Raw genomic sequence first — 55189 nt, forward strand, 5'->3', positions numbered from 1 at the left:
GTGTTTCGGCATGATCGGCACCGGGTTGTCGAGCATCGACGCCTGCGGTGTCTTGAGCTTGATGGTCAGCTCCTGGCCGTTCGCGCTGACGCTCTGGAAGTTCTCGACCGCCGGGCCGTTGCCGGTCTTCGCGCCGTCGTCGGTCATCATCTTGTTGAACGTCCAGGCCGCGTCGTCGGCCGTGATCGGCTGCCCGTCCGACCATTTCGCCTGCCGGATCTTGAACGTCCACGTGAGCCCGTCCGGCGACGTCGTCCAGGACTCCGCGAGGTCCGGGCTCGGCTGCAGCGTCTTCGAGTCGGGCACCGTCAGGAACCCGTAGATCAGCCGCTGGATCGACCCGGTCACCAGCCGCACGGCCAGGAACGGGTTCATCGAGTCGACCGACTGCGTCACGCCGATCTTGATGACCTTCTTCTGCCCCGGCTCGGCCGCAACCGCCGTACCAGGTCCCACCGCCAGCAGACACAACGCCGCCAGCATCGCCAGCCACTTCCTCATCGGGCCGCCCACCTTCCCCAGCCGGTGTTGGTGTTTGGGGAAGAACCCACACCAGCAAGCGCTGTCCTGTCAACGAGATACGAATGTTTGTCACACGTAAGTAATCTTCTTTCCAGTTGACTACACGATCGTGTAGTAGTTTGCTGTTGTGTGTAGGAGGAGGAACTGGGATGGATCGGCAAGCTGAGGACCTGACGGCGCGGGCCCGGATCCGGGACGCGGCGATCACGTTGTTCGGGGAGCGCGGCATCGAGGGCGCGTCGATCCGCGACATCGCCGCCGCGGCGGGCGTCTCGTCGGGACTGGTGCGGCACCACTTCGGCTCGAAGGAGTCGCTGCGGGAGGCCTGCGACCGGTACGCCAAGGAGCGGATGCTGCAGATCAGCGCCGAGCTCACGCAGGACCACGACCTGACCGGGCTCGACCCGCTCGCGCTGCACCCGGTCGCGTTCCCGCTGCAGCTGTACATCGTGCGCTCGATGATGGACGGCTCGGAGACCGCGACCGCGTTGTTCCTCGAAGGCGTCGACATGGTCGAGGACTGGACCAAGGCGTACGGCATCCACCCCAAGGACCGCCGGGGGTACGCCGCCGCGCTGGCGGCGATCAAGCTCAGCGTGTTCGTGTTCCGCGACCAGGTCTCGAAGGCGATCGGCGAGGACATCACCACGCTGGACGGCTACAACCGGATCGGGCAGGCCCTGATGGAGGTCTTCACGATCCCGCTCATCACCCAGGAACAAGTCGACAACATGCGGAAACAGGAGAAGTGATCATGCCGGCTGCGATCAGCACGGAAGGTCTGGTCAAGCGGTTCGGGCGGACCCACGCCCTGGACGGTCTCGATCTCACGGTGCGAACCGGTGAGGTGCACGGGTTCCTCGGCCCGAACGGCGCGGGGAAGACCACCACCATTCGCATCCTGCTCGGAATGACCCGAGCCGACGGCGGTACGGCGCGGGTCCTGGACGGCGACCCGTGGTCCGACGCGACCGCCCTGCACCGGCGGCTCGCGTACGTACCCGGCGACGTGACCCTGTGGCCGAACCTGTCCGGCGGCGAGGCGATCGACCTGCTCGGCCGGATGCGCGGCGGCATCGACCGCAAGCGCAAGGCCGAGCTGCTCGAACGGTTCGACCTCGACCCGCGCAAGAAGGCCCGCGCGTACTCGAAGGGCAACCGGCAGAAGGTCGCGCTGGTCGCCGCGTTCGCGTCCGACGTCGAGCTGTTGCTGCTCGACGAGCCGACCTCCGGCCTGGATCCGCTGATGGAGGAGGTGTTCCGCGAGGTCGTGCAGGAGATCAGCGACCGCGAGGGGCGGACCGTCCTGCTGTCCAGCCACATCCTGTCCGAGGTCGAGGCGCTCTGCGACCGGGTGACGATCATCCGGGCCGGGCGCGCGGTCGAGAGCGGCACGCTCAGCGAACTGCGGCACCTCACCCGGACGTCGATCCAGGCGGAGCTCGTCGGCCCGATGGACGGGCTCGCGCAGCTCAGCGGCGTCCACGACCTGCAGGTCGACGACGGGCGGGTCCGGTTCGACGTCGACACCGACGAGATCAACCCGGTGCTGCGCCGGCTGACCGAGATCGGCGTACGGACGCTGGTCAGTCAGCCGCCGTCGCTGGAGGAGCTGTTCCTGCGGCTGTACGAACCCGAGGCCGTGAAATGACCGGCCTGGCCGGCACCGGCGGCCTGATCCGGCTGATCCTGCGTCGCGACCGGATCGTGCTGCCGTTGTGGATCCTGATCCTGGTGGCGATCTCGGCGAGCTACGTCAAGCAGTACGGCGACCTGTTCCCGACACCGGACGCGCGCGTCAAGTACGCGAGCAACGCGGGCTTCATCACCTTGTACGGCGAGCTTTCCGGCTCGTCGCTCGGCGAGTTCGTCACCTGGCGGCTCGGGTTCGTCCCGGTGATGGTCGGGCTGATCAGCCTGCTCACGGTGATCCGGCACACCCGGGTCGAGGAGGAGTCCGGGCGCCGGGAGTTGCTCGGGGCAACCGTTGTCGGGCGGCACGCGCAGCTCGCCGCGGCGCTGGTCGTGGTACTCGGCGCGAACGTCGTACTCGCCGTACTGCTTGCCCTCGGCATGCACAGCCAGAACCTGCCGCTCGCCGGATCGATTGCCATCGGCCTCGAGTACGCCGGGACCGGGTGGTTGTTCGCAGGCGTCGGCGCGGTCGCGGCGCAGCTGACCGCGAGCGCCGGAACGGCCCGTGGTATTGCGATCGGCGTACTCGGGGCCGCCTACGTACTGCGGGCCGCCGGGGATACCAGCGCGCATACGAACGGGCCGCTCGCGTGGTTGTCATACCTCTCGCCGATCGGGTGGGCGCAGCAGATCCACCCGTACGCGCAGAACCGCTGGTGGTTGGCGGCGGTGATCGCGGCGGTCACCGTACTGCTGGTCGCTGTCGCGGTGAGTCTCGCGGTACGGCGGGACGTGGGCGCGGGGTTGTTGCCGGATCGGCTCGGGCCGGCGGACGGGACGATCGGGTCGCCGTTCGGGCTGGCGTGGCGGTTGCACCGCGGACTGCTGATCGCGTGGACGGCCGGATTCGCCCTGCTGGGCTTGCTGTTCGGCGGGGTCGCGAAGGGCGTCGGCGACATGATGCGGGACGACGCGGCGATCCAGGAGATGTTCCGCCGGATGGGCGGCGCGGCCGGGCTGATCGACTCGTTCCTCGCCGGTGTGATGATGCTGGTCGGGCTGATCGCGTCGGCGTACGCGGTCCAGGCCACGCTCCGGATGCGGGTCGAGGAGAGCAGCGGCCGCGTCGAGCCGGTGCTGGCGACCGCGACCAGCCGGTGGCAATGGGCGGGGAGTCACCTCGTGTTCAGCCTGCTCGGGCCGGCCGTTGCGCTGCTCGCGGCGGGGATCACTCAGGGGCTCGCGTACGGTCTCGCGATCGGCGACGTCGGCGGGCAGCTGCCGCGGATGATCGGCGCGGCGCTCGTCCAGCTGCCGGCGGTGTGGGTGCTGGCCGCGGTCGCGATCGCGATCTTCGGGTTCTTCCCGCAGGCCTCGATGGTGTCCTGGGCCGGCCCGGCCTTGTGCATCCTGATCGGGCTGGTCAGCGCCGGAGTCGCCACCTCCCAGTGGATCCGGGACATCTCGCCGTTCACCCATCTCCCGTCGCTACCGGGCGGATCGGTCTCGGCCGGACCGCTGCTGGTACTGCTGGCGATCGCGTTGGTCGTCGGCCTGGCCGGGCTGGTCGGCCTGCGCAGACGGGACCTGCCTGCCTGACGGCGGTTCCCCGCGAGGGGGCTGGCAAGCGCGAGATCGATCAGCGGCGGGCGTTTCGGGACCAGCTGAAGCAGTAGGCGCCGAACGCCGCGATGCCGACGGCCAGTACGGTCAGCAGCACCGCCCCGAACGGCTGCTGCTTGATCGTGCGCAGGGCCGTGTCGAGTCCGCCGGCCTTCTGCGGGTCGTACGCGATCGCGGCCCACCCGAACAGGGCGCCGACGACCACCAGCGCGACGCCCTTCGCGGCGTACCCGATCCGGCCGAGCAGGATCGTCACCTCCGCGACGCCGCCGGCCAGGTCCTCGGTGAAACGCTTCGTGATCGCCTTGTACACCTGGTAACAGCCGATCCCGATGATCGCGACACCAACGCCGACGATCAGAACGCGGCCGCCGGTATGGGCCATCAGCCGCGCGGACAGCGACTCTTGCGCGCCGGTGCTCGAACCGCTCGCGCCCAGGGCGATCTTCACCGCGCTCACGCCGAGCACAAGGTAGACGATCGCGCGGCCGACCGAGGACACCTTCTTGTGCAGATCGAGGTGGCCCCAGCCGAGTTCCAGGACCCGCCAGACGACCAGGACGAACAGGCCGGCCGCGACGACCCACAGCAGTACGCCGCCGAGCGGTTGGCCGGCCAGTTCCTTGAGGGCGCCTTGCTGCGACGCCTCCTGCGAGGACTTGCCGAACGCCAACTGGAGGGCGATCCACGCCATCAGCAGGTGTACTACGCCGTACGCGATGAGACCTAGCGTGATCGCAACCTCGTAGGACCTGCTGTGCCGCACTTGCTGGGCGGTGCTCATCCTCCACCGGTTCCCAGTGGGAAAACCCGTCAGGCGGAGACCGGTGCCGTCGCTTCCCGCTCCGACTCGTCGACGTCGCCGTACTCGCCCTGGCGGTACGCGTGCCGGCCGAAGGTCCAGACGTACGTGAAGAACGCCAACTCGACGACAATGCCGATCGTGACGCGGACAGGGCCCGGCATGAACGGAGTGACGAACGCTTCGATCAGTCCGGTGACCAGCAGGACCGCGGCGAGGCCGATCGCCATACCAACGGTGGCGCGGCCGGTGCGTGCCAGGGCCTGCATGCGCGTACGTGGTCCTGGGACGATCCAGGACCAGCCGAGGCGCAGACCGGCTGCTGTTGCGATGAAGACGGCCGTTAGCTCCAGTAGGCCGTGTGGAGTGATCAGGCTGAAGAACAGGCCGCCCTTGTCGTTGGCGATCATCAAACCGGCGCTGAGGCCTAGGTTCATCGCGTTGTCCCACAGTACGAAGACAGACGGGACCAGAAGGACACCCAACGCCAGCGCGGCTGCGCTGATGGTCGCGTTGTTGATCCAGACACGCAGTGCGAAGTCCTGCGCGGGGTTGTCGGAGTAGTACGACTCGAAGTCGTGGTTGACGAGCTGTTTGATCTCCTCCGGCGTGGCTATTGAGCTGACGACTTCCGGATGCGCCAGCACCCGCCAGGCCGTCCACGCCGCTACTAGGTAGAACAGGAGGCCTATGGTGATCCACCAGCGTCTAGAGGCGTACAGGGCGGCTGGGAAGCTCACTAGGAAGTACTTCGAGATGTCACGCCAGACGGGCGCCTGGACACCGGTAACTGCACCGCGGGCATCCGCTATGAGCCCGGAGAGCCGTCCGATCGACACAGGGTCAGCACCGGCTGCTCTGAGCGCGGCCAGGTGCGTGCCGACACGTTGGTAGAGCACTACAAGCTCCTCGGCCTCGGCACCGGTCAGACGGCGCTGGCGACGGGTCAGGAGCGCTAGACGGTCCCACTGCGGCTGATGCACCGACACAAACGCTTCTACGTCCACAGCCACCTCCTCCACCCGTGTGATGGCAGACTAACCGGACCGAGTGTCTACGCAGGAGGGGGGCGACGTCCGTGTCTCAGCTGGTCACCGGAGAAGCCGTCGTCCTCCAGGTGCGGATCGCCCGGATGCCGACGCGGGCCCTGGCGTGTGCGATCGACGTCGTACTGCAGGGCACTGTGCTGGTGGTGCTGGTTGGGTTGCTGGCCGGGTTCCTGTTCGGGACGAGGACGAGTGAGGCGTTGGCGGTCGCGCTGATCTTCATCACGGTGCTGCTGGTGCTGATCGGCTACCGGGTCGTGATGGAGACGCTGACCCGCGGGCGGACGATCGGGAAGATGGTGCTCGGCCTCAAGGTCGTCCGCGACGACGGCAGCTCGATCCGCTTCCGGCACGCGCTGGTGCGAACGTTGCTGTGGCTGTTCGTCGACTTCGCACCGTGGTTCGCGGCCAGCCCCGGGATCGTCGCGAGCCTGATGAACAAGCAGGGCAAACGAATCGGGGACATGGTCGCCGGCACGGTCGTCATCCGCGAACGTCAACAGCCGATGGCGTCACCGCCGCTGTTCGTCCCTGGTCCGCTGGTGCAGTGGGCGCAGTCGCTGGAGCTGTCCCGCCTGTCCGACGACCTCGCGAACACGGCCCGGGACTACCTGGCCCGCTACACCGAGCTGCTCCCCGGCCCCCAAATAGCCCTAGGCGAAGCCCTGGCCGCCCGAGTAGCCGCCGCCACCGCGCCCCAACCCCCACACCCCATCATCGCCCCCGCCTACCTCTCAGCCATCCTCGCCGAACGCCGCCGCCGAGAACTCCACCGCCTATCCACGCAACACCCACTAACCACCGGACCGTTCGCCCCCAGGCCGTACACGTCCAGCCCGTACGCCGCCCACGCCCCCGGCGCGCACCCCTCCCACCCGCACGCCCCCAACACGTACGCCCCGACTCCACACGGCACACCCACCTCGGGCGGATCCCCGTATGGGCCGACCGCTCCGCCCACCCCACACGGCGCACCCGCCCCCGGCAGCCCAACCGCTCAACCCACCGCCCTCGCAGGCCCACCCGGCCCCACCGCACCACCCGCCACCAGCGGATCGCCGTACGCACCACCCACCCCAGGCGGATCGCCGTACGCCTCGCCCACGCCCGGCGCACCGTCTTACAGCACACCCGCTCCCGGCGCACCGTCGTACGGCACAGCACCGTCGTACGGCACACCCGCTCCCGGCGGGGAGTACGCCTCGCCCGCTCCGGGTGGATCGGCGTACGAGATTCCGGCGGGGCTGTTTGCGCCGCCTGATCCGTACGGGGTGTTGCCGGCTGTTGCGCCGCCTGGGTTGTTTGGGCCGGCGGTGGTGCCGGTGCATTCGCGGCCTGCTGTGGTGAACGCGCAGGGGTGGGCTGCGCCCGGCAGCGACGAGTAGCAGCAGCTAGTCCCGTCCCAACCAACGTTCGGGTGGTCACCCGCCCGCCCTCGCCGAGCTGGACCAGCTCCGGGGTTGGCCACTCAGCTGGTGGGTTCGTCCCCCGGCATGCAAGGCGCCAACCCACCAGCTCAGAGGCCAACCCCGCACCGGGCCGTACGGAACAACCCCGGAGCTTGCTTGACCAGGCGCTGGGCGTGCGGCGGCTTGTGGGGATGGCTTAGTGTTGCGACTATGTCGCATGTTGCGTGGGGTGAGTGGTTGGCGCGATGGGATCGGCAGCAGGCCGGTTATCTGTCTGATCGCGACGAACAGTTCGAGCTGATGCTCGACGTCGTGGAGCGGCTGGTGGGCAGGCCGGACCGGTTCGTGGATCTGGCGTGCGGACCGGGGTCGATCGCGGCGCGCGCCGTACGCAGGTTCCCCGACGCGGACGTCGTCGGCGTGGACCTCGACCCGTTCCTCCTGGAGATCGCGCGGAACGCCGTACCCGGCGTGCGGTTCGTGGAGGCGGATCTACGATCCCCCGGCTGGGACAACGCACTGGACGACACGACGGACGACGCGGTGGGTGGGGTGATGGATGCGGTTTGTTCGGCGACTGCTTTGCATTGGTTGGGTCCGGTGGAGTTGGGGCGGGTGGCGCAGGTGTTGGCGCGGCGGGTTCGGTCCGGTGGGGTGTTTTTGAATGCGGACACGATGCGGCTGGGGCCGGTGGACGTGCCTCGGTTGGATGCGGTCGCGGTGGAGCTGCGCAATCGGATCTGGGCTGACTCTCACGCCGCCGGCGTCGAGGACTGGGCTGGTTGGTGGGACGCGGCCGCCGCGGAGCCGGCGTTCGGGGAGTTGCTGGCTGAGCGGGCTCGGCGGTTTGCGGATCGGGGGACTTCGCGGGACATCACGCTCACCGACACCGTGGAGGCTTTCGGTAAGGCCGGGTTCGCGGAGGTTGCCGTGCTCGGGCAGGTCGCGGACAAGCACCTCTTTGCCGCCATCCGATAAAGAAACACCCCGCACCGAGCGGTGCGGGGTGCTCAGCAACACATCCTCAGTAGCGGTAGGCCTCCGCCTTGTACGGGCCTTCGATCGGTACGCCGAGGTACGCGGACTGCTCCTTCGTCAGCTCGGTCAGCTTCACGCCGAGCGCGTCGAGGTGCAGCCGGGCGACCATCTCGTCGAGGTGCTTCGGGAGCACGTAGACCTCGGTCGGGTAGTCGGCGGTCTTCACGAACAGCTCGATCTGCGCGAGCACCTGGTTGGTGAACGAGTTCGACATCACGAACGACGGGTGACCGGTCGCGTTGCCGAGGTTCAGCAGCCGGCCTTCGGACAGCACGATGATCGTGTGGCCGTCCGAGAAGCGGAACTCGTCGACCTGCGGCTTGATGTTGACCCGCTCGATCCCCGGCACCTTGTACAGCCCGGCCATGTCGATCTCGTTGTCGAAGTGGCCGATGTTGCCGACGATCGCCTGGTGCTTCATCGCCTTCATGTGGTCGGCGGTGATGACGTCCTTGTTGCCGGTGGTGGTGACGAAGATGTCGGCGATCCCGACCACGTCGTCCACGGTCGACACCTGGTAGCCGTCCATCGCGGCCTGCAGCGCGCAGATCGGGTCGATCTCGGTGACGATCACCCGGGCGCCCTGCCCACGCAGCGATTCGGCGCAGCCCTTGCCGACGTCGCCGTACCCGCAGACGACCGCGACCTTGCCGCCGATCAGGACGTCGGTGGCGCGGTTGATGCCGTCGATCAGCGAGTGCCGGCAGCCGTACTTGTTGTCGAACTTCGACTTGGTGACCGAGTCGTTGACGTTGATTGCCGGGAACAGCAGCGCGCCGGCCTTGTGCATCTCGTACAGCCGGTGCACGCCGGTGGTGGTCTCCTCGGTGACACCCTTGATGCCCTGGCCGATCGTCGTCCACTTGTCCGGCGACTCGGCGAGCGTGCGGGTGAGCAGCTTCAGGACGACGCCGTACTCCTCGGAGTCCGCGGTCGCCGGGTCCGGTACGGCGCCCGCCTTCTCGAACTCGGTGCCCTTGTGGACCAGCATCGTGGCGTCGCCGCCGTCGTCGAGGATCATGTTCGGGCCTTCACCACCGGGCCAGGTCAGCGCCTGCTCGGTGCACCACCAGTACTCCTCCAGCGTCTCGCCCTTCCAGGCGAAGACCGGGACACCGGCCGGGGCGTCGGCGGTACCGCTGCCGACGACGACCGCGGCGGCCGCGTGGTCCTGGGTGGAGAAGATGTTGCACGACACCCAGCGCACCTCGGCGCCGAGCGCGGTCAGCGTCTCGATCAGTACCGCGGTCTGGATCGTCATGTGCAGCGAACCCATGATCCGCGCGCCGGCCAGCGGCTTGCTGTCGCCGTACTGCTTGCGCATCGCCATCAGGCCGGGCATCTCGTGCTCGGCCAGCCGGATCTCCTTGCGCCCGAACTCGGCGAGCCCGAGGTCTGCCACCTTGTAGTCGAAGGTCATGCCGCTCCCCTGAAGCTGTGATTGGTACCTGCCCGAGCCTAGAGGGCCGAGCCACGCGGTTTGATCGCTCGCAGCGCGTTTTTGACACCGAAATGTCAGGATTGATGCTATGCGCATCACCGAGGCCGCTCGCCAACTGGGTACCACTCCGCGCATGCTGCGCTACCGGGAGGCCCTCGGGCTGCTCCCGCGCTCGCGATCCGAGCACACAGCGCAGCGCCAGTACGACGACCGGGACCTGGCCGCCGTACAACTCGCGCTCGATCTCGAACGCCGGTACGACGTGACGCCGGCGGCACTCGCGTTCGCGCTGAGAGCCCTGGCCGAGCCGTCCGTGGCCGCGGACATCCGCAACCTCGGCTACCGCACCGGCCGCCTCAGCGCCCCACCCAGCCAAGCCGAGATCGACCGCGAGCGCGCCCTCCGCTGGCTCGGCCGCTCCGGCGTACTCCCTCCGAAACCCCGTTAGTGGGAGGGGGCTTCGGGGACGGCGGGGCGGTCTTCGCGGGTGTAGTTCTCGACGTAGATGTCGGGCTCGAGGTAGATGTGCTGGCTCATCGGCTCGGCCTCGCGGATGGCGTGTTCGGCGGCGTTGATGGTCTGTGCGACCACCGCGGCGTCCGACGTCGGCTCGACCGCGACCTTGGCCGCGACCAGTACTTCCTCCGGACCGAGGTGCAGGGTGCGGACGTGGATCAGCCGCTGCACGCCGGGCGTGTTCTCGATCGCGGCGACGATCCGCTGCTGGGCCTCGCGGGTCGCGGACTCGCCGAGCAGCAGCGACTTCATCTCGATCGCGAGGAAGATCGCCACGCAGACCAGCAGCGCGCCGATCGCCATCGACCCCAGGCCGTCGAACACACCGTTGCCGGTGGCAAGCGTCAGGACGACGCCGATCAGCGCCAGCACCAGGCCGGTGAGCGCGGCGAAGTCCTCGAGCAGGATGACCGGCAGCTCCGGCGCCCGGGCGTTCCGGATGAACCGGACCCAGGACACCTTGCCGCGCAGCTTGTTCGACTCGTGTACCGCGGTCCGGAACGACAGCCCTTCCATCACGATCCCGAGCAGCAGCACCACGACCGGCACCCACTGCCAGCTGTGGATCCCGTGCGGGTCGTGGACCTTGTGGTACCCCTCGTACAGCGCGAACAGACCGCCAACACTGAACAGCACGATCGACACGACGAACGAGTAGACGTACCGTTCCCGACCGAAGCCGAACTGGTGCAGCTCGTCCGCGGCCCGCTTGGCCCGCTTGCTGCCGAGCAGCAGCAGGCCCTGGTTGCCGGAGTCGGCGAGTGAGTGGATCGCTTCGGCGAGCATCGAGGCCGACTGGGTCAGCCCCCAGGCGGCGAACTTCGTCACCGCGATGCCGAGGTTGGCCGCCAGAGCCGCGACAACGGCCTTGTTCCCGCCACCAGCCATGGTTGTTCAGGTCCTCCCGAAGAAATGACGCCGCAGAATCAGGATGCGGACACGACGAACGCCGTGCCGGAACCACGCAGGGTACAGGGTCCTTCGGGTCCGGAAAGGAACGCGGACCGACCGGCGGACAACGTCACAGCGGATTCTTTGCCGACAGCATCCACCGTGCCGTCGACGCAGCACACGATCCGCGGCCCGACGCCGTCCACGGTGCGCTCGTCACCGGCCACCTCGACCCGGTGGATCGCGAAGTACTCGCACCCGGTCTCGTACACACCGTCCGCCGTCGCGGTCAGCACCGGGTCGGCGAGCGGCTCGAAGTCCACCACCGAGACCAGCTCCGGTACGTCGATGTGCTTGGCGGTCAGGCCGCCGCGCAGCACGTTGTCGGAGTTCGCCATCACCTCGAACCCGAGCCCCCGCAGGTACGCGTGCACGTTGCCGGCCGGCAGGTACACCGCGTCGAACCGCTGCAGGCGCACGCGGTTCAGCAACAGGGCCGCGAGTACGCCGGGATCGTCCGGGAAGTCCGCGCACAACGTACGCAGCGTCTCGCACTCGAGCTCGAACCCGGCAACCGGACGAGCAACAGCCGCACCGAGCGCGGCGACCAGCGGACGGATCGCGTCCCGGTCGCGGCTCATGAAATCGGTGAACGCCTCCCGCAGCTTGCCGTTCCGCAGCAGGTCGGTGAGCTCGCCGAATCCTTCCGGAGCCAAGGCATCCAGCAGCGTGACGGTCCGGTCGAGCGGCCGGAAACCGACCAGTGCGTCGAACGGCTCGAGCGCGATCAGGATCTCCGGCTTCGGCCAGGCGTCCTTGTAGTTCCGGTCGCCGGCGTCCCGCGGGATGCCGGCCGCCTCGTCCCGCTGGTACCCGTCGATCGCCTGTTCCCGGGACGGATGCGCCTGGATCGACAACGGCTGCGCGGCCGCGAGCAGCTTCGCCAGGAACGGGAACCGGCCGTCGAACCGCTCGGCCGTCTCCTCCCCCAGGACCGCCGCCGGGTCGAACGACACCGCGTCGTACAGGGTGTCCCCGGACGGCAGCACGGACGGCGCGGACTCGTGCGCGCCCATCCACATTTCGGCCTGCGGCTTGCCGGTCGGCGCGACGCCGAGCAGCGCCGGCAACGCGGCCGGCGAACCCCACGCGTAGTCGCGGATCGTGTTCTGCAGCGGGACTACCACGCCGGGTCCTCCGAGGGGATGCCCGGCTCGGCCGGGTCGTCGTCGGCCGCCGTACCGTAGCGGCCCAGGCCGAGACCGAGGTACGCCGCGGCGTACCGGCCGTGCTGGGTGAGGGCGGCGTACCGGGCGATGTCCGTGCCGGCGGCCTGCGTCACGGTGTGCACGCGGACGTCATGCGCCTGCGCTTTCTCCTCGAGCTTGCGGCGCTGCTCCGCGACACCGCCGTCCTCCGTGCCGTCGTCCAGCACGACCAGAGCGGGCCGCAGCTCCTCCGGCTTGTCGAACGGGTCGGCGAAGAGGTCCCGCGGCGGCTGGTTCAGCACCGGAAGCAGATGCCCCGCGTCAGCAGCCAGGGCCGGCCGGCCACTCGCCAGGCGCAGAGCCTCGACCACACGGCGCGCGGCACGCGCGGCCAGCACCGAACCGCCCCAAACGAGCGGGAGCGCGTCAGCCAGCACCAGGGCGAGGTCCTTGGCCGGGTTGGACGCTACGTCCTTGTTGGGCGAGCACTCGATCGCCACGTCGTCCAGCATCGACGCAACGGCCTTGTGGTCGACCTCCGGCCCGAGCTCCATCTGGTGCAACGCCTGCAGCACGGCGACCGCGGACGCCAGCTGGTCGTCCGACTGCGACGGCAGCCGGATCGCGTGCCGCAGCCCCGCGGACGCGATCGCCACCGGCGAGTCCTCGGGAGCGGCGACCATCAGCCCGCAACCACGGCGTACCGCTTCACCGGCCGCCGAGACCGCGTCCGGGTCCTCGGTCGCGCCGCCCAGGACGACGACCAGGTCCAGCGGACCGGCCCACCCGGGCAGACCCGGACCGGGCCAGGCCAGGAACGGGACCGGACAGACCGGCTCCAGTACGGCGCGGACCAGCCGCGCGTCCCGGCCGGCCGCGACCACGGCGCGCGGGCGGAACCCGTCCGACGTCAGCGCGGACAGCACATCCGCGGACGCTTCCAGCTCGGCGCGGACCCGCGCCCCGGCCATCGCCAGCCGGCGCAGCAGGTGGTCCGCCTGCTCGAGAGCGGCCGGGTCGTCCAGCCGCGTGTCGTCGAAGGAACTCATCAGTTGTCCGCGGACTCGGTCTCCGCACGGGTGTCCCGCGCCTCGTCGATCAGCAGCACCGGGATGTCGTCACGCACCGGGTACGCGAGCGCGCAGGACGCGTTGGTGCAGATCAGCTCGTTCGCCTCGTCGTCCACGCGGAACTCCGAGCGGCACTTCGGGCAGACCAGGATGCTCAGCAGGTCCGGGTCCAGATTGACTGCCATTCAGTTCTCCTCCACCGATGCGCCGGTGATCAGGGCCAGTACTTCGTCACGGACGCGTTCCATGCCGGCACGGTCCGCGGCCTCGACGTTCAGCCGCAGCAACGGCTCCGTGTTCGACGCACGGACGTTGAACCACCACTGTCCCGCCGACACCGTCAACCCGTCCAGGTGGTCGACGGTCACGCCGTCGACGCCAGAATACGTATCCTCGATCGCCGCGACCGTCTCCGCCGCGTCCGCGACCTTGTTGTTGATCTCGCCGGAGGCGACGTACCGCTCGAAGTCGGCGAACAGCGCGCTCGCGGGCTGGTCCTGCTCACCGAGCGCGGCGAGGACGTGCAGCGCGGCCAGCATGCCGGTGTCGGCGCGCCAGAAGTCGCGGAAGTAGTAGTGCGCGGAGTGCTCGCCGCCGAACACCGCGTCGGTCTCGGCCATCTTCTGCTTGATGTTCGAGTGCCCGACCCGGGTGCGGACCGGGACGCCGCCGTGCTCGGCGATCAGCTCCGGGACCGCCTTCGACGTGATCAGGTTGTGCAGGATCGTCGCCCCCGGCTGCTTGGCCAGCTCCCGGACCGCGACCGCGGCGGTGATCGCGCTCGGCGAGATCGGGTCGCCCTGCTCGTCGACCACGAAGCAGCGGTCGGCGTCGCCGTCGAACGCGAGCCCGAGGTCGGCGCCGGTCTCGCGGACCTTGGCCTGCAGGTCGACCAGGTTCTTCGGGTCCAGCGGGTTCGCCTCGTGGTTCGGGAAGTTGCCGTCCAGCTCGAAGTACATCGGGACGATCGTCACCGGGCCGTCGGCGAAGACCGCCGGGACGGTGTGGCCGCCCATACCGTTGCCGGCGTCGACGACCACGGTCAGCGGGCGGATGCCGCTCAGGTCGACCAGGTCGTGCAGGTGGTCGGCGTACGCGGTCAGCAGGTCCTTGTGGGTGACATGGCCCGGGGTCGCGCCGGCCGCCTGGTGCTCGGTAAGCGCCTTCGCGACCAGGTCGGCGATGTCCCGCAGCCCCGAGTCGCTGCCGACCGGTGCGGCGCCGGCGCGGCACATCTTGATGCCGTTGTACTGCGCCGGGTTGTGGCTCGCGGTGAACATCGCGCCGGGCAGGTCGAGCCGCCCGGACGCGAAGTACAGCTGGTCAGTGGACGCGAGGCCGATGTCGATCACGTCCGCGCCGGTCGAGGTGACCCCCTCCGCAAACGCCGCCGCCAGGGCCGGGCTCGACGGCCGCATGTCGTACCCGATCACCACGGCACCTGGACCGGCAAGCACGTCCAGCACCTCGACGAACGCGGCACCCGTAGCCCGCGCCACCGCCTCGTCCAGCTGCTCCGGCACGACCCCCCGCACGTCGTAAGCCTTGAAGATCCCCGCAACATCAACCATGCACGGACCCTATCCGGCCCCGGCACCCGCCGACCACCAGCCACCCCTTCGCGTGGGTTCACCCATCAGATGCAGGGTTTGCGCCCGTGATCGCGGACGCAAACCCTGCATCCCGGACGTCAACCCACCAGAGTGTGTGGGGCCGGGGGCCGCGGTCAGGGCTTCTCGAACCAGCCGGGGGTGCCGCGGTGGTGGACGGTGGGGAGCTGGCGGGGGCTGGTGGGGGCGGCCCACTGGGTGGCGTTGGCGAGGATCTGCTGGACCTCGGGCTGGTGGTACGTCGGGTACTCCTGGTCGCCGGGGCGGAAGTAGAAAACCCGGCCCTGGCCGCGGCGGTAGCAGCAGCCGGAGCGGAAGACCTCGCCGCCGGAGAACGAGCTGACGAAGACCAGTTCGTCGGGCTGCGGGATGTCGAACAGCTCGCCGTACATCTCCTCGCGCTCGATCACCAGCGGGTGCGGGACGCCCTTCGCGATCGGGTGGCCGGCGGCGACCGTCCAGATCAGCTCGCGGTCGTTCTCGGCGCGCCAGTCCAGCGAGCACGTCGTACCCATCAACCGGATGAAGATCTTCGAGAAGTGCGCGGAGTGCAGCGCGATCAGGCCCATCCCGGACAGCACGTGCTGCTGCACCCGGTCCACGATCGCGTCGTCGACGTCGCCGTGGGCGGCGTGCCCCCACCAGGTGAGTACGTCGGTGTCCGCGAGCACCTCCTCGGTGAGACCGTGCTCCGGGTCCTGCAGCGTGGCCGTCCGTACGACGACCTCGGCACCGAGCCGCTCACGCAGCGCCGCCGCGATCGTTCCGTGCATGGTGTCCGGGTAGATCTTCCGGACGGTCTCGTCGCGGCCTTCGTGGACGTTCTCGCCCCAGACGGTGACGCGGATCGGATCAGTCATGGAGAACCACCTCTCGGCCCGCCTTCGCGGACGCGTAGCAAGCGTCGATGATCTCGGTCCGGAGCAGCGCCTCGGACCCGTTCTGGCCTTCCCATTCACCGCTGCGCACGATCCGCACGAACTCCTTCACCACGGCGCGGTGCCCGAGACCCGCCCCGGTGGCCGGCTTCACCTCGGCCGGGATCCCGGCCACGTCGGTGAAGATCCGCAGGGTGTCCTCGCTGGTGTAGTTCTTCACCTCGATCTTCGCGCCGCCCTCGGTCCCGAACAGCTCGATCCCGAAGTTGTCGCCCGGCGCCCGGTACGTCGCCCAGCTGGTCTCCAGCTGCAGCGCGCCGCCACCCTTCAGCCGCAGGTACGCCGTCGCCAGGTCCTCCACCTCGAACTTCGACCCGAGCGTGTCGACGGTCGGCCGGTCCGGCGTACTCGCGCTGCCCTTGCCGCGCGGGCCGAGCTCCGCGAACGTGTCCGCGGACACCGTGCTGATCTGCGGCTCGCCCATCAGGTGCAGCGCCATGTCGAGGATGTGCACGCCCAGGTCGATCAGCGGGCCGCCGCCGGACAGCTCCCGGTTCGTGAACCAGCCGCCCATCCCGGGGATGCCGTTGCGGCGCATCCAGTGCGCCTTCGCGTAGTAGATCCGGCCGAGCTGACCCTCGTCGATCTGGTGCTTCAGCGCCGCCACGTCACCGCGCTCGCGGTGGTTGAACACGACCTTCAGCACCCGGCCGGCCTGCTTGGAGGCCTCGACCATCGCGGTACCTTCGGCGACCGTCCGGGCCAGCGGCTTCTCGGACAGCACGTGCAGGCCCTTGCCGAGCGCCGCCAGCGCGATCGGGGCGTGCAGCTGCGTCGGCGTACCGATGCTGACCGCGTCCAGCCCCGGGGTCTCGAGCAGGTCTTCCCACTTCTCGTACAGATGCGGTACGCCGTGCTTCTCGCCGAGGCTGGTCAGCGTGTCCTTCTCCAGGCCCGCCAGCGCAATCACCTCGACATCCGGCAGCTCGGAGAACGCCTCCAGCGCGGTCCTGCCGGCGAATCCCAGTCCGACCACACCGACCCGCAGTTTTTGATCGTTCACACCCACGATCCTCTCCCGATGACAACGAAGGACACAACTGCTTCCCACACTACGGAACAGGTTTCAACACCGGTCAACCCGCTTGTTCTAACAGACCGGTAACGGGCGTCAGTCGCCCTCGGGGTCGAAGTCCGGGTCGATCTGCTCGGGAGACAGCGCGAGTACGTCGGCCAGCTCCAGCACCAGGGCGGATCTGACCAGCCAGGACAGGCTGCTGCCGGAGCGTTCGGCGCGGAGCTCGATCGGGCGCCGGAACACCACGATCCGGTACGGCTCGTGCGACGTACCGCCGGTGGCGTGGGTGAGCGGGATCTCGGTGGCGTCGAGCTCCAGGTTCGGGACGTCCTCGATCGCGAACTCGACCCGGGCGATCACCTGCGGCAGCCGTTTCTCCAGCCGGGTCACCTCGATCGCGACCACCTCGTCGAACTGCGCGGCGGCGGAGCGCTGCAGCGGCAGGCCACGCGGCGCGAACCTGCTCGGCCGGCTGATCGGGCCGAGCATTCCGCGGCCGTGGCGGTCGATGTGCCTGCGATGACGGCGAGCCTCGGTCACGCGCTCAGCCTAGTGGGGGTAACGTCTGTCCGTGAGCATCGCCAGGATCTGTTCGCGCGCCGGATGTCAGAAGCCGGCCGTGTCGACGCTCACCTACGTGTACGCCGACTCGACCTGTGTCCTCGGTCCGCTGGCCACGTACGCCGAGCCGCACTGCTACGACCTCTGCGCCGACCACGCCGACCGCCTCACCGCGCCGAACGGGTGGGAGGTCATCCGGCTCGCTCCGGACCCGGCCGCCGCCGGCCCGTCCTCGGACGACCTGGAAGCCCTGGCGAACGCCGTCCGCGAGGCCGCCCGCCCCCTCCCGCCCCGCGGCGAACCCCGCGCCGGCACCCCCGGCGCCCCGGTCGAGGTAGCCCGCCGAGGCCACCTCCGCATGCTCCAAGACCCCGGCGCCAACACCACCGAGGGCTGATCGGCCCGGCGCCCACATCAGGCTGAGCGCCGGACCCCAACGCGCCGGACCTTAACGCAGCGCCGCGCTCACGTCCGGCTGGGCGCCGAGTTGGGCGCGGAAGACGAGCGACGTCGACAGCGGCCACGCGGCGACCTGCGGTACGTCGTTCTTGTCCGGCTTCGCCGCCGGCATCAGCGTCACGCCGGCGACCACCGTCCCGCGGGTCTGCTGCACCATCAGGTACGTCGGCCGCGGCTGCGGCAGGATCGGGATCGGCGTGGTCGCGCCGTTCAGGACGTCGAGCGCCCGCGTCACCAGCACCCGGCCGGCCGCGTCCCGGAGCTCGAACTTCACGCTCCCGGTCTTCCCGGGCGCGGTGACCTGCAGCACGACCGGCTGCTTGTGCGCCGGCAGCACCAGGTACGCCGGGCCGGTCAGCGCCTCGGCGGACCCGATCGAGGAGAACTCGGTCTGGCTGGCGTCGGTGGTCCGCATCGCCGCGGTCACCGGCTGGTCGGAGTTGATCGTGATCGCACTCGCGTCGCCGTTCAGCACCTTGTCGAGCGAGATCGTCCGAACCGAACCGGCGGGCACCGAGACGGTCTCGAGACCGGCCGGCTTGAACGGGCCGTTCGGGCCGTTGACCGTCAGGCTCGCGGTCGCCTGCAGGTCGCCCGGGTTCGCGATCGAGAGGATCCGGCCGCCGCCACCGGGCGCCACCGCGGGCACGAACACCATGGTCGCGGGCGCGGCCGAGGGGTTCAGCCAGTCGACACCGACCGGTTTGCTGCCGGTCGACGCGTTCGAACGGACCGCGGCCGCGACCCGGCCGCCGGTCGACTCGACGTGCAGCGCGATGTCGCGGAGGTTCGGCGCGTCCTGCCGGAGGTAGACCTGCGCCGTACCGCGGGCCGGGACCACGATGCCGCGAGTCGCGGGCAGGTCGGCGGCGCCGGAGCGCGAGTACACGCTGACGTTGACCTCGGCGTTGATGCTGTCCAGGTTCGTCAGCACGAGCACGTCGCGGCGATCGCTCGCCCCGGACGCGCCGACGAACCAGAAGTCCGATCCGGGCAGCTGGCACGGCACGCTGGCCATCCCGCGGTTGACCTCGCCGTCCGGCGCGGTCGTCGTACTCGTCCCGACCGTCCCGGCGGCCAGCGGACCGCTGCCCTGGATCGACAGCGGCGCCGGGCTGGTCACGACCGGGCTCGAGCCGATGGTGCCGCGCTTGAGCAGTGAGCCGACCGGGTTGGACGTGGTCGGCAGCGGCGCGATCGACAACGGCTGCGCGGTCCCCGGCGCGGTCGCCGTACCCTCGGGCAGCGTCGGCGAGACGGCGTTCACCACGCTGGTCATCTTGCCGCCGGGTGCGACCACCGGGCAGGCGAGCGCGGTCCGGTTCACGACGGCCCGCGCGGGCTCCGCGGCGGCCGCCTCGACGCGGGTGTCGGCCTTCCCGGGGTGCGTGACCACCCCGAGCCCGGCCAGCACGGCCATGGCGGCGACGACGGCCCCGATCCGGAGACGCGGGTCGGACAGCAACCGGCTCACCGGGGGTCCCTCCTCGCATGCGTTCCCTGCGGTACGGCGACGGTCCGGCGGACCGTCGGCAGGCAGAAGATCAACGCGATGATCCAGCCGATCAGCCCGAGGATCCGCCACAGCGAATGCGTCTGGTCGACGATCGGCGTCTTGCCCTCGATCTTCGAGCGGTCCACCAGCCAGGAGGCGTCGCCGTCGTTCGCACTGGCCCGAGTCAGGCCGGGCAGCGAGTCGAGGGTCGCCTGCAGCGTCGAGTCCACCGGCGCGGGCAGGTACACGTAGTCGATCGCGAGGCCGGCCAGCTGCCGTCCCTCCTCGCCGCTACCGCCGCCGCCGAGCGTCGCCAGGACGTCGGTGATCGGCTTGGTCTGCGCGGGGGTCGGGGCCGCCTCGAGCGCCCCCATCCGCGGGCCGCCGTTCTTCACCAGCGAGAACCGCATCTGCCCGCCGGCCGCCTTCCGCACCACCAGGATCGACTGGTTGTCCGGCGGTGCCTGCGAATCCGCCAGGTACGCCGGGAGGTCCTGGGACGGGCCGCGCCACAGCGGACCGTCGGTACCGCGCACCATCCAGAAGCCGGCCGTCACGATCGTCGTCACCAGCGCGAGCCCGAGCACGCCCTGCACGATGAGCTCGCGGGACTTCCCGACCGAGTCCCAGGCGACTGTGACCGAGATGATCCAGCCGGCCGTCATCAGGAACATCAACGGCCCGCTGCCGCCGCCGAGCCGGCTCGCGACCAGCGTCCCGGCCAGACCGGCCAGCGCGGCGAACCAGCCGAGCAGCTCGTACCGCTGCCGGGACTCGCGCAGCAGGCCGACCAGCGCGACCACGATCAGCGGTACGGCGAACCACCAGGGCGTCGGCGCACCGATCGGCGTACCGGTCAGCAGGTGCGGGAGGCTGTCGCCCGGGCCGATCGCGGCGGTCGGCGGACCGCCCGCCTCCTGACCGAGCTTCGACGGGTGCCGCACGAGGTCGATGGTCCACGGCAGCACGAGCAGCAGCCCGAGCACGACCGAGAACACCAACTGCCGCCCTTGACGCCGGAAGCCGAGACCGAGCACCGCGCCGAACACCAGCACGACCGCGATCAGCAACCCGAGCGCCGGCGTGAACGCGAACAGCACCGCCAGACACGCACCCGCGAACCACGCGGCCCGCCAACTGCCCTGGACGACCACACGCCGCCGCCGAGCGACCGTGTGCACGGCAGCACCGAGCAGCGGCAGCACGATCGCCGCCACACACGTCCCGAGCCGCCCCTGGGAGATCGCACCGTTCGTGAACAAGGCCAGCCCGTACGCCGAGGCGCCCCACGCGCGGGCGACCCGGTCGACCACGAACGACCGCAGCAACGCCCAGGCCGCGAGACCGGCCAGTGGAACCGCGCCGAGCAGCAGGATGTTCGTCGCGCCGCCCGGACCGAACAGAACCGCCGAGAACGCCCACATCTGCCCCAGCCAGGCCGGCGGGGTGATACCGGGCGGAGCGGACGCGGCCGCATGCCACAGGGCCGCGAGGTTCTCCTGCGCCGGGAGCAGCAGGTGCGAACGCAGCGAACCGCTGCCGATCAGGCCGCGCGCGGCGACGACCGCACCGAGCGCGAGCACCACCCACGCGACCAGGAACGGCCGCCGGATCAGCTGCCGGCGCCAGCGCGGCTGGTCCACCGCGACGCGCGCGGTCGACTTCGCCCGGCGGGCCGTGGTGACGACCTGCTCCTCGGGCTCATCCGCCCAGGCTTCCCGGATCCGCTCCGAGATCGTGCTGGTGGTCTCCTCCAGGTTGTGCCGCAGGGCGTGCACTGACCGGGAGAACAGGCCCTTGATGTCGTCGTACGGGACCTGGTTGAGATTGCGGCGGTTCTTGCGGGCGCTCGTCCAGCCGCCGGCGAGCAATGTGCCGAGCAGCGCCGTCCACTCGTCGACCGCACCGGACGGCGTCTTGCCGAGCACGAACCAGATCGAGCGCATGATCGTGCCGAACAGGAACCGCAGCACCAGCAGCGGCAGCAGTTTGGCAGGCGCGTTCGCGAGAACGGTGTAGTACGCGTGGGCGCGGTCGAGCTGGTACGCGTGCCGCCGGGTGCCGGCCAGCGCGCGCTCACCGGTGGCCGCGGCCTGTGCGTGGTAGACGACCGCGTCCGGCGCGACGCCGACCTGGTACCCGGCGCGGCTCGCGCGCCAGCCGAAGTCGATGTCGTCGCGGAACATCGGCAGCCGCGGGTCGAAACCGCGCAGCGCCTCCCAGACGTCGCGGCGGACCAGCATGCCGGCCGAGCTGACCGCGAGCACGTTCCGCGGCTGGTCGTGCTGGCCCTGGTCGAGCTCGCCGTTCTCGATACCGGTGTCGCGGCGGCCGCCGAGCGACGTGGTGACGCCGACCTCGAGCAGCTCGCGGTCCCGTGGCCAGAGCCGCAGCTTCGGGCCCCAGACACCGGTCTCCGGCGAAATAGTGGCCTGGAGCAACAATTTCTCGAGTGCCTTCGGGGCCGGCGCACAGTCGTCGTGCAGCAGCCACAGCCACTCCACCACCGGCACCTGGCCGTCGTCGCCGTACGGACCGACAGCGCTCGGGATCGGCGCGAAACCGTGGGTTTCCAGGCCGCGCGCGACCGCCACACCGAAGCCGGTGCGGGCGGACACGCTGACGACGGGCTCGACGCCGGGCATCGCGGCCAGCAGTTCGGCGGTCTCGTCGGTCGATCCGGTGTCGACCGCGATCAGCCGGTCGGGACGCGGGTTCAGCGCCCACAGGGACTCGGACAGGCGCGGCAGCCAGGCCGCGCCCTCATGCCCGACCACCACCGCGGTGACGACATGCCGGACCCGCGGGCGGCGCATGTGGCCACCAGTGTGATCGGTCGGGAAGTCGACGGAGTCGAAGAATTCCCAACCGGCCGGAGCTTCTTGTTCCATGCGGAGCTGTGACACCTCGATGCTTGCGGACGGTCACCGCGACCGCAGGTCCCGGCGAGGAATCACCATACAGCCGCTCTCGGAGTGTCCGGAAAGCCGCGGGCTCAAGCTGTGGAAAAGCCGCGGGCCCCGGACGACGTTCGTCCAGGGCCTCGCGGAAGTCTCTGCTGTTGCTGTTGTCCTCAGCCGCCGCTCAGACGGCCTTCTTCTTCAGCTTGCGGCGCTCCCGCTCCGACAGACCGCCCCAGATCCCGAAGCGCTCGTCGTTCTGCAGCGCGTACTCGAGGCATTCGCCCCGGACGTCGCAGCCGAGGCACACCTTCTTGGCCTCGCGGGTGGAACCGCCCTTCTCCGGGAAGAAAGCCTCTGGATCGGTCTGGGCGCACAGCGCCCGTTCCTGCCAGTTCGGCTCCTCCTCGATCGCCTCACCGTCGACAATCGCCATCAGGCCCTCTGTCACGGTACGACCTCCTCGACCCTGTTCGTTCCCCTGTACATGTGGGTTTGCGGTCCACATGCCTGACCTCGTCCGTCCTGCGCTCTGCAACGGTCCCCGATACCGAGTGTCCTAACGAACGACACGGTTGAAATTACATTCCTGCAATCCACGAAAGTCAAGCCGTGCTCTGCTATTGGGATCATCCGCAACACGCCCGCAAAAGAACGAGAGGCCTGTAGATACAGGCCTCTCGCGCCGGGTACCCGGCTTCAAACCTCGTGGTACCGCGATTTTTCCACCGCATCGGTAAGGGCTTGCTGCCCTTCCGATTCCCGATCAGCTGACTGATCAGGAAGGCTGTGACCACCAGCCCTGCTGACCCTGACCAGGCTGGTTCGGGTCGTTCTTGTCACCCTCGACGCGCTGGTCGACGCGGGTCTCGTCGGCCGATTCGCCCTGCTGTGCAGGGTCTGCGGCCGCCGGCTGCTCGGCCGGCTTGTCGTCGGCCTGCCAGGACTGCTCCTGCTGCCAGGCCTGCTGGCCCTGCTGGGCGTCGGACTGCGCGTCCGAACCCTCGGCCGCCGGCTGGCCCCATTCCTGGCCGGACTGACCCGACTGGGCCGACTGGCCCTGCTGGCCGTAGTCCTGGCCACCCCACTGCTGGTCGTGCTGCTGACCGTGCTGCTGACCGGCGTCGGCGCCCCACTGCTGCTCCTGCGGCCACTGCTGCTGGCCGTGCTCCTGGGCGTGCTCCTGGCCGCTCCACTGCTGCTGGCCCTCGGAGTTCCACGCCTGGGTCGGCTCGGCCGCGGCGGCTTGACCCTCGGCCGGCCACGCCTGCTCCTGGCCGGAGTGCTGCGCGGAGTGCTGACCCGCTGCCGGGTCGGTGTGCTGCCCGTGCTGCTGGGCCTCGGCGTCACCGGCGGACCAGGCCTGCTGCTGCTCGCCCTGGTTCCAGTTCTGCTCCTGCGGCCACTGCTGCTGGTCGCCCTGACCCGCCGCGTACCCACCAGCCGCGCCGGCCGCGTAGCCGCCGTACTGCTGGCCCTGGTCGTACTGCTGACCGCCGTACTGACCCTGCTGCTGGTCGTGGCCGTACTGCTGCTGGCCGTAGCCCTGCTGGCCGTACTGCGCCTGCTGGCCGCCGAACTGGCCCTGACCGTGCTGGCCGGGCTGGCCCTGGAACTGGCCCTGCTTCGGGGCCTTCACCGGCGCCGGCAGCGCCTGGAACGTCTTCAGTGCGTACAGCCCGACACCGGCGTACAGCGCGAGACCGCCGAGCGACGCGATGAAGCCGACGATCTTCTCGCCGGCCGTACCGCCGCCGTTGAACTGCGCGAACGTGGCGACCAGGCCGATCAGCAGGAACAGACCGGTGATGACCAGCGCCGCCAGCGTGACGATCCGGGCGTTCGGCGTCCGCTCGCCCTCGTTGACCAGCCAGACCGCGGCTACCAGCGCGACGATCAACGCCACCGCGCCGAAGGACGGCGCCACGATGAGACTGTGCACGCCGCCGGAGGCGGCGACGAAGCCGATCCCGCCGACGAACAGCTGGAACAGCGAGGCCAGTGCGAGCAGGCCGGTGAATGCGAGCAGGATGTACGCGACCGGCTCTCTGAGCTTTTTGGTTGCGTCGGTGACCACGAGGGGCTCCTCGGATGTTGGGGGGCCGTACAACTGAGCTGTGCGGATCTGATGACTCACCGCAGCATAGTCGTGCGGTGGGCCGACGCATTGACGACTCGGGCAGACTCTTCCCATGCAAGTTCGCACCCACCTGCCCAAGCGATACACCGTGCTGGCCGGCGGCATCGGCGGTTCCGCCTTCATCCGCGGTCTGCTCAAGGCCCGTCCGGACGCCGAGATCACCGTCGTCGGGAACACCGCGGACGACATCACCCTGTTCGGACTGCGGGTCTGCCCCGACCTCGACACCGTCATGTACACCCTCGGCGGCGGCATCTCGGAGGAGCGCAAGTGGGGTCGTGAGGACGAGACCTGGGTGATCAAGGAGGAGCTCGCGGCGTACGGCGTGGAGCCCACCTGGTTCGGGCTCGGCGACCGCGACATCGCGACCCACCTGGTGCGTACCCAGATGCTCGACGCCGGGTACAGCCTGACCGCGGTCACCGAGGCGCTGTGCGCGCGCTGGAAGCTCCCGGTGCGGCTGCTGCCGATGAGCGACGACCGGATCGAGACCCACGTCGTCGTGGACGACCCGGAGCAGCCGGGCCGCCGCAAGGCCATCCACTTCCAGGAGTACTGGGTCCGCCACCAGGCCGGCATCCCCGCCCACCAGATCGTTGCCGTCGGCCAGGACAAGGCCAAGCCCGCGCCCGGTGTGCTGGACGCGATCGCGGACTGCGACGTACTGATCGTCCCGCCGTCCAACCCGGTCGTCTCGGTCGGCACGATCCTCGGCGTACCGGGGATCCGCGAAGCGGTGCAGGCGACCGCCGCGCCGGTCATCGGGCTGTCCCCGATCATCGGCACCGGCCCGGTCCGCGGGATGGCCGACAAGGTGCTCGCCACGGTCGGCGTCGCCGCCACCGCCTCGGCGGTCGCCCGGTACTACGGCTCCCGTACGTCCGGCGGCGTCCTGGACGGCTGGCTGATCGACAGCTCGGACGCGATCCAGGCGGATTCGATCGCCGGTGCCGGAATTCACGTCCAGGCCGTCCCGTTGTGGATGACGGACGAGACCACCACCGCCGCGATGGCTGACGCGGCACTCACCCTCGCGGAGGCCGTACGGCGATGAGGAAGCACCTGGAGATCTTCCCGGTGACCGGGCTGCCCGAGGTGGCGGCCGGGGCCGACCTGGCCGCGCTGATCGCGGACGGTACCGACCTGCGCGACGGCGACGTCGTCTCGGTGACGTCCAAGATCGTCAGCAAGGCGGAAGGCCGGCTCACGTACGGCACCCGCCGCGAGGCCGTCGACGCCGAGCTCGTCCGGGTCGTCGCCCAACGCGGCGACACCCGGATCGTGGAGACCCGGCACGGCCTGGTGATGGCCGCGGCCGGCACGGACACGTCCAACACGGCCGCCGGCACGGTCCTGCTGCTGCCGGTCGACCCGGATGCGTCGGCGCGGATCCTGCGGTCCGCCCTGAAGGAGCGGTACGACGTCAACGTCGGCATCGTCGTCACCGACACCCTCGGCCGCCCCTGGCGGAACGGCCAGACCGACGTCGCAATCGGCGCCGCCGGCGTCCGCGTCGTCGAGGACCTCCGCGGTACGACGGACAGCCACGGCAACGTCCTCGCCGTCACCGAACCCGCCCTCGCGGACGAGATCGCCGGCGCCAGCGAACTGGTGAAGGGCAAGGCCGACGGCGTACCGGTCGCCGTACTGCGGGGGCTCGAGGACGCCGTCCTGCCGGTGGGCGAGGACGGGCCCGGGGCGCGGGCGCTGGTGCGGGACGCGGAGCACGACATGTTCAGCCTCGGCACCCGGGAGGCGGCGCGGGCCGCCGTACTGGACCGGCAACCGCCTGCTGGGCCGCGCGAGCTCGACCCTCTGCTGTTGTCGGACCTGGCTGCCGACGGCGTGCTGGTCGAGGCGGGTGACAACGCTGTCACGGTGTCGGGCTCGGACCCTGTCACGGTCGGCGTCGTCGCCGAGCGGGTCGCCGTACTACTGCACGCCGAGGGCTACGGGGTCGCGGTGCAGGCCGGGCCGGGCGCGGCGGCGACGATCACGTTCGGCTCACGGTCGAAGTAGTTTTCTAGGCAACTTCTTAGGGTCACCTCGTACACTGCCTTCGCACGGCGGCGCGGTGGCCGCCCCTATCCGGGAAGACCAACACTGTGGGTAAAGCGTCGTCGCAGAAACAGTCGCGCCGCCAGATGATCGAGAAGATGCAGCGCGAGCAGGCCGCCTCGGACCGCCGCCGTACCATCATCATCGTGGTCTGCTCGATCGTGGTCGGACTCGCCATCATCGCCTACCCGGCGATCAAGCTCGTCCAGGACTCCCGGACCAAGAACCAGGCCCTCACCGACTTCGGCGTCGCCGCCGGCTCCGCCTCCTGCGACCCCATCACCAACGACACCGCCGGCGGCACCCAGGACCACCGCCCCGACGGCGAGAAGATCCTGTACTCCGTCTCCCCGCCGTCATCCGGCCCGCACTACGCCGTCTGGGCGCCGTTCGACAAGAAGTTCTACTCCACCGGCGACCGCCCACCGGTCGAGAACCTGGTCCACAACCTCGAACACGGCTACACGATCCTCTGGTACCGCGACACCCTGCCGAAGGACCAGATCGACAAAATCGAAAAGATCGCCAAGTCGAAACTGCCGGACACGTCGCTGAACAAGTTCATCGCGGCCCCCTTCAAGTCCTCCGAAGGCAAGCCCTGGCCGGACGGCAAGAACCTCGCCTTCGCCCACTGGAGCGGCCCGGGCGCGGACCAGAAGTCCTTCGGCCACCGGCAGTTCTGCGGGTCGGTGAGCGGAGACGCACTGAAGCAGTTCATGGAGAAGTACCCCGCCACCGACGCCCAAGAACCCAACGGCGGCTAACCACCCGCCGGCGGCTGCCCCGCCCTGGGTGACCGTGCTGCCGGCATCGACCGCCCGGTGGCGTGGGCACTGTGGTTGACCTGCTGCCGGCGGTGGCTCTGCTGCCGGGCCCGCGGCTGTGGTGCAACCAGCGGTGGCTCTGCTGCCGGGCCCGCGGCTGTGGTGCAGCCGGCGGTGGATGTGCTGCCGGGCCCGCGGGAGTGCAGCCGGCGGCGGATGTGGTGTTGACGGCTGGCGGATATGGTGCCGCCGGCTGGCGCGGGTGGTGAGTGAGCAGACGTGGTGACGGGTGGCTGCTGCCGACCCACGCGTGCTACCCACGTGCTCCGGTCGCTGCGCTCCCTCCCGCGCCGGCTACGCGCGCTCCGCCCCACCCCGCCGGCTTAGCGCCGGGATCCACCCGGCTGCCGCCGAGCAGTTACCCGCGGCTCACAGCTCGGCGCACGTCCTTCGCGAGGCCGCAGGTGATGAGTGGTGAAGGTAGCAGCGCGACCAGCGAACGTGGTGCCTGAGCGGATGCGGTGACTACGCAGACGCAGTGCGCAGGAGTGCGTGGTGGGTAAGCGAGCGTGGTGCGTACGGGTGGTGCGTAAGCGGACGCCGGCTATTGCGCATGCTGTCAGCCCGCGGTGTTCCGCGAAGCCGAGCGGGGTGAGTGGTTCGCGGCGTGAAACCCGACCGGCGCGGCCGGGCGGCCTGCCGGGTGCCTGAACGGTGACTGTGAACACCGTGTGGTGTCTGGCGACAGGCAATTACCTGTTCACCGCCCCCAGGAGTTGTCGCACCATCCCGCACCAGCTCCGCCAACGCACTCACCCGCGAGCGCCAGCTCGCAAGTCGCCCGCGGCAGCGGGCGGCATGCTGGCGCTAGGCCGACGGGGTGGGTGGGAGCGCGCGTAGTAGGTGCGGGAGGGAGCGCAGCGACCGGAGCACCTGCAGATCACTCGGGGCGAATCACATCCATTCGTTCAACACACCCGCCTGTCCCCACGTATGTAGCAACCACCCACCACCTGCGGCCCCACGCACCACCTCCGCCTACGCACTCACCACGAGCGGCAGCTCGCAACTCGCCCGCGGCAGCGGGCAACTCCCGGCCGCAGCCGGGTGCATCCCGGTGCGAAGCCGGCGGGTGGGTGCGAGCGCGCGTAGCAGATGCGGGAGGGAGCAGAGCGACCGGAGTATCTGCGTAGTACGCGTGGGGCGAACCACAGCACCTGTCAGCCCTCCACCCCCACGAACCACAGCACCTGTCAGCTTTTGGCTCAGATGTAGTCGGCGTGGTCTGACTGGACCTGGGCTACCAGTTCCTTTACGCGTTCGCCGTCCGATAGTGGGCAGACCATTGTCACGTCTTGGGTGTGGACGATGATGTGGCTGCGGAGTCCCACCGTTGCGACCAGATGGTCCGGATCGTCGGTGACGATGATGTTGTCGTGGGAGTCGAGCAAGCAGCTCAACGTGCTGCCATCGAAGCGATTCCCGTTCGGATCAGCCTCGTACGTGTCCGCGAGCGAGGCCCAAGACCCAACATCCAGCCAATGCACAGGCATCGGTACGACGACCACGTCAGCATCGACCTTGCCCTGTGAGGCCGGTTCCATCACCGCGAAGTCGACGCTGATCTTGCGAAGGTTCGGGTAGACCTCGGCAAGAGTGGATTCGCGTTCAGGCGTGTCCCAGACCGCGGCGACCTCGCGAAGGCGAGCAGCGGACTCGGGCAGCAAGGTATCGAGGACGTTCAGCACCGTCGACGCCCGCCACACGAACATCCCGGAGTTCCACCAGAAGCGCCCGGTGGCCAGGTATTCCTCGGCGGTCGCGCGGTCCGGCTTCTCGCGGAAGCGGTCCACGACGTACGCCGACGTACCTTCAATAGGTGCACCGCGTTCGATGTAGCCGAGGCCGGTGTGGGGGTGGGTCGGCTCGATGCCGAAGGTGACGAGGGAGCGCCCGCGGGCCTCGACGACTTCGAAGCCGTGCTCGATGGCGGCGCGGAACTCGTCCTCGGGGCTGATCAGGTGGTCGGAGCCGACGAAGGCGACGACGGCGTCGGGGTCGTTGCGGGCGACGACGGCTGAGGCGAGGCCGATGGCGTTGGCGGTGTCGCGGCGGGCGGGTTCGCCGATGATGTTGTGCGGGCCGAGCTCGGGGAGTTCTTTGCGTACGACGTCGGTGATCGCGCCGACCGTACAGACGTAGATGTTCTCCGGCGCGACCAGCCCGAGCAGCCGGTTGTACGCCACCCGCAGCAGCGACTGGCCGGCCGCCAGCGGCAGCACCTGCTTCGGCCTGTCGTCTCTGGACATCGGCCAGAGCCGCGTCCCCGAACCACCTGCCAGGATCACCACGTTTCGCATGCAGAGACCCTACCGGTCGTCACCAGGCGGAAGCCGGAGGTGTTGCAGGTCCGGGGGTACGGGCGTATCGGCCGGCTGCCAGAAGAGGTCGGGCTGGCCGTCGATCCCGGTCGCGGGGGCGTCGGTGAGGCGGAAGCGGTCGCGGAGGCGGCCGTAGAAGTCGGTGGGGCGGAGGCGGACCAGCCGGAGCCGTTGGGGTGAGCCGTAGACCCCGATCCAGTCCCCCGGATCGAGTACGCCGCGCAGCTGCCCGTCGATGCTGACGGCGGCCTGCCCGGAGTGCGGCAGTACCCGGAGCGCGATCGCCTCGTCCGGCGCGGCGACGACCGTACGGTTGAACGTCATGTGCGGCGCGACCGGTGTGAACACGATCGCCTCGGTGTTCGGCGAGAGGATCGGCCCGCCGGCGGCGAAGCTGTACGCCGTCGACCCGGTCGGTGTCGCGACGATGACCGCGTCCGCGGAGTACGACGCCAGCAGCCGCCCGGACAGGTACACCCCGAGCGCGACCTGGTGATCGCGCGCGAGCTTCTCCACCACTACGTCGTTCAGCGCGGTGACGTCGAGCGCCATCCCCCAGCCGTCGCCCTCGGCGACCTCGTGCCGGACGGGTGGCGGGGGCAGCGCCGGGCCGTGCCCGTACCGCAGCAGCGACTCGATGCCTTGCGGGATCTCCAACGGCCGGGACGCGCGCATCGTCAGCGTCATCCGTTCCTCGTACGTCGCTCCACCGTGGTGCACCGCTTCGAGCGCGGCCTCGACGTCCTTGCAGGCGACCTCGGTCAGGAACCCGACCTTGCCGAGGTCGACGCCGAGGACGGCGGCGTTGTTCTTCGCCGCGATCCGCGCGCCGCGCAGGAACGTGCCGTCGCCGCCGAGCGTGACGACCAGGTCCGGGTCACCGGCGTGGTGCAGCTCCGCCGTCCCGGACCGCCGTTCCTCGTGGTTCTTCCAGACGTCGATGTCGGTACAGCCGATGCCGTGCGCGGTCGCCCAGCGCCGGACCGTCTCGGCGGTCTGGACCGCCACCGGCCGACCCTGGTGAACCACCAACCCAAGCCGTGAAATCGCCACACCACACGGTAACCCGGCTATTCGGCGGCCCGGACGATCGGATCTGTCTCGTCGTCGAACTCGCCGATCACCTCTTCGAGCAGGTCCTCGAGCGCGACCACGCCGATCGCCTGCTCGCCGCCGCAGACCACCGCGAGCTGCGAGCGTTCGTCGCGCATGATCCGGATCGCGGTCGCCACCGGGGTCTTGTCGCCGAGTTCGAGCGCGGCCATCATCAGGTCCGACGCCCGGCTCGTGGTGTCGCCGGCGGTGGTGGCGCGGGCCGCGTCGCGGACGTGCACGATGCCGCAGATGCCCGCGGACCCGTTGACGACCGCGAGCCGCGAGTGGCCCTCGCGCCGGCTGGTCAGCTCGACTTCCCGGGCGGACGCGGTCGCCAGTACGGTCGACAGCTGCGCGATCGGCGTCATCACCTGGCCGACTGTGGTGTTCTGCAGCGCGAGCATCGCGGTCAGCAGTTCGTGCTCCGGTTCCTCGAGCGTGCCGTGTTCGCGAGAGGACTCGATCAGCAGCCGCAGCTCGTCCGGCCCGTGCGCGTTGGCGATCTCGTTCTGCGGCGTGACGCCGACCAGCCGCACACACAGGTTCGCGATCCAGTTCAGCACGCTGAGCAGCGGCCGGAACACGTACGTGAAGCCGCGGAACGGCAGCGCCAGGATCAGCGCGGACCGCTCCGGGTTGCTGATCGCCCACGACTTCGGCGCCATCTCGCCGAGCAGGACGTGCAGCAGGCCGATGCCGCCGACCGCGATGATCAACGCGATCACATGCCCGACGTCCTCCGGGATGTGCGCGAGCTCGAACAGCGGCTGCAGCAGATGCGCCACGGCCGGCTCGCTCAGCGATCCAAGACCCAGCGTGCACAAGGTGATTCCGAGCTGCGCGCCCGCGAGCATCAGCGACAGCTCGCTGACGCCGGCGATCGCGGCCCGCGCGGACCGGCTGCCGGACGCGGCCAGTTCCTCGAGCCGGTGCCGCTTCGACGCCACCAGGGCGAACTCGGCCGCGACGAAGAACCCGTTCAGCGCCAGCAGGACGACAGAGATGATCAACGCCCACGTCGTACTCACGCCACACGCTCCATCAGTACGATGCCCGGCACCCGGCGCTCGATCGTCTGCACGGTGAGCCGGACGCTCTCGGTCGGCAGCGGCTTGCCGTCGTGGTCGATCCGCTGCGGCAGCTCCACCAGCAGCGAGTCACCGACGTCCGGGATCCGGCCGAGCCGCGCCATCACCAGCCCGGACACGGTCTCGTAGTCGTCGCTCTCCGGCAGCGGTACGCCGGTCGCCTGCTCGACCTCGTCCAGCCGCCAGCGCGCCGGGACCACCCAGGACCCGTCCCCGCCCTGCACCAGGCCGGTCTCCGGCAGGTCGTCCTCGTCGCGGATCTCGCCGACCAGTTCCTCCGCGATGTCCTCCAGCGACACGATGCCGGCGAACCCGCCGTACTCGTCGACGACGATCGCGAGCTGCCGGCGCGCGGTCCGCAGCCGTTCCAGTACGGCGGGCAGCGGCAGTGTCGTCGGTACGGCGACCGGCTGGGTCGCGAGCGATCCGACCGCGATCGTCGCGCGGTCGGCCGGTTCGAGTTCGACCACGTCGCCGATCGCGACCACGCCGATCACCTCGTCGACCGACTCGCCGATCACCGGGAACCTGCTGTGCCCGGTGTCCTGCAGCTCGACCACCCGGGTCAGCGGCTCGTCGCGGTGCATCGTGACCACGTCGACGCGCGGCACCATCGCCTCGCCGGCGGTCCGGCCGCGGAAGTCCAGGCCGCGGTCGAGCAGCCGGGTGGTGTCCTCGTCCAGCAGGCCCTGCTCGTACGACGTCTCGATGATCCGGTCCAGCTCCTGCGGGGTCGCGCCCTGCGGCAGTTCCTCGACCGGCTCGATCCCGACCCGGCGGAGGATCCGGTTCGACGCCGAGTCGAACAGGTGGATCAGCGGGCCGGCGATCGTCAGGTACAGCAGGGTCGAGCGGGCCAGCCGGAGCGCGATCGCCTCGGAGCGCGCGATCGCCAGGTTCTTCGGCGCCAGCTCGCCGAGCACCATCTGGATGATCGTTGCCAACAGCAACGCCAGGATGACCGAGACGGACAGGCTGACGGCCTGCGGTACGCCGGCCCCGCCGAGCAGGTGCTGCAGGCCCTCGCCGAGGTACGGCTCCGCGAAGTACCCGGCGAGCAGCGCGGTGATCGTGATGCCGACCTGCGCGCCGGACAGCATGAACGACAGCCGCTCGGTGACCTTCAACGCCCGCGCGGCCGCCGCGTCACCGTCCGCGGCCAGCGTCTTCAGGCGGTTTCGGTCGACGGCGACGTACGCGAACTCCTGGGACACGAAGTAGCCGGTGGCAACGGTCAGCACCAGGATCAGGCCCAGGCCGGCCAGGATCAGCATGACCGCACCCTATGAGAACTCGAGCGACTGCAGTACCGCGGGGTCGGTGACGTCCAGTCCGTCCTCGGCCGCCCGGGTGTACGCGCGCATCCGGAACGCGTCACCGCCCTCGGCCGTCTCCCCCGCGATCCAGTACGCGACCGTATGCAGGTCGTCCCGGCCGACCGCCAGCTCGTCGACCAGGTACCGGCGGACCGAGCGGACCACGCCGGCCTCCGCCGCACACCACGCCTGCAGGCGACCCGGCGGGCGGGTGAACGTCCGGACGGCCTGTTCCAGCACGCTGTCCGGCCCGGTGACCGGCGGCGAGTGGACCCAGTGCACGTCGCCCTTCACCAGCGACCGGTCGGCCGGCGACTCCGTCTGCAGATACACAGTCGACGGTACGTCGAGACTCTCGACGATCGCCGCGATCGCGGGCAGCGCTGTGGAGTCGCCGATCAGCAGGTGATGGTCGACGTCGCCGGCGTGGAACTCCCGCCGGATCCCGAGCAGTACGGCGGTGTCACCCGGGCGGGTGCTGCTCAGCCAGGTCATGAGGCCGCCCGTCCTGGGCTGCGGAGCGCCGGGAGCGAAGCGACCAGAGCACGGGCGCTCCACCGTCGTAACCCGCTGCGACGGAGTCGCAGCATCCGATGCAGTGATCGCCGGTCCGGAGCCGTGCTGTGCGACGTCGAACACGAGGCGCCGGGTGTCCGGGTCGAACGTCCGGACCGTGAACGCGCGAGTCAGCGGCGTCGGGCGGTCCGCCGGCCAGACGGGCGCGCCGGCCGGGCTGATCTTCGGCATCTTTACACTGCCGAGGCCGTCCGGCGGGATCACCAGCTTGAACGCGTCCGCCGGGCGGATCGTGCGGTACGCCGCCAGCCCGTCGCCCTGGACCGTCACCCGGCTGAAGCCCGGGGTCAGCGGTTCGACGGACTCCACCCGCACCGGGCAGATCACCCGCGAGTCACCGGAGCGGGTCAGCCGCCTGATCTCTCCGCGTATCGTCGTACCCCTCACAGCTAGTTAGGCTAACCTAACCAGCCGGGGCGCTCGAGGGCGCTACCGAGGGATGGACAGCTTCACTGCCCGCCCTCCGGGAGCCTGTCTCCCTCAGCCCCCTCCGCCTGCGCAGGAGCAGCAGCTTCCGGCTGCCTGGGAGCAAGAGCAGATACTTGCGCCGGAGCACGCGCAGCTGCTGGAGCCGGTGCTGGAGCCGGTGCTGGTGCAGCTGCTGGAGCCGGTGCTGGTGCAGCTGCTTGCGCAGCAGCAGGCGCTTGCGCCGGAGCAGGAGCAGCTGCAGGCGCTGGCGCGGGAGCTGGCGCCGAAGCTGACGCAGGAGCTGGCGCCGAAGCTGGCGCAGGAGCTGACGCCGAAGCTGGTGTCGGCGCCGCAGCAGACACAGCTGCTTGCGCAGGATCAGAGCAGGCGCTCGCGCCGGAGCTGGCGCCGGCGCGGCTGCTTGCACAGGAGCTGGCGCCGAAGCTGGTGTCGGCGCCGCAGCAGGCACAGCTGCTTGCGCAGGATCAGAGCAGGCCGTCGCGCCGGAGCTGGCGCCGGCGCGGCTGCTGCGCAGGAGCAGGTGCTTGCGCCGGAGCAGGTGCTTGCGCCGGAGTGGGGCCGGAGCAGCTGCTTGCGCCGGAGCTGGTGTCTGTGCGACGGCTTGCGCAGGAGCAGGCGCAGCTAGTTGGGCTGCGCCTAACCAGCCGGGGTGACCGAGGGCGTTACCGAGGGATGGACAGCTTTCACTCCCCGCCCTGCGCGCGGCTGTCTCCCTCAGCCTCCTCCGGCTGCGCAGGAGCAGGAGCTTCCGGCTGGGTCGGAGCAGGAACGGATGCTTGCGCCGGAGCAGGAGCAGCGGCTTGTGCCGGAGCTGGTGTCGGCGCGGCTGCTTGCGCAGGAGCAGGTGCTTGCGCGGGAGCAGGTGCTTGCGCGGGAGCAGGTGCTTGCGCCGGGGTGGGTGCCGGGGCGGTTGCTTGTGCGGGGACTGGAGCGGTTGCTTGTGCGGGAGCCGGTTGTTGGGTGGGAAGGGTTGTCTGGGGTTGAGTGGCGGCCTGTGACTGAGCTGAGTTTTGGGGCAGTTCGTCGTCGCCCTGGCGGGCCTTCTCGAACTCCTTCATGGCCTTGGCGGCGTTGCGGGTCAGCTCCGGGAGCTTCTTCGCGCCGAACAGCAGCACGACGATGACCAGGATGACGATCCATTCGCCGCCTTCGGGCAGCGCGAGTTCTGGCACCATGACCGACCCTTCTCTCCACTCTTTGCCTCCAACGTACGCCGATCCACGAACCGTAGGGTGGGCCATATGTCACAAGTCCTGCCCGAGCTGTTCGCGCACGCGGTCCGCCGGGACGGCGCGAAGCCGTTCCTCACCTACTACGACGACGTCTCCGGCGAGCGGATCGAGCTCAGCGCGGTGACCACCGCGAACTGGGTCGCGAAGACCGCGAACCTGCTCGTCGACGAGTACGACGTCGAGTCCGGCGACACCGTCGCGATCGGGCTCCCGCCGCACTGGCTCGGCGTGGTCTGGGCGCTGTCCACCTGGTCGGCCGGCGCCGCCCTCACCAGCGGCACCGCAACGATCGCGATTACCGGCCCGGACGTCGCCGTCCGCGGCGACCGTGAGACCGTCGCCTCCGCGCTGCTCCCCCTCGGCGGCCGCTTCCGCGAACCGTTGCCGGACGGCGTGCACGACTACGGCGCCGAGGTCTACAACCACCCCGACGTCTTCTCCCCGTACGACGCCCCGACGCCCACGTCCCCGGCGTACGACGATCTCACCCACGCGGAGCTGATCGCCGCCGCGGACCCGGTCGCGGACCGGATCCTCGTCACCCGGACGCTCACGGACGCCGACGGGCTGGGCCTGCTGGTCGGGGTGATCGCCGGAGGTGGTTCGATCGTGCTCTGCCGCAACCTGGACGCCGCGAAGCTGGAGCGCCGGGTCGCGGACGAGAAGGTCGACCGAATCCTGGAGGGGTAGTGCGACGGTTCGAGGGCAAGGTAGCGCTGGTCACGGCGGCGGCGCAGGGGATCGGGTCGGCGGTCGCGCGGCGGCTGGCCGACGAGGGCGCGTCGGTCGTGGTGACCGACCTGCAGGAGGACAAGATCGCGGAGGTCGCGAAGAGCATCGGCGACCGGGCGCTGCCGGTCCGCGTCGACGTGACGAACCGCGACGACGTGGACGCGGCCGTCGCGGCCGCGGTCGAGCGGTTCGGCCGGCTGGACGTGGTGGTGAACAACGCCGGCGGCTGCATCGTCCGGTCGGTGCCGGAGGACGCGACCGCCGAGGAGTTCCACGCGCAGCTGGACCTGACGCTGGTCGGCGCGTCCCGCTGTATCCAGGCGGCGCTGCCGCAGCTGGTGAAGCACCGCGGCAACGTCGTCACGATCAGCTCGGTGAACGGCCTCGCGGCCTTCGGCAACATCGAGTACGCCGCCGCCAAGGCCGGCCAGATCGCGCTGAGCGTGAACTACGCGGCCCGGTACGGCGAGCTCGGCGTCCGCTTCAATGTCGTTGCCCCGGGCACCATTCGGACCCCGAACTGGGACGACCAGCCGGAAACCCTGGAGCGGTTCAGCAAGATGTACCCGCTGGGCCGGGTCGGTGAGCCGGAGGACATCGCGGCCGCCGTCGCGTTCCTGGCGTCGGACGACGCGTCCTGGATCACCGGCCACACGCTCCCGGTGGAGGGCGGTGTCCTGACCGGCCCAGGCGGGATGAACCTGGGCCCGTCGGGCTTCTACAAGAAGGAGTACTAGACCCGCCCTAGGCCGGCCAGGCTTCCCATGCGGTCGCGAACATCCGGTCGACCGTGTAGGTGTTCTGCCAGCCGAGGTCGCGCGCCGCGAGGTCGCCGTTCGCCACCACGCGGGACGGGTCGCCGGGCCGGCGCGGGCCCTCGGACGGGGTGAAGTCGATCCCGGTCACCCGGCGGGCGGCGTCCATGATCTCGCGGACCGACGTACCGGTGCCGCTGCCGAGGTTGTAGACGCGCTCGAGGGTCTTGCCGGACTCGAGCGCGCGGGCGGCCGCGACGTGCGCCCGGGCCAGGTCGGCGACGTGCACGTAGTCCTTGACCGACGTGCCGTCCGGTGTCGGGTGGTCGGTGCCGTAGATCTGCGGTGTCTTGCCCTGGGTCAGCAAGTTGCACACGATCGGGAACAGGTTGTACGGGCTGGCGTCGTAGACGGCCGGGTCACCGGAGCCGACCACGTTGAAGTACCGCAGCGAGGTGTGCCGCAGGTCGGTGGCAGCGGCCTGGTCGCGGAGCAGCCACTCGCCGATCAGCTTCGACTCGCCGTACGGCGACTGCGGGTCCGGCGCGGTGTCCTCCGTCACCACCTGATCGCGAGGCGTCCCGTACACCCCTGCGCTGGACGAGAAGACGATGTTCCGCACCGACTTCTCCGCCATCGCCTCGAGCAGCGACACCATCGCGGTGACGTTTTGTGTATACGTATGCAACGGCCGCTCCACCGACACCCCGGCGTACTTGAAGCCGGCCAGGTGCACGACTCCCTCGACCCCGTCGAGCGCCTCCCGCACGGCCGCGCCGTCGAGCAGGTTCGCCCGCACGAACGGCACGCCGTCCGGGACGAACTCCGCCTTCCCGCTCGACAGGTCGTCGATCACGACCACGTCGATCCCGTCCTCGCGGAACGCCCGCACCACATGCGCTCCGATGTACCCAGCACCACCAGTCACGAGCCACGTCATGTCTCAGATCCTGCCATCCGATCACCGGCAGCACCCGCGAAACGGGCCGAACCCGTACCAACTAGCAGACAGTTGCCAGCCAGAAGTAAGCCAGCTCGGTCCATTCCACCGGCCGCCCGACGTCGGCGGCGAACTGCTCCCGGGCCGGGAAGTTCTTCAGTACCTCGAACGTCCGCCCGTCGGCCAGCTGCCGCGTCTGGTACGTGTCCCCGTGCGCGGTGGTCCGGGTGATCGGATGGTTGCTGCCCTCCACATACCGGTTGTCGGCGAGGATCACCACCCCGCCCGGCTCGACCCGGTCCAGCAGCCCCTGCGCGAACCGCCGTACGTCGGCCCGCGGCACGTGCGACCAGAAGAACCCGGCGAAGACCGCGTCGAACGTCCCGTCCACCGCGCCGAGGTCGTACGCGTCCGCGATCTCGAACCGTACGTCGGTGTCGCCGTACGACCGGGCGCGTGCCTTCTCCAGCGGTTCCTCGTTGACGTCGGTCGCGACCACGGACCGTGCCGTGGTCGCGAGCGCCGTCGTCCAGTAACCGGTGCCGGCGGCAACTTCCAGTACCGCGCGGCCTTCGACCAGCGGCGGCAGGAGGGCCCGCAGGCGCGCGATGTCCTCCTGCCGTTCCGGCTTGTCGTAGACGGCGTCGTACTCGCCGGCCCGCTCGCGGTAGTAGTCCCGGAGGTCAGGCACGGGCCCGGAGTTTCGGTGTCAGCAGGAAGGCTCCGACGTACAGCAGCGCGGCGATGATCAGCAGTCCGTGGAAGCCGATCACCAGCGCGGCGTACTCGAGGCAGCCGCCGAGCATCGCGCCGAGCAGGTTCGCGCCGAACGACGCTGTCCCGTCCTCGGTGTCGGTGAACCGTTTCGCGAAAATCACGTTCGCCGCGAAGATCGGCAGGAAGGCGATCAGCACCGCGACCACCGCGCGCAACCCGACCGGCATCCCGAGCAGCCAGCTGTCCGGGAACACCCACGACAACGCGAGCCCGCCGAACAGCACCGCGAACATCACCTTCACCGGTGGCGTCTTGAACCGCCTCGTCACTTCGACCGCGGCGAGCACCGCCACCAGCACGCCGGCGAACACGATCGCGTTCACGACCCACGTCGTACCGAACAGCAACGCGAACCCGGTAATGCTCTTCGTCTCCAGCAGCATGAACCCGGCGCCGAGCAGGAACAGGTCGGCGTACGGACGCATCCGCTTGTACGACGCGCCGCCGCCGGCGATCCCGACGCCGACGAGGCCCGCGACCAGGATCAGCCCGAGCGTGATCAGGTACAGCGACGGGATCCGGTCGGTGAACAGGTACAGGAACGGACGGTTGTCGGTCGCGGGCGGCGGCGTCGTCGAGGTCGCACCGGCCCACTCGGTCGCACACGTCTGGTCCTGCTCGGTCAGCCCGACCGTGACGACCGCCTGCTGCAGGCCGTCACCGATCTTGTCCACACACGGCTTGTGCCCGAACGCGGTCTCCGCGGTCGACGCCAGCCGGTCGATCAGCCAGGTCTCGCGGTAGTAGTTGTACATCGCGAACGCGCCGCCCGGGTTCAGGTGCTCCTTCGCGGACTCGAACGCCTGCTTGGTGAACAGGTAGCTTTCCAGCCGCAGCGAGCTCGCCCCGTTGACCAGCGTCAACGAGTCCGGCAGCGCCAGCAGGATCATGTCGTACTTCTTGTTCGTCCGGGACAGGTACGCGCGTCCGTCGTCGATGTGCGACGTCACCCGCGGGTCCTGGTACGGGTGGTCCGGGTTCAGCTGCTTGCCGAGGTCACGGATCCGCGGGTCGATCTCGACCGCGTCCACGTGCGCCGCGCCCTTCTTCAGCGCGATCGCGACATCCGACCCGGAGCCGGCGCCGATGATCAGCACGTTGCCCGGCTTCTTGCCGGCGGCCGCGCGCTCGTACGGCAGGCCGTACTGCGGCTCCCACTGCAGCCGGGCGTCGGCCGGAATCGCCTGCTGGTGCGGCACGCCGTTCACGGTGATCGTCAGCAGCGGGACGCCTTCCCAGGTGTACTTCTTCGTCTTCACCTTGTAGTACGGCGACCAGCTGAGGTCGGGCCGCGTCGACTCGTGGAACAGCACGCCGAGCATCACCAGCAGCGGCGCCAGTACGAGCGCGGCACTCACCGCGGTGGCGACGATCCGGGTCCCGGCAGCGGTCCGCGGGATCATCAGCGCCGCGAACACGATCGTCACGACCAGGCCCCACCAGATCGGCGGCGCACCGAGGAACGACAGCGCGGTGAACGAGACGATCCCGACCAGACTGCCGACCAGGTCGAAGCGGTACGCCGTCAGCCGCGGCAGCTCGGAGAAACACCGGCCGACGAGCTCCGCCGGACCGGCGAGCACCACCGCCGCCGCGACGAAGATGACCGGCAGGATCACCCAGACCGGCGGGCCGGTGGTGTTCAGGCTGGTGAAGTAGATGACGCTGGACGAGCTGCCGCGGTCAACCGTGACGGGTTTCCACGCGATGACCAGGACGAGCAGGCCGAGCATGATCGGCGAGTAGTACGGCAGCCGCTTGGCGCGACCGGACCGCAGTACCCCGATCCCGATGCCGAGGAACGAGCCGAGCAGGACGAAGTTCGAGAAGTAACTCAGGTGGACGACGTTCGAGCCGGTCCAGCGGATCAGCGCGAGCTCGGTGAACAGCATCAACGCACTGGACGCGACCAGCCGCGTCCTCACTCCGAAAGGGCTCGGCCAGCTGGGCGTGGAGACGTGGTCGGTTGCGGAGTCGACAGCCATGCGGGGGGACGTTACCGGATATCGAAGTGGCGTGCGTCACCCCGCAGGCAATCTTCTTCAGGCTTTTCCAGACCTTCAGCGACGCCGGGCCGGCTTCGGGAGTTCGCAGCCCGCCTTGTTCAGGTCGATCGCGCGGTCGGCGGTCAGGCAGGTGTAGAGCCACCAGGTCTGCTCGCCGTACGCGGCACCTTTCTCGACCGTTACGTTGCCGTTCGCGTCGACTTCACACGGGTTGTTCACCGTGCAACGCTCGCCGTCCTCGTTGCCGGTGTTGTTGATGCCGATCATCTCGCCGGTGGTGGTGCTGACCACGGGCGATCCCGACGTACCGCCGATCGTCTCGCAGCCGGGCTGGTGGTACTTGATCGAGTTCTGCCAGGTCCAGTCGCCCTCCCGCAACTGCGGGATGGTGGCCTGCACCGAGCAGGTGTAGATGCGCTTCCAGTAGCCGGAAACGACCGCCATCCCGGCGCCGTCGGCGGGCGCCTGCTTGGCGAGGGTCAGCGGGGTGACGTTCAGCCGGCTCTTGATCGAGGCGTAGGTCTCGTTGACCTGGTACACGATCAGGTCGGTCTTGGTCATGGTGCCGAACAGGATCTTCTCGGCGCGGACCGTGCCGGCCCGGCTGGAATCCGGGTTCAGCAGCGTGATCGACCGGGTCGACGCCTTGTTCACCAGGACCTGACCGGGCTGCAGGAACCCGCCTTCGTAGCAGTGGCCGTTGGTGAAGACGAGCGCCTTGTCGGTGTCGACGGACTCGGCGTACCGGACGAGGGAGGCCGAGCAGTTGTTCAGCGCGGCGATCCCGGAGAAGTCGGCACCGGGGGCGGCGGCTTGGGCCGCGGTGGTGCCGAGCAGGGTGGTGGTCGCGACCGCTGTGGCGGCCAGGAGCGTACGGAACAGTTTCATGGGGGCGGTTTCCTCACTGGTTGTACGTAGAGGACTTCGTAACGCATTCGTCGGCCGCGGACCATCACAGCTGTGTGAAGCAGGGTCAGGTCAGGGGTTTTCCTGCGCTCCGTGTCCGGACTGCTACCCTTCGTCTCCGGATCCGCCCGGGTGCGAACCATCGGTACCACCGGCACGTCGTACCGAGTGATGACAAGCAACCAGGTACGGTCGGGAGCAGACCGCCCGGAGGGAACTGCCTGGGACTTTCAGGGGAAGGACGTCATGCCGCAGGAGAAGCCAGACCTGCGCAGCCTCCGCGAGCCGGTGCGGTTCAAGCGGGCGCTGACACTGCTGTTGATGACGCTGATCCTGCCAGGATCGGCCCAGATCGTCGCAGGTTCGAAGAAGGCCGGCCGCTGGGCCTGGCGGGTGGTCGCGGGGCTGATCGCGCTCGTCGTGTTCCTGGTCGTCCTGGCGCTGATCTGGCGCTCGGGGACGATCAACATCCTGGCCAGGCCGGGCACGCTCCGGCTGGTGCAGATCCTGCTGATCGTGCTCGCGCTCGGCTGGGCCGCGCTGTTCGTGGACGCGTACCGGATCAGCCAGCCGCTGATGCTGGAGCGCAACCACCGGCTGATCACGAGCATCCTCGACGGCGCGCTGATCTTCGTCGTGGTCGGGGCGCTGATCTACGCGAGTGTGATCGTGAACACCCAGCGCGACTTCGTCGCCAGCGTGTTCGGCAACACCACGACCTCGAAAGCCGACAAGGGCCGCTACAACGTGCTGCTGATGGGCGGCGACTCCGGCGCGGACCGCGTCGGCACCAGGCCGGACAGCATGACCGTCGCGAGCGTCGACGCGAACACCGGCCGGACCGTCCTGATCGGCCTGCCGCGAAACCTGGCGAAGGTCCCGTTCCCGGCCGGTACGCCGCTGGCCAAGCAGTTCCCGAACGGTTTCCACTGGAACAACTGCAAAATCGAATGCCTGCTGAACGGCGTCTACACGTACGCCGCGAACCACAAGGACCTGTTCCCCGGCAACCCGAACCCCGGGGAGACCGCGACCGCGCAGGCGATCGAGGCGGTCACCGGGTTGAAGATCAACTACTACGTGCTGATCGACCTGACCGGCTTCCGCGACCTGATCAACGCGGTCGGCGGAATCACCCTGGACATCGGCAAGCGGGTGCCGATCGGCGGCGAGACGTCCCCGATCAAGGGCTACATCGAGCCGGGGAAGAACGTCCACCTGGACGGCTACCACGCGCTCTGGTTCGCCCGCTCCCGCGCCGAGTCCTCGGACTACGACCGGATGGCCCGGCAGAAGTGCGTGATGTCCGCGATGCTGAACCAGCTGTCGCCGCAGACCGTGCTGACCAAGTTCCAGGGCATCGCGTCGGCCAGTAAGGAAGTCGTCAAGACCAGCATCCCGGCCGGTGAACTGGGAACCTTCATGGACCTCGCGCTGGACGCGAAGAAGCTCCCGGTGTCAAGCTTCTCCGCGGTCCCGCCGCTGATCAAGTCCAGCGACCCGGACTTCGCGGTGATCCGGGCCAAGGTCGCGGAGGCGATCGCGAAGTCCGAATCGCTGGACAACGACGGCCCGGGAGGAGACGGTAAGACCTCGACCACTCCGCGTAGTACCACGGGGACGTCCAGCAGCAAGCCCAGCACCACCCACAGTACGAAAAGTCCGAGCAAGAAGCCGACAAGCTCAACCTCCACACCACCCGCCAACGGCGTCGACGACGTCGCATCGATCTGTAAGGCCTGACCTGATATGCCGCTGTCCCACTGGCCACCCGTGTCCGTCGTGATGCCCGTGCTGAACGAGGAACGCCACCTCGAGGAGGCGGTCGGCCGCGTCCTCGACCAGGACTATCCGGGTGAGCTCGAAGTCGTCCTCGCGATCGGCCCGAGCAAGGACCGGACCGAGGAGATCGCGGACAAGCTGGCCGAGAAGGACCACCGGATCAGCATCGTGCCGAACCCGACCGGCAAGACGCCGGCCGCGCTGAACGTCGGGATCGCGCACGCCAAGCACGACATCCTGGTCCGGGTGGACGGGCACGGCGCGCTCACCGACGGGTACATCACCCGCGCGGTCGAGGTGCTGGACGAGAGCGGCGCGGACAACGTCGGCGGCGTGATGGCCGCCGAGGGCCGGACGCCGACCGAGATGGCGGTCGCCTGCGCGTACCGTTCCCGGCTCGGGCTCGGTGCCTCGACGTTCCACCAGGGCGGCAAGGCCGGCCCGGCCGACACCGTGTACCTCGGGGTGTTCCGGCGGGCCGCGCTGGAGCGGGTCGGCGGCTTCGACGAGACCATGCACCGCGCCCAGGACTGGGAGCTGAACTACCGGATCCGCAAGACCGGCGGGCTGATCTGGTTCAGCCCGGACCTGTCGGTGACGTACCGGCCGCGGTCGTCGCTGTCCGCGGTCGCGAAGCAGTTCTTCCACACCGGCCAGTGGCGCCGCGAGGTGATCCGCCGGCACCCGGAGACCGCCAGCAAGCGGTACCTGGCGCCGCCGGTCGCGGTGATCGGCCTGGCGGTCGGCACGATCCTCGGCATCATCGGCCTGGCCACCGGCGTCAGCTGGCTCGACATCGGCTTCCTGGCCCCGCTGGGCTACGCCCTGCTGCTGATCTTCGGCTCCGCGATGGAGGGCCGGTACCTGCCCTGGAAGGCGCTGTTCTGGATGCCGCTGGTCTGCGCGACCATGCACGTGTCCTGGGGCCTCGGCTTCCTGGTCGGCCTCCGGGAACGCCCGAAGACCGCGAGCTGACCCCGGGCTAGCCGGCCCTGGTCGACGCGATGTAGGCGTTGATCACCTCGTCGACCGGGCCGTCGAGCTTCAGTACGCCGGCGTCCAGCCACAGCGCGCGGTTGCAGGTCTCCTGCACCACGTCCAGGCTGTGGCTGACCAGGAACACCGTGCCGGCCTGGTCGCGGAGCTCCTTGATCTTGCGCTCCGACCGGACCCGGAACTCGGCGTCGCCGGTGGCCAGCGCCTCGTCGACGAGCAGGATGTCGTGCGCCTTCGCGGACGCGATCGCGAACTTCAGCCGGGCCTGCATGCCGGACGAGTACGTCGACATCGGCAGGTCGATGAAGTCGCCGATCCCGGAGAAGTCGACGATCTCGTCGTACCGGCGGTCGATCTCGGCTGCGGACATGCCCATCGCCAGGCAGCCGAGGACCACGTTCCGGTCGCCGGTGAGGTCGTTCATCATCGCCGCGTTGACGCCGAGCAGCGACGGGCGGCCGCCGGTGTAGACGGCACCCGAGGCCGGCGGCAGCAGGCCGGCGATCGCGCGCAGCATCGTCGACTTACCGGAGCCGTTGCGGCCGATGACGCCGATCGCGTCGCCCTTGTACGCCGTGAACGAGACGTTCTTGACCGCATGCACCTCCCGGATCGTCGGCCGGTCCTGGCGGTTGATGATCCGCCGCAGCGCGGTCGCCGCCGTCCCCTTGCCGCCCTGACCGGCGATCACCTTGTAGATGATGTCGACGCGGTCGGCGATGACCGTCGGTTCAGCCTCGGCCATATCGGTCCTCCGCCCGCCAGAAGTACCAGAAACCGGCCGCCAGCATCACGAACGACCAGGCGGTCGCGATCGACCAGGCGTGCGGCAGCTCGTTCTTCAGATGCTCGTGCAGCAACGCCCGCCGGACGACGTCGATGTACGCCGAGATCGGGTTGAACGCCAGCACCTGGACGACCCAGCCCGGCGCGTGCAGCTGGGACAGCTTGTACGGCAGCGAGAAGAAGATCCCGGACGCGTACAACCAGGTCCGTGTGATGAACGGCAGCAACTGGCTGATGTCGGTCACGAACGTCCCGATCCGCGCGAAGATCAGGGTGATGCCGATGTTGAACATCACCTGCAGCAGCATCGCCGGGACGATCATCAGCCACCGCAACGTGGGTCCTTCGGTGAAGCCCACGACCAGGAACAGCAGGCCCATCGAGATGAGCATCTGGTTCAGCTCGTTCAGCACGTAGGCGAGCGGCAGGGTCGCGCGCGGGAAGTGCAGCGTACGGATCAGCGACAGGTTCAGCGCCAGCGAGCGCGACCCCTCGGTCATACAGCGCTGGGTGAACGTGAACACGAAGACACCGCTGAGCAGGAACGCGACATAGTTGTCGATCCCGTTCTTCGTCCCGAGCAGGACGCCGAAGGCGAGGTAGTACACGCCGGCGTTCAGCAGCGGCGTGAGGATCTGCCAGATCGAGCCCAGGCGGGCCCCGGCGTACATGGCGTAGGTGCGTGCGGTGGCGTAACTGACGACGAACTTACGACGGCTCCACAGCTCGCGCAGGTACGAGCCGAGTGGCGGGCGGATCGAGCTTTTGGTGAGTCCGTAGCGTTCGGCGAGCGCGGCCGGATCTGTCACCCCGGGCGGCCCTGTCGGCACTGCGGCGGTCGGCATTGCGCCAATGTACTGCGGTCCGTGACGGGGTCGTGACGCAGGTCAGCCCACTAAGCGGGCTTTCAGGTTACTGAGGTCGTTTTCAGTAAGACCACCGCGCCGCAGGTATGCCTCCGGCCCGCCGTAAACGGCATCCAGATGCCGCAGAATCGCCACGATCGACTCGGCCCGGGTGTCCCGGAACTCCATCATTTCCGGGTGTTTCGACACGTCCGGCTCCTCGGCCAGCTGCTCCTCCAACCAGCCCGCGAGCCGCGACTGCGTGAGGTAGTAGTCGGCGACGATCTCGTCCTCCGGTACGCCGGCGACGCTCAACGCCAGCGCGACCACCATGCCGGTGCGGTCCTTGCCGCCGTGGCAGTGCACGACGACCGCGCCGTCCGGTTCGTCCGCGATCGCCTTCACCGCGGCCGCGAACAGCTCGGGCCGTTGGTCGAGCATCCAGATGCAGGCCTCGACGATGGTCGGCTGCCCGTGGTCCGGATCGGCCGGGTCCTGCAGCGACTGCCGGACCGCGAGCGGCGTACCGGTGAACGGCGTCGGAAAGGCCGCTACTTCGCCGTCGCCGCGCAGATCGAGGATCCGCGCGACGCCGGACTGCCGGACCGCGGCGATACCGTCGGCGTTCAGGTACTGCAGGCTGTCGGAGCGGATCAGTACGCCGTCCTTCACCACGCGTCCGTCGGCGGTCGGCAAGCCGCCGACGTCGCGGACGTTGCGGCACCCGGGCCAGTCGAGGTCCATGTCAGCGGTCCTGCGGGCGGTCGGGGTTCTGGCCGGGGTTGTAGGGCGGGGGCGCCGGGAAGGTGTTCTGCTGCGGTGGCATCGGCTGCTGCGGGTAGTTGCCGGGCGGGTAGTTGCCGGGCGGGTAGTTGCCGGGAGCGCCTGGCTGGGTGGGGAACGTGGTGGCGGGGCGGCGGCTGCGGTTCTTGCGGATCAGGCCGATGGCCAGGAACGTCGCTCCGAGGCCGATGAAGATCAGCAACGAGAACACCGTCGCGAGGATCGACAGCACGAACGCGACGATCGACGACTTCGGCCCGGCCGCATAGGTCGCGCTGGTCTCGCCGTCGGTGCAGGAGATGCTGTAGTCCCCGGCCGGCACGGTCGACGTCGAGCGCGCCACGACGTACCAGGTGTTGCCATTGATCGTGATCGTCTCGGACCCGCCCGGCTTCTTCGTCGGTACGTCGTTGCCGTTCGCGTCCTTCACCGTGCACGGCGGCGCGAGCACCGGGACCGACGCGTAGATCGTCAGCCCCTCCTTCTTCAGGTGCACCGTGCCACCCTCGATCGGCTGCGGCGACCGCGGCGCGGTGACGACGATCCGCCAGACGAAGAACGCGGTCAGCACCGCGCCGACCACGAAGCAGATGATCGCGAGCGTCGGCAGGATCGACTTCTTGGGCGCTGCTGCCATCCCGGGTTGGGTCATGGCTGCACGGTATCGGTTGTCAGGGTACGCCGAGCAACCGAAGACCCGCAGCCGTAGCGGCAGCCCCGACCACGACCAGCACGAACGGCACCTTTCGCCAGGCGAGTACGCCGCCGACCAGTACTCCGGCCGGTCGGGCGACTCCCGCGGGGCCGTGGCCCTGGGTGAGTGCTGCCGTCGCGACCAGCGCGGTCAGCAGGACGATCGCGGCCGCGGCGAGCACCTGCTGCGCCTTCTCCGGTACCTCGAACCGGCTCCGCAGCGCGGGCCCGGCGAACCGCAGCGAAAAGGTGCCGACGGCAAGTACTCCGATCCCGGTCAGCAGCAGCGGTGTGTTCGTCATCGGGCCACCTCCAGCGCGGGCTTGTCCGCGCGGTAGAACAACAGACCGGCGAGCGCCAGCAACACCGGGACGCCGGCGGGCAGGAACGGCGTGGCCGCGAGTGCGATCACCACCCCGACGAAGGCCGCCGTCCGCGTCCGGCGATCGCGCAGCGCGGGCAGGACCAACGCCAGCAGCACCGCCGGGAACGCCGCGTCCAGCCCGAAGACGTCGGTGTCCGTGATCACCGAACCGGCCAGCCCGCCGATCACGACGCCGATGTTCCAGCAGACGAAGATGCCCAGCCCACCGGCCCAGTACGCCGCCCGGCGCTGCGCCGGCTCGTCCTGCCCCATCGCGAACGCGACGTTCTCGTCGGTCATCACATGGCTGCCCGGCCAGCGCCGCCAGCCGCCTCCGATCACGTCGCTGACCGCGAGACCGAACGCGAGGTGCCGGCTGTTCACCAGCAGGCCGGCGATCATCGCCGCGATCGGGCTGCCGCCGGCCACCACGATCCCGACGAACAGGAACTGCGACGCGCCCGCGAACACCACGACCGAGAGCAGGATCGGCACCCACAACGGCAGCCCGCCGCCGACGCTGATCGCGCCGTACGACAGCCCCACGACACCGTCGGCCAGGCAGACCAGGGCGATGTCCCGGGCGAGTCGCCGATCTAGTGTTCGCCATATCGAACGCATGGGCATTATGATGAACACCGGACCGCACGTTCGTCAAGCCGAACAAACAGACCGATGGAGCGAACACCGATGGACAGCAAGGCACCACTGGACGTGATCGCCGCCTCCCTGCGCCGGCACCGGGCGCGGGCCGGCCTGTCGCTGACCGAGGTCGCCAAAAGGGCCGGCGTCGCCAAGTCCACGCTGTCCCAACTGGAGTCCGGCACCGGCAACCCGAGCGTGGAGACCTTGTGGGCGCTGGCGGTCGCGCTCGACACGCCGTTCGCCGCGCTGCTCGACCCGCCGCGCGTGAAGGTGCAGATCATCCGGGCCGGCGAGGGTCCGGCGATCTACTCCGACCACGCCGATTACAGCGCCACGCTGGTCGCGTCCAGCCCGCCGCACGCCCGCCGCGACCTCTACCGGATCGTGGCCTCCCCCGGCCCGGGCCGGCGGTCCGACCCGCACATGCCGGGCGTCGTCGAGCACGTCATCCTCGGCTCCGGCCGGGCCCTGGTCGGTCCCACCGACGACCCGGTCGAGCTGCTCCCCGGCGACTACGTCGCGTACCCCGGCGATCTTCCGCACGTCTTCCAGGCGCTCGAGGAGAACACCGCCGCGACGCTGGTCTCCGAGCACGTCTGACACAAAAAGTTGCCCGGAGCAATCGATGCTCCGGGCAACCACGGGGTACCTCAGACCTTGCGGCCGACCGCGCCGACGATGCATTCCTCGACCTGGTTCAGCGGCTTGAGCCGCGGACCGTCCGGCCACCAGTCGTCGCACAGCACCAGGCCCGGCTCGACCAGCTCCTGGTCCGGGAAGAACGTCATCAGTTCCGCGCGGGTACGGAACCGGCCGCTGCCCATCGGGCTGTGGATGAACTTGTCCTCCATCTTCCGGGCGACCTCGGAGTGCTCCGGGGTCTCGGGGTTGAAGAAGTGTGAGACAACCGTGTACGACCCGGGCACCACCGCGTCGACGTACTTCTGCATGATCTGCGCACCCTCGTCGCCGATGTAGTGGTGCAGCGTGCCGTTCTGGATCACGGCGATCGGCTCGCTGAAGTCGAGGAAACCGCGCACCTCTCGGTTGGCCAGCACCTCGTCCGGGTCGAAGATGTCGGCGCTGACGAACAGCGTGTTCTCGTTCTCCTCCAGCAGCGCACGGCCGTGCGCGAGCACCACCGGGTCGTTGTCGATGTAGAGCACCTTGGCGTCGGGCTGGATCCGCTGCACGACCTGGTGGGTGTTCTCGGCGGTCGGCAGACCGGAGCCGCAGTCGAGGTACTGCGTGATCCCGGCCTGGCCGGCCAGGAACCGGCAGGCGCGGATCAGGAAGTTCCGGTTCGACTTGGCCAGGTCCTGGGCCTGCGGCGCCGCGGCCTGGACCCCGCGCAGTACCTCGCGGTCGACCTCGAAGTTGTCCTTGCCGCCCAGGAAGGCGTCGTACACCCGGGCGATGCTGGCCCGGGCGGTGTCGACGCCGACCGGAATCGAACTTGGCGCTTTGGTGGCATCGACCATCAGTGAACCTCGCAGAAAGAGATCGGGAGACTGTGCGGTCGACTCTACCGAGAGTACGGCCGACTGAACACATCGTGTCGGCGCCCGCGGGTAGACATATTCACGCACCGTTATGAAATGATCAACTGCTGCACACCGGAAGACTGCTAATGGGAGGCGAGAGGTGACCGAGCCGGCGTACGGCGGTCCGACCGCCCTGCGCATCATGCTCGGCGTGTATCTGCGCCGGCTGCGCGAGGCCGCGGGCGTGACACGTACCGACGCGGGGTGGGCGATCCGTGGCTCGGAGTCCAAGATCAGCCGCCTGGAGCTCGGCCGGGTCGGGTTCAAGGTCCGTGACGTCGACGACCTGCTGACGCTGTACAAGCTCGACGACCCGGAGGAGCGCGACCGGCTGCTGATGCTGGCCCAGGAGGCGAACAACCCCGGCTGGTGGCAGCGGTACGACGACCTGACGCCGCAGTGGTTCCACTCGTACCTCGGGTTGGAGATGGCGGCCGACCTGATCCGTACGTTCGAGCTGCAGTTCGTGCCCGGGCTGCTGCAGACCGAGGACTACGCGCGGGCCGTGATCCAGATGGCCCGCCGCGACCTGCCGTTGCCGAAGGCCGAAGTGGATCGCCTGGTGTCGTTGCGGATGAGCCGGCAGGACGTGCTGACGCGGCAACGACCGGCGCGGCTCTGGGCGGTCCTCGACGAGGCGGTACTGCGCCGCCCGATCGGCGGCAAGGACGTCCTCCGGGTGCAGTTGGAGCACCTGCTCGAGGCGTCCCGGCGGCACAACGTGACGCTGCAGATCATCCCGTTCGAGAAAGGCGGGTACACCGACACCGGCGGCGCGTTCACGCTGCTGCGGTACAACGACGCCGATCTGCCGGACATCGTCTACATCGAGCACCTGACCAGCGCGGTCTACCTGGACAAGCGCGAAGAGCTCGACACGTATGTCGTCACGATGGACGCCGTCTCGATCACCGCCGCCCAGCCACGCGAAACCGAACGGCTGCTCCGCCGCGCGATCGAAGGCCTCGACGCCCTCTAACGAGGCTGAGCCCCGGGGCCTGCTTTGAACGCGACCTCGCGGGGTGTGGGCTCGTGGCCGCCTTCGCAACGCATGACGACGGTGACGCGTTCGCCGCAGTCGCCGCGGTGCCGGGGCTCGATCGGCGGGCCGGCGTCCAGCGGGAGGTACTGGTCGGCCCACTGCACCATCGCGACCAGCACCGGGTAGAGGTCCATCCCGGCCTGGGTCAGCCGGTACTCCGAGCGCTCGCGCTGGCCGGGCAGCCGGTACGGGTGGCGGCGGATCAGGCCGCGCTCGATCAGCGCGGCGAGGCGCTCGGTCAGCATCTGCCGCGGGATGCCCGCGCGGGCCCGGATGTCCTCGAACCGGCGGACACCGACGAACAGTTCGCGCAGCACGTGAAAAGTCCACTTGTCGCCGAGGATGTCCATCGTCCGGGAGATCGTGCAGTTCTCCGTGGACCAGTTCATCGCTTCCGGAACCTGTTCGTTCACCGCCGTACCCATACCCGGCATGATAAGTCCGCTTGACAGACTCAGCCAAGCCAGCAACGCTGAATCCGTGAACCAGACTCAGACGGGACCGCCACTCGTCCGCCGCGCCGGCGAACCCGACGCGGACGAGCTGGCCAGGATGCCCACCGGGCTGACCGACCTCAGCCGCTACTTCCGGTTCCAGACCGCGATCGGGTCGCCGCCACGTGCCGCGCTGCTGCTGCGAATGCTCTGCCCGGCCGGCGCCGCCTTCGTCGCCACCCGCGGACCGGCGATCGTCGGGCACGCCATGTGGGCGTGGGCGGCGGGCGCGGCGACCGCCGAGCTCGCGGCGGTGATCGCCGAGGACGAGCAGCGCCGCGGGCTCGGGATCCGGATGCTGTCGGTCGCCGCCGCGGACGCGATCGCCGCCGGCGCACGGCATTTCCTGTTCGTGGTCAGCGCCGCGAACGAGCGCTCGGTGCGGATGGTACGGCGCCGCTGGCCGGACGCGACGGTCGAGCGCGACGGGTCGTTGCTGAGCTTCGTCGCGCCCGCGCGGCTACCGGACCAGCCGGAAGAACGCGCGGATGTCGTCGACCAGCAGCCCGGGTGTCTCGAGCGCGGCGAAGTGCCCGCCGCGGGCGAACTCCGACCAGTGCACGATGCGGTGCCGTCGGTCTAGGACCGCGCGGATCGCGGGATCGGTCGGGAACACCGCGACCCCGGTCGGTACGCCGGGCCGGAGGTCGTCGGCGGCCCGGCGGTTCTCGTAGTACAGATTGGCCGACGTCGCGCTGGTGTTGGTGAACCAGTAGATCGACACGTCGGTCAGCAGATGGTCGAGGTCGACCGCGTCCTCGGGCAGCGCACGGGCCGGATCGGTCCACTCCCAGAACTTCTCCAGGATCCACGCGAGCTGCCCGGCCGGCGAGTCGCTCAACCCGAACGACACCGTTTGCGGACGCGTTCCCTGCAGGTCGGCGTACCCGGTCCCGACCGCACGGAGCCGGTCCGCGGCGGCCAGCCGTTCGCGTTCGGCCTCCGTCAGTACGTCGCCGGGCCGTACGTCGGGGTACGCCAGTCCCCCGTTGAGGTGGACGCCGACCACGTGCTCCGGATCCAGCTGCCCGACCAGCGGCGACACCACCGATCCGGTGTCACCCCCTTGCGCGCCGTACCGCACGTACCCGAGCCGGTGCATCAGCTCCACCCACGCGCGGGCGATCCGCCCGTGGTCCCACCCGTCCGTCAACGGCACCGAGAACCCGTGCCCCGGAACGGACGGCGCCACCACGTGGAACGCGTCCCGCGGGTCCCCGCCGTACGCCGCCGGATCTGTCAACGGTCCGAGTACGTCGAGAAACTCCGCCACCGACCCGGGCCACCCGTGCGTCAGCACCAACGGCAGCGCGTCCGCCTCGGGCGACCGTACGTGCAGGAAATGCACGGTCTGCCCGTCGATCTCGGTCACGTACTGCGGGAACGCGTTCAACCGCGCCTCCCACACCCGCCAGTCGTACGCCGCCCACCGCTCGGCCACGCGCCGTACGTACTCCACCGGCACGCCCCGCTCCCACCCACCGGGTAGTTGCCGAGGCCAACGAATCGCCGCCAACCGCTCCCGCAACCCGGCAACGTCCGCGTCGGGGACGGCGATCCGGAACTCAGAGATCATGCGCCCGCTCGTGCAACGGCTCGTACAACCCGACCTCGCCGCCACCCGGCAACCGGAAGGCCGTCAGCACGCCCCACCGCTGCCGCTCGACCGGCCGGACGAACTCCACACCTCGGGCCGTCAGGTCGCGCATCGTCTGCTCGAGGTCGTCGCACATCAACAGCAGCTCGTGCGACGCGGCCTCGGCCGGATGCACCGCCACCTCGGCCGGCGGCAGCTTGAAGATCAGCCAGCCGTGGCCGGCGTCTACCGACGGATACTCCAGGACATCCCGGAAGAACGCCCGGTCGGCCTCCGCGTCAGTGCTGTAGACGATCACATGTGCACCGTTGATCATCTACAGCACTGTAGTCGCGTTCAGTCCTCGACGACGATGGCCAGCGCCGGGCAGACGGCGGCGGCCTGGTGGATGTCGGCGGCCAGTTCGTCCGGTGGGTTCTCGTTCAGCAGGACGACGATGCCGTCCTCGTCACGCTGGTCGAACACGTCGGCGGCGGCCGTCACGCACTGGCCGGAAGCGACGCACTTGTCCTGGTCGATGATGACCTTCATCTGAGTTCCTTTCACCACGTCACGGGAAGCGAGTAGACGCCGTACACGGCGCCGTCGTGCTTGAACGGGATCTCCTCCAGCCCGACCGCCCGGCGCAGCGTCGGGATCCGCCGGTAGAGCGTGCTGTACACGACCTGCAGCTCCATCCGCGCCAACGGTTGCCCGAGGCATTGATGGACGCCGAACCCGAACGCCACATGCCGGCGCGCGTCCCGGCCCAGGTCCAGCGCGTCCGGATCCGCGAACACCGACGGGTCCCGGTTGCCGATGTCGTTCGGCAGGATGACCCCGTCGCCGGCCTTCAGCACCTGCCCGTGCAGCTCGATGTCCTCGAGTACCGCCCGCCGTCGGCCGTTGTGGGTGATGTTCAGGTAGCGCAGCAGCTCCTCGACCGCGCCGGCGACCACCTTCGGGTCGTCGGTCTCCCGCAGTACGGCGAGCTGGTCCGGGTGCTCCAGCAGCGCAAGGGTGCCTAGGGCAATCATGTTCGCGGTGGTCTCGTGCCCGGCGAGCAGCAGCAGGACACCCATCCCGGCCGCGTCCTGCCGGGTCAGCTCGCCCGCCTTCACCCGCTCGGTCAGCCCGGACAGCAGGTCGTCGGCCGGGTTCTCCAGCTTCTCGCGGACCAGGTTGTCCAGGTACGTCGCGAGGTTGCCGTGCGCCGCGGCCCGTTCCTCGGCGGTCGCGGTCATCCGGATCAGGTTCTTGCTGTTCTGCTGGAAGAAGTCGTGGTCGGCGTACGGGACACCGAGCAGCTGGCAGATCACCAGCGACGGCACCGGCAGCGCGAACGCCTCGACCAGGTCGACCGGGTTCGGCCCGGCCAGCAGCTCGTCGATCAGGCCGTCGACGATCTTCTGCACGCCGGGGCGCATCGCCTCGATCCGCTTGATCATGAACGGCGCGGTCACCATCCGGCGCAGCCGCGCGTGCTCCGGGTCGTCCATCAGGATGAACCCGATCCCGACCCCGTCCTTGCGCGGCGGCTCACCGGTCGGACTCGGGTAGCCGGGCCGCCGGACGTCGGAGCTCAGCCGCGGATCGGCGAGCAGCGTGCGCTGGTCGTCGTACCGGGTGACCAGCCAGGCGTCCTGGCCGAAGATGTTCACCTTGGTGAGCGGCGATTCCTCCTGCAGCTCACGCAGTTGCGGCGGCGGATCGAACGGACAACCTGTTGCCCGGGTCATCGGATAGACAGGTGTGGTCATATGCGTCCTTCCCTAGCGAGGTTTCGGTCCCGGTGCGCGCGGGTCTGTTTCGGTGCGTTCCAGCCGAGGACGCCGACGATCCGGCCGGCGTCGCGGTAGTGCGCGACGAACCGTTCGCCGACGGTGCCCTCGGCAACTGTCAGATCGGCGGCCGGGCGGCCGTGGACCTGGAGCTTGGTGCCGAACTGGTCGGTCCAGAAGTACGGGATCGGTTCGTAGCGGCGGTTCTCGCCGAGGATGTTGGCGGCGACGCAGAGGGCCTGCTCGGTGGCGTTGGTCCGGTTCTCCAGCCGCACCAGGCCGTCCTCGAACTTCCAGCGTGCGACGTCGCCGGCCGCGTAGATTCCTTCGGCCGCGCGACAGAACTCGTCACACACCACGCCGTTCTCGAGCCTCAGCCCACTACCTTCCAACCATCCGGTGGCCGGCGTGGCCCCCAACGCAACCACCACCACGTCCGCCGGAAGCACTTCCCCGCCGTCCAAGCGCACACCACGCACGC

General features: G+C 69.5%; 56 protein-coding genes and 2 pseudogenes (2 of these 58 cut by a window edge). 18 read left to right on the forward strand and 40 right to left on the reverse strand.

The window, feature by feature from the left end:
• Positions 1 to 501, reverse strand: the 5' portion of a protein-coding gene (locus ACXJJ3_RS14460; RefSeq protein ID WP_458170548.1) for an ABC transporter substrate-binding protein. Its footprint begins 1290 nt before the window's first position; only the first 501 of its 1791 coding nucleotides appear in the window; it begins with the start codon at positions 499 to 501; its stop codon lies beyond the left edge, outside the window.
• A gap of 170 nt (positions 502 to 671) precedes the next feature.
• On the opposite strand from ACXJJ3_RS14460, the gene ACXJJ3_RS14465 reads away from it, so the two are divergent.
• The 3 genes from ACXJJ3_RS14465 to ACXJJ3_RS14475 are packed head-to-tail and all read left to right on the forward strand — an operon-like array spanning position 672 to position 3756.
• Positions 672 to 1274 (forward strand): TetR/AcrR family transcriptional regulator, encoded by a 603-nt coding sequence (locus tag ACXJJ3_RS14465; protein WP_458170549.1) that lies wholly within the window; start codon positions 672 to 674, stop codon positions 1272 to 1274.
• A 2-nt stretch (positions 1275 to 1276) separates the two neighbouring features.
• The gene (locus tag ACXJJ3_RS14470) at positions 1277 to 2173 is read left to right on the forward strand and encodes an ABC transporter ATP-binding protein (RefSeq protein ID WP_458170550.1); all 897 of its coding nucleotides are present in this window, start codon (positions 1277 to 1279) and stop codon (positions 2171 to 2173) included.
• A complete protein-coding gene (locus tag ACXJJ3_RS14475; RefSeq protein ID WP_458170551.1) occupies positions 2170 to 3756 on the forward strand; it encodes an ABC transporter permease in 1587 nt (528 codons plus the stop codon). The genes ACXJJ3_RS14470 and ACXJJ3_RS14475 overlap by 4 nt, the downstream gene beginning before the upstream one ends.
• Positions 3757 to 3796: 40 nt before the next feature.
• Here the strand turns inward: ACXJJ3_RS14475 and ACXJJ3_RS14480 are convergent, their stop codons facing one another.
• Together ACXJJ3_RS14480 and ACXJJ3_RS14485 are read right to left on the reverse strand one after the other, a co-directional pair.
• A complete protein-coding gene (locus ACXJJ3_RS14480) occupies positions 3797 to 4564 on the reverse strand; it encodes a DUF1206 domain-containing protein (protein ID WP_458170552.1) in 768 nt (255 codons plus the stop codon).
• Between the two features lie 29 nt (positions 4565 to 4593).
• Positions 4594 to 5589 (reverse strand): stage II sporulation protein M, encoded by a 996-nt coding sequence (locus tag ACXJJ3_RS14485; protein ID WP_458170553.1) that lies wholly within the window; start codon positions 5587 to 5589, stop codon positions 4594 to 4596.
• 71 nt (positions 5590 to 5660) lie between these two features.
• Here ACXJJ3_RS14485 and ACXJJ3_RS14490 point away from each other — a divergent pair, with 71 nt between their 5' ends.
• Complete coding sequence (locus ACXJJ3_RS14490; protein WP_458170554.1) at positions 5661 to 7013, forward strand: RDD family protein; 1353 nt, start codon at positions 5661 to 5663, stop codon at positions 7011 to 7013.
• 234 nt (positions 7014 to 7247) lie between these two features.
• Entirely contained in the window at positions 7248 to 8015 is a 768-nt protein-coding gene (locus tag ACXJJ3_RS14495) for a class I SAM-dependent methyltransferase (protein ID WP_458170555.1), read from the forward strand.
• Between the two features lie 46 nt (positions 8016 to 8061).
• On the opposite strand, the gene ahcY is transcribed toward ACXJJ3_RS14495, so the two are convergent.
• On the reverse strand, positions 8062 to 9495 hold the full coding sequence (gene ahcY, locus ACXJJ3_RS14500; RefSeq protein ID WP_458170556.1) for an adenosylhomocysteinase: 1434 nt from the start codon (positions 9493 to 9495) through the stop codon (positions 8062 to 8064).
• 109 nt (positions 9496 to 9604) lie between these two features.
• Between ahcY and ACXJJ3_RS14505 the strand changes: the two genes are divergently transcribed.
• Positions 9605 to 9964, forward strand: a complete 360-nt coding sequence (locus ACXJJ3_RS14505; protein ID WP_458170557.1) for a MerR family transcriptional regulator — start codon at positions 9605 to 9607, stop codon at positions 9962 to 9964.
• Here ACXJJ3_RS14505 and ACXJJ3_RS14510 read toward each other — a convergent pair.
• From ACXJJ3_RS14510 to ACXJJ3_RS14545, 8 genes are all read right to left on the reverse strand, one after another.
• Positions 9961 to 10920 carry a cation diffusion facilitator family transporter gene (locus tag ACXJJ3_RS14510; protein WP_458170558.1) on the reverse strand — a complete coding sequence of 320 codons (960 nt, stop codon included), beginning with the start codon at positions 10918 to 10920 and terminating at the stop codon, positions 9961 to 9963. The genes ACXJJ3_RS14505 and ACXJJ3_RS14510 overlap by 4 nt on opposite strands.
• Positions 10921 to 10958: 38 nt before the next feature.
• The gene (gene manA, locus ACXJJ3_RS14515; RefSeq protein ID WP_458170559.1) at positions 10959 to 12110 is read right to left on the reverse strand and encodes a mannose-6-phosphate isomerase, class I; all 1152 of its coding nucleotides are present in this window, start codon (positions 12108 to 12110) and stop codon (positions 10959 to 10961) included.
• Positions 12104 to 13180 (reverse strand): SIS domain-containing protein, encoded by a 1077-nt coding sequence (locus ACXJJ3_RS14520; RefSeq protein WP_458170560.1) that lies wholly within the window; start codon positions 13178 to 13180, stop codon positions 12104 to 12106. The genes manA and ACXJJ3_RS14520 overlap by 7 nt, the downstream gene beginning before the upstream one ends.
• Positions 13180 to 13386: a Trm112 family protein gene (locus ACXJJ3_RS14525; RefSeq protein WP_458170561.1), complete on the reverse strand. Its 207-nt coding sequence runs from the start codon at positions 13384 to 13386 to the stop codon at positions 13180 to 13182. The genes ACXJJ3_RS14520 and ACXJJ3_RS14525 overlap by 1 nt, the downstream gene beginning before the upstream one ends.
• Positions 13387 to 14772: a phosphomannomutase/phosphoglucomutase gene (locus ACXJJ3_RS14530; protein WP_458170562.1), complete on the reverse strand. Its 1386-nt coding sequence runs from the start codon at positions 14770 to 14772 to the stop codon at positions 13387 to 13389.
• 155 nt (positions 14773 to 14927) lie between these two features.
• Positions 14928 to 15671, reverse strand: coding sequence for a ThuA domain-containing protein (locus ACXJJ3_RS14535; protein WP_458170563.1), 744 nt, complete (start codon positions 15669 to 15671; stop codon positions 14928 to 14930).
• Positions 15664 to 16752 carry a Gfo/Idh/MocA family protein gene (locus tag ACXJJ3_RS14540; protein WP_458170564.1) on the reverse strand — a complete coding sequence of 363 codons (1089 nt, stop codon included), beginning with the start codon at positions 16750 to 16752 and terminating at the stop codon, positions 15664 to 15666. Before ACXJJ3_RS14540 ends, ACXJJ3_RS14535 begins: the two co-directional genes overlap by 8 nt.
• Positions 16753 to 16860: 108 nt before the next feature.
• A complete protein-coding gene (locus ACXJJ3_RS14545; protein ID WP_458170565.1) occupies positions 16861 to 17307 on the reverse strand; it encodes a metallopeptidase family protein in 447 nt (148 codons plus the stop codon).
• 31 nt (positions 17308 to 17338) lie between these two features.
• On the opposite strand from ACXJJ3_RS14545, the gene ACXJJ3_RS14550 reads away from it, so the two are divergent.
• On the forward strand, positions 17339 to 17725 hold the full coding sequence (locus tag ACXJJ3_RS14550; protein WP_209698055.1) for a DUF3499 domain-containing protein: 387 nt from the start codon (positions 17339 to 17341) through the stop codon (positions 17723 to 17725).
• 51 nt (positions 17726 to 17776) lie between these two features.
• Here the strand turns inward: ACXJJ3_RS14550 and ACXJJ3_RS14555 are convergent, their stop codons facing one another.
• The 4 genes from ACXJJ3_RS14555 to ACXJJ3_RS14570 form a co-directional block, all read right to left on the reverse strand.
• On the reverse strand, positions 17777 to 19261 hold the full coding sequence (locus ACXJJ3_RS14555) for a DUF5719 family protein (protein WP_458170566.1): 1485 nt from the start codon (positions 19259 to 19261) through the stop codon (positions 17777 to 17779).
• Positions 19258 to 22173 (reverse strand): glycosyltransferase, encoded by a 2916-nt coding sequence (locus ACXJJ3_RS14560; RefSeq protein WP_458170567.1) that lies wholly within the window; start codon positions 22171 to 22173, stop codon positions 19258 to 19260. The genes ACXJJ3_RS14555 and ACXJJ3_RS14560 overlap by 4 nt, the downstream gene beginning before the upstream one ends.
• Positions 22174 to 22366: 193 nt before the next feature.
• Complete coding sequence (locus ACXJJ3_RS14565; RefSeq protein WP_020389877.1) at positions 22367 to 22618, reverse strand: WhiB family transcriptional regulator; 252 nt, start codon at positions 22616 to 22618, stop codon at positions 22367 to 22369.
• Between the two features lie 342 nt (positions 22619 to 22960).
• Complete coding sequence (locus tag ACXJJ3_RS14570) at positions 22961 to 24259, reverse strand: hypothetical protein (protein ID WP_458170568.1); 1299 nt, start codon at positions 24257 to 24259, stop codon at positions 22961 to 22963.
• Between the two features lie 115 nt (positions 24260 to 24374).
• On the opposite strand from ACXJJ3_RS14570, the gene cofD reads away from it, so the two are divergent.
• The 3 genes from cofD (at position 24375) to ACXJJ3_RS14585 (ending at position 27144) form a co-directional block, all read left to right on the forward strand.
• Positions 24375 to 25376, forward strand: a complete 1002-nt coding sequence (gene cofD / locus ACXJJ3_RS14575; RefSeq protein WP_458170569.1) for a 2-phospho-L-lactate transferase — start codon at positions 24375 to 24377, stop codon at positions 25374 to 25376.
• The gene (locus ACXJJ3_RS14580; RefSeq protein ID WP_458170570.1) at positions 25373 to 26341 is read left to right on the forward strand and encodes a coenzyme F420-0:L-glutamate ligase; all 969 of its coding nucleotides are present in this window, start codon (positions 25373 to 25375) and stop codon (positions 26339 to 26341) included. Before cofD ends, ACXJJ3_RS14580 begins: the two co-directional genes overlap by 4 nt.
• Positions 26342 to 26466: 125 nt before the next feature.
• Positions 26467 to 27144 carry a DUF3105 domain-containing protein gene (locus ACXJJ3_RS14585; RefSeq protein WP_458170571.1) on the forward strand — a complete coding sequence of 226 codons (678 nt, stop codon included), beginning with the start codon at positions 26467 to 26469 and terminating at the stop codon, positions 27142 to 27144.
• 1265 nt (positions 27145 to 28409) lie between these two features.
• On the opposite strand, the gene ACXJJ3_RS14590 is transcribed toward ACXJJ3_RS14585, so the two are convergent.
• The 5 genes from ACXJJ3_RS14590 to ACXJJ3_RS14610 form a co-directional block, all read right to left on the reverse strand.
• Positions 28410 to 29504, reverse strand: coding sequence for a mannose-1-phosphate guanylyltransferase (locus tag ACXJJ3_RS14590; protein ID WP_458170572.1), 1095 nt, complete (start codon positions 29502 to 29504; stop codon positions 28410 to 28412).
• Positions 29505 to 29513: 9 nt separating this feature from the next.
• A complete protein-coding gene (locus ACXJJ3_RS14595; protein ID WP_458170573.1) occupies positions 29514 to 30533 on the reverse strand; it encodes an NAD(+)/NADH kinase in 1020 nt (339 codons plus the stop codon).
• Between the two features lie 62 nt (positions 30534 to 30595).
• The gene (locus ACXJJ3_RS14600) at positions 30596 to 31648 is read right to left on the reverse strand and encodes a hemolysin family protein (RefSeq protein WP_458170574.1); all 1053 of its coding nucleotides are present in this window, start codon (positions 31646 to 31648) and stop codon (positions 30596 to 30598) included.
• Positions 31645 to 32982: a hemolysin family protein gene (locus ACXJJ3_RS14605; RefSeq protein WP_458170575.1), complete on the reverse strand. Its 1338-nt coding sequence runs from the start codon at positions 32980 to 32982 to the stop codon at positions 31645 to 31647. Before ACXJJ3_RS14605 ends, ACXJJ3_RS14600 begins: the two co-directional genes overlap by 4 nt.
• Positions 32983 to 32991: 9 nt before the next feature.
• Positions 32992 to 33987 (reverse strand): siderophore-interacting protein, encoded by a 996-nt coding sequence (locus ACXJJ3_RS14610; protein WP_458170576.1) that lies wholly within the window; start codon positions 33985 to 33987, stop codon positions 32992 to 32994.
• 187 nt (positions 33988 to 34174) lie between these two features.
• On the opposite strand from ACXJJ3_RS14610, the gene ACXJJ3_RS14615 reads away from it, so the two are divergent.
• The gene (locus ACXJJ3_RS14615) at positions 34175 to 34654 is read left to right on the forward strand and encodes a hypothetical protein (protein WP_458170577.1); all 480 of its coding nucleotides are present in this window, start codon (positions 34175 to 34177) and stop codon (positions 34652 to 34654) included.
• 58 nt (positions 34655 to 34712) lie between these two features.
• Here the strand turns inward: ACXJJ3_RS14615 and ACXJJ3_RS14620 are convergent, their stop codons facing one another.
• Positions 34713 to 35204: a twin-arginine translocase TatA/TatE family subunit gene (locus ACXJJ3_RS14620; RefSeq protein ID WP_458170578.1), complete on the reverse strand. Its 492-nt coding sequence runs from the start codon at positions 35202 to 35204 to the stop codon at positions 34713 to 34715.
• 66 nt (positions 35205 to 35270) lie between these two features.
• On the opposite strand from ACXJJ3_RS14620, the gene ACXJJ3_RS14625 reads away from it, so the two are divergent.
• The gene (locus ACXJJ3_RS14625; protein WP_458170579.1) at positions 35271 to 35951 is read left to right on the forward strand and encodes a TIGR03089 family protein; all 681 of its coding nucleotides are present in this window, start codon (positions 35271 to 35273) and stop codon (positions 35949 to 35951) included.
• The gene (locus ACXJJ3_RS14630) at positions 35951 to 36730 is read left to right on the forward strand and encodes an SDR family NAD(P)-dependent oxidoreductase (RefSeq protein ID WP_458170580.1); all 780 of its coding nucleotides are present in this window, start codon (positions 35951 to 35953) and stop codon (positions 36728 to 36730) included. The genes ACXJJ3_RS14625 and ACXJJ3_RS14630 overlap by 1 nt, the downstream gene beginning before the upstream one ends.
• A gap of 7 nt (positions 36731 to 36737) precedes the next feature.
• On the opposite strand, the gene galE is transcribed toward ACXJJ3_RS14630, so the two are convergent.
• The 4 genes from galE to ACXJJ3_RS14650 form a co-directional block, all read right to left on the reverse strand.
• Positions 36738 to 37688 carry a UDP-glucose 4-epimerase GalE gene (gene galE / locus ACXJJ3_RS14635; protein ID WP_458170581.1) on the reverse strand — a complete coding sequence of 317 codons (951 nt, stop codon included), beginning with the start codon at positions 37686 to 37688 and terminating at the stop codon, positions 36738 to 36740.
• A gap of 61 nt (positions 37689 to 37749) precedes the next feature.
• Positions 37750 to 38379, reverse strand: a complete 630-nt coding sequence (locus ACXJJ3_RS14640) for a class I SAM-dependent methyltransferase (protein WP_458170582.1) — start codon at positions 38377 to 38379, stop codon at positions 37750 to 37752.
• Positions 38372 to 40450 carry a spermine/spermidine synthase domain-containing protein gene (locus ACXJJ3_RS14645; RefSeq protein WP_458170583.1) on the reverse strand — a complete coding sequence of 693 codons (2079 nt, stop codon included), beginning with the start codon at positions 40448 to 40450 and terminating at the stop codon, positions 38372 to 38374. Before ACXJJ3_RS14645 ends, ACXJJ3_RS14640 begins: the two co-directional genes overlap by 8 nt.
• A 75-nt stretch (positions 40451 to 40525) precedes the next feature.
• Positions 40526 to 41359, reverse strand: coding sequence for a S1 family peptidase (locus ACXJJ3_RS14650; protein WP_458170584.1), 834 nt, complete (start codon positions 41357 to 41359; stop codon positions 40526 to 40528).
• Between the two features lie 264 nt (positions 41360 to 41623).
• On the opposite strand from ACXJJ3_RS14650, the gene ACXJJ3_RS14655 reads away from it, so the two are divergent.
• Both ACXJJ3_RS14655 and ACXJJ3_RS14660 read left to right on the forward strand, forming a co-directional pair.
• The gene (locus ACXJJ3_RS14655; protein ID WP_458170585.1) at positions 41624 to 43120 is read left to right on the forward strand and encodes an LCP family protein; all 1497 of its coding nucleotides are present in this window, start codon (positions 41624 to 41626) and stop codon (positions 43118 to 43120) included.
• 6 nt (positions 43121 to 43126) lie between these two features.
• Positions 43127 to 44134 carry a glycosyltransferase family 2 protein gene (locus tag ACXJJ3_RS14660; RefSeq protein WP_458170586.1) on the forward strand — a complete coding sequence of 336 codons (1008 nt, stop codon included), beginning with the start codon at positions 43127 to 43129 and terminating at the stop codon, positions 44132 to 44134.
• Positions 44135 to 44141: 7 nt separating this feature from the next.
• Here ACXJJ3_RS14660 and ACXJJ3_RS14665 read toward each other — a convergent pair whose 3' ends face one another.
• From ACXJJ3_RS14665 to ACXJJ3_RS14690, 6 genes are read right to left on the reverse strand one after another with little or no spacing between them, the layout of a single operon-like run.
• Positions 44142 to 44900, reverse strand: a complete 759-nt coding sequence (locus ACXJJ3_RS14665) for an ABC transporter ATP-binding protein (protein ID WP_458170587.1) — start codon at positions 44898 to 44900, stop codon at positions 44142 to 44144.
• On the reverse strand, positions 44887 to 45786 hold the full coding sequence (locus ACXJJ3_RS14670; RefSeq protein WP_458170588.1) for an ABC transporter permease: 900 nt from the start codon (positions 45784 to 45786) through the stop codon (positions 44887 to 44889). The genes ACXJJ3_RS14665 and ACXJJ3_RS14670 overlap by 14 nt, the downstream gene beginning before the upstream one ends.
• Before the next feature lie 42 nt (positions 45787 to 45828).
• Entirely contained in the window at positions 45829 to 46530 is a 702-nt protein-coding gene (locus ACXJJ3_RS14675) for a tyrosine-protein phosphatase (protein ID WP_458170589.1), read from the reverse strand.
• A gap of 1 nt (position 46531) precedes the next feature.
• Positions 46532 to 47221, reverse strand: coding sequence for a hypothetical protein (locus tag ACXJJ3_RS14680; RefSeq protein ID WP_458170590.1), 690 nt, complete (start codon positions 47219 to 47221; stop codon positions 46532 to 46534).
• Between the two features lie 19 nt (positions 47222 to 47240).
• Complete coding sequence (locus tag ACXJJ3_RS14685) at positions 47241 to 47564, reverse strand: AzlD domain-containing protein (protein ID WP_458170591.1); 324 nt, start codon at positions 47562 to 47564, stop codon at positions 47241 to 47243.
• Positions 47561 to 48247: an AzlC family ABC transporter permease gene (locus ACXJJ3_RS14690; RefSeq protein WP_458170592.1), complete on the reverse strand. Its 687-nt coding sequence runs from the start codon at positions 48245 to 48247 to the stop codon at positions 47561 to 47563. Before ACXJJ3_RS14690 ends, ACXJJ3_RS14685 begins: the two co-directional genes overlap by 4 nt.
• A gap of 54 nt (positions 48248 to 48301) precedes the next feature.
• Between ACXJJ3_RS14690 and ACXJJ3_RS14695 the strand changes: the two genes are divergently transcribed.
• Positions 48302 to 48871 (forward strand): helix-turn-helix domain-containing protein, encoded by a 570-nt coding sequence (locus ACXJJ3_RS14695; protein WP_458170593.1) that lies wholly within the window; start codon positions 48302 to 48304, stop codon positions 48869 to 48871.
• A gap of 50 nt (positions 48872 to 48921) precedes the next feature.
• On the opposite strand, the gene ACXJJ3_RS14700 is transcribed toward ACXJJ3_RS14695, so the two are convergent.
• On the reverse strand, positions 48922 to 49752 hold the full coding sequence (locus ACXJJ3_RS14700) for an SAM-dependent methyltransferase (RefSeq protein ID WP_458170594.1): 831 nt from the start codon (positions 49750 to 49752) through the stop codon (positions 48922 to 48924).
• Positions 49753 to 49915: 163 nt separating this feature from the next.
• Between ACXJJ3_RS14700 and ACXJJ3_RS14705 the strand changes: the two genes are divergently transcribed.
• The gene (locus tag ACXJJ3_RS14705) at positions 49916 to 50794 is read left to right on the forward strand and encodes a helix-turn-helix domain-containing protein (protein WP_458170595.1); all 879 of its coding nucleotides are present in this window, start codon (positions 49916 to 49918) and stop codon (positions 50792 to 50794) included.
• Here the strand turns inward: ACXJJ3_RS14705 and ACXJJ3_RS14710 are convergent.
• Positions 50791 to 51282, reverse strand: coding sequence for a winged helix-turn-helix transcriptional regulator (locus tag ACXJJ3_RS14710; RefSeq protein ID WP_458170596.1), 492 nt, complete (start codon positions 51280 to 51282; stop codon positions 50791 to 50793). The two genes, ACXJJ3_RS14705 and ACXJJ3_RS14710, sit on opposite strands and share 4 nt — an antisense overlap.
• A 214-nt stretch (positions 51283 to 51496) precedes the next feature.
• Here ACXJJ3_RS14710 and ACXJJ3_RS14715 point away from each other — a divergent pair.
• Positions 51497 to 51733, forward strand: a pseudogene (locus tag ACXJJ3_RS14715) (GNAT family N-acetyltransferase); the annotation flags it as partial.
• A 78-nt stretch (positions 51734 to 51811) separates the two neighbouring features.
• Here the strand turns inward: ACXJJ3_RS14715 and ACXJJ3_RS14720 are convergent.
• From ACXJJ3_RS14720 to ACXJJ3_RS14745, 6 genes and pseudogenes are all read right to left on the reverse strand, one after another.
• Positions 51812 to 52927, reverse strand: a complete 1116-nt coding sequence (locus ACXJJ3_RS14720) for an epoxide hydrolase family protein (protein ID WP_458170597.1) — start codon at positions 52925 to 52927, stop codon at positions 51812 to 51814.
• Positions 52917 to 53264: a VOC family protein gene (locus ACXJJ3_RS14725; RefSeq protein ID WP_458170598.1), complete on the reverse strand. Its 348-nt coding sequence runs from the start codon at positions 53262 to 53264 to the stop codon at positions 52917 to 52919. The genes ACXJJ3_RS14720 and ACXJJ3_RS14725 overlap by 11 nt, the downstream gene beginning before the upstream one ends.
• A gap of 20 nt (positions 53265 to 53284) precedes the next feature.
• The gene (locus ACXJJ3_RS14730; protein ID WP_458170599.1) at positions 53285 to 53479 is read right to left on the reverse strand and encodes a ferredoxin; all 195 of its coding nucleotides are present in this window, start codon (positions 53477 to 53479) and stop codon (positions 53285 to 53287) included.
• A gap of 11 nt (positions 53480 to 53490) precedes the next feature.
• The gene (locus ACXJJ3_RS14735) at positions 53491 to 54687 is read right to left on the reverse strand and encodes a cytochrome P450 (protein WP_458170600.1); all 1197 of its coding nucleotides are present in this window, start codon (positions 54685 to 54687) and stop codon (positions 53491 to 53493) included.
• Positions 54684 to 54983 carry an oxidoreductase C-terminal domain-containing protein gene (locus tag ACXJJ3_RS14740; protein ID WP_458171890.1) on the reverse strand — a complete coding sequence of 100 codons (300 nt, stop codon included), beginning with the start codon at positions 54981 to 54983 and terminating at the stop codon, positions 54684 to 54686. Before ACXJJ3_RS14740 ends, ACXJJ3_RS14735 begins: the two co-directional genes overlap by 4 nt.
• Positions 54957 to 55189: pseudogene (locus ACXJJ3_RS14745) on the reverse strand (FAD-dependent oxidoreductase) (its annotated part continues 310 nt past the right edge of the window); the annotation flags it as partial. The gene ACXJJ3_RS14740 and the pseudogene ACXJJ3_RS14745, both read right to left, overlap by 27 nt.

It is taken from the genome of Kribbella sp. WER1 (assembly GCF_054189145.1).

Excerpts from the sequence above, each read along its gene's own strand:
- ACXJJ3_RS14465 (WP_458170549.1), top strand. The coding sequence starts at position 672 with ATGGATCGGCAAGCTGAGGACCTGACGGCGCGGGCCCGGATCCGGGAC.
- ACXJJ3_RS14470 (WP_458170550.1), top strand. The coding sequence starts at position 1,277 with ATGCCGGCTGCGATCAGCACGGAAGGTCTGGTCAAGCGGTTCGGGCGG.
- ACXJJ3_RS14475 (WP_458170551.1), top strand. The coding sequence starts at position 2,170 with ATGACCGGCCTGGCCGGCACCGGCGGCCTGATCCGGCTGATCCTGCGT.
- ACXJJ3_RS14480 (WP_458170552.1), bottom strand. The coding sequence starts at position 4,564 with ATGAGCACCGCCCAGCAAGTGCGGCACAGCAGGTCCTACGAGGTTGCG.
- ACXJJ3_RS14495 (WP_458170555.1), top strand. The coding sequence starts at position 7,248 with ATGTCGCATGTTGCGTGGGGTGAGTGGTTGGCGCGATGGGATCGGCAG.
- ahcY (WP_458170556.1), bottom strand. The coding sequence starts at position 9,495 with ATGACCTTCGACTACAAGGTGGCAGACCTCGGGCTCGCCGAGTTCGGG.
- ACXJJ3_RS14505 (WP_458170557.1), top strand. The coding sequence starts at position 9,605 with ATGCGCATCACCGAGGCCGCTCGCCAACTGGGTACCACTCCGCGCATG.
- ACXJJ3_RS14510 (WP_458170558.1), bottom strand. The coding sequence starts at position 10,920 with ATGGCTGGTGGCGGGAACAAGGCCGTTGTCGCGGCTCTGGCGGCCAAC.
- ACXJJ3_RS14520 (WP_458170560.1), bottom strand. The coding sequence starts at position 13,180 with ATGAGTTCCTTCGACGACACGCGGCTGGACGACCCGGCCGCTCTCGAG.
- ACXJJ3_RS14525 (WP_458170561.1), bottom strand. The coding sequence starts at position 13,386 with ATGGCAGTCAATCTGGACCCGGACCTGCTGAGCATCCTGGTCTGCCCG.
- ACXJJ3_RS14530 (WP_458170562.1), bottom strand. The coding sequence starts at position 14,772 with ATGGTTGATGTTGCGGGGATCTTCAAGGCTTACGACGTGCGGGGGGTC.
- ACXJJ3_RS14535 (WP_458170563.1), bottom strand. The coding sequence starts at position 15,671 with ATGACTGATCCGATCCGCGTCACCGTCTGGGGCGAGAACGTCCACGAA.
- ACXJJ3_RS14560 (WP_458170567.1), bottom strand. The coding sequence starts at position 22,173 with ATGGAACAAGAAGCTCCGGCCGGTTGGGAATTCTTCGACTCCGTCGAC.
- ACXJJ3_RS14565 (WP_020389877.1), bottom strand. The coding sequence starts at position 22,618 with ATGGCGATTGTCGACGGTGAGGCGATCGAGGAGGAGCCGAACTGGCAG.
- cofD (WP_458170569.1), top strand. The coding sequence starts at position 24,375 with ATGCAAGTTCGCACCCACCTGCCCAAGCGATACACCGTGCTGGCCGGC.
- ACXJJ3_RS14580 (WP_458170570.1), top strand. The coding sequence starts at position 25,373 with ATGAGGAAGCACCTGGAGATCTTCCCGGTGACCGGGCTGCCCGAGGTG.
- ACXJJ3_RS14585 (WP_458170571.1), top strand. The coding sequence starts at position 26,467 with ATGATCGAGAAGATGCAGCGCGAGCAGGCCGCCTCGGACCGCCGCCGT.
- ACXJJ3_RS14590 (WP_458170572.1), bottom strand. The coding sequence starts at position 29,504 with ATGCGAAACGTGGTGATCCTGGCAGGTGGTTCGGGGACGCGGCTCTGG.
- ACXJJ3_RS14605 (WP_458170575.1), bottom strand. The coding sequence starts at position 32,982 with ATGCTGATCCTGGCCGGCCTGGGCCTGATCCTGGTGCTGACCGTTGCC.
- ACXJJ3_RS14620 (WP_458170578.1), bottom strand. The coding sequence starts at position 35,204 with ATGGTGCCAGAACTCGCGCTGCCCGAAGGCGGCGAATGGATCGTCATC.
- ACXJJ3_RS14625 (WP_458170579.1), top strand. The coding sequence starts at position 35,271 with ATGTCACAAGTCCTGCCCGAGCTGTTCGCGCACGCGGTCCGCCGGGAC.
- galE (WP_458170581.1), bottom strand. The coding sequence starts at position 37,688 with ATGACGTGGCTCGTGACTGGTGGTGCTGGGTACATCGGAGCGCATGTG.
- ACXJJ3_RS14645 (WP_458170583.1), bottom strand. The coding sequence starts at position 40,450 with ATGGCTGTCGACTCCGCAACCGACCACGTCTCCACGCCCAGCTGGCCG.
- ACXJJ3_RS14650 (WP_458170584.1), bottom strand. The coding sequence starts at position 41,359 with ATGAAACTGTTCCGTACGCTCCTGGCCGCCACAGCGGTCGCGACCACC.
- ACXJJ3_RS14655 (WP_458170585.1), top strand. The coding sequence starts at position 41,624 with ATGCCGCAGGAGAAGCCAGACCTGCGCAGCCTCCGCGAGCCGGTGCGG.
- ACXJJ3_RS14660 (WP_458170586.1), top strand. The coding sequence starts at position 43,127 with ATGCCGCTGTCCCACTGGCCACCCGTGTCCGTCGTGATGCCCGTGCTG.
- ACXJJ3_RS14665 (WP_458170587.1), bottom strand. The coding sequence starts at position 44,900 with ATGGCCGAGGCTGAACCGACGGTCATCGCCGACCGCGTCGACATCATC.
- ACXJJ3_RS14670 (WP_458170588.1), bottom strand. The coding sequence starts at position 45,786 with ATGCCGACCGCCGCAGTGCCGACAGGGCCGCCCGGGGTGACAGATCCG.
- ACXJJ3_RS14675 (WP_458170589.1), bottom strand. The coding sequence starts at position 46,530 with ATGGACCTCGACTGGCCCGGGTGCCGCAACGTCCGCGACGTCGGCGGC.
- ACXJJ3_RS14680 (WP_458170590.1), bottom strand. The coding sequence starts at position 47,221 with ATGACCCAACCCGGGATGGCAGCAGCGCCCAAGAAGTCGATCCTGCCG.
- ACXJJ3_RS14685 (WP_458170591.1), bottom strand. The coding sequence starts at position 47,564 with ATGACGAACACACCGCTGCTGCTGACCGGGATCGGAGTACTTGCCGTC.
- ACXJJ3_RS14690 (WP_458170592.1), bottom strand. The coding sequence starts at position 48,247 with ATGCGTTCGATATGGCGAACACTAGATCGGCGACTCGCCCGGGACATC.
- ACXJJ3_RS14695 (WP_458170593.1), top strand. The coding sequence starts at position 48,302 with ATGGAGCGAACACCGATGGACAGCAAGGCACCACTGGACGTGATCGCC.
- ACXJJ3_RS14700 (WP_458170594.1), bottom strand. The coding sequence starts at position 49,752 with ATGGTCGATGCCACCAAAGCGCCAAGTTCGATTCCGGTCGGCGTCGAC.
- ACXJJ3_RS14710 (WP_458170596.1), bottom strand. The coding sequence starts at position 51,282 with ATGGGTACGGCGGTGAACGAACAGGTTCCGGAAGCGATGAACTGGTCC.
- ACXJJ3_RS14720 (WP_458170597.1), bottom strand. The coding sequence starts at position 52,927 with ATGATCTCTGAGTTCCGGATCGCCGTCCCCGACGCGGACGTTGCCGGG.
- ACXJJ3_RS14725 (WP_458170598.1), bottom strand. The coding sequence starts at position 53,264 with ATGATCAACGGTGCACATGTGATCGTCTACAGCACTGACGCGGAGGCC.
- ACXJJ3_RS14730 (WP_458170599.1), bottom strand. The coding sequence starts at position 53,479 with ATGAAGGTCATCATCGACCAGGACAAGTGCGTCGCTTCCGGCCAGTGC.
- ACXJJ3_RS14735 (WP_458170600.1), bottom strand. The coding sequence starts at position 54,687 with ATGACCACACCTGTCTATCCGATGACCCGGGCAACAGGTTGTCCGTTC.